The 56,400-nt window shown below is 72.0% G+C and carries 51 protein-coding genes and 1 pseudogene (1 of these 52 only partly in view); 16 read left to right on the plus strand and 36 right to left on the minus strand.

Features of this window, described 5'->3' with window-relative positions; all coding sequences use genetic code 11:
- Positions 1 to 108: 108 nt before the first annotated feature.
- The 6 genes from E1287_RS14765 to E1287_RS14795 form a co-directional block, all read right to left on the minus strand.
- The gene (locus E1287_RS14765) at positions 109 to 438 is read right to left on the minus strand and encodes a hypothetical protein (RefSeq protein WP_131965501.1); all 330 of its coding nucleotides are present in this window, start codon (positions 436 to 438) and stop codon (positions 109 to 111) included.
- A gap of 367 nt (positions 439 to 805) precedes the next feature.
- A complete protein-coding gene (locus E1287_RS14775; protein ID WP_131965503.1) occupies positions 806 to 2,059 on the minus strand; it encodes an HNH endonuclease signature motif containing protein in 1,254 nt (417 codons plus the stop codon).
- 372 nt (positions 2,060 to 2,431) lie between these two features.
- Entirely contained in the window at positions 2,432 to 3,853 is a 1,422-nt protein-coding gene (locus E1287_RS14780) for an AAA family ATPase (protein WP_131965504.1), read from the minus strand.
- Positions 3,854 to 3,917: 64 nt separating this feature from the next.
- Positions 3,918 to 4,529: a PaaI family thioesterase gene (locus E1287_RS14785; protein WP_131965505.1), complete on the minus strand. Its 612-nt coding sequence runs from the start codon at positions 4,527 to 4,529 to the stop codon at positions 3,918 to 3,920.
- The gene (locus tag E1287_RS14790; RefSeq protein ID WP_131965506.1) at positions 4,526 to 6,709 is read right to left on the minus strand and encodes an acyl-CoA dehydrogenase; all 2,184 of its coding nucleotides are present in this window, start codon (positions 6,707 to 6,709) and stop codon (positions 4,526 to 4,528) included. Before E1287_RS14790 ends, E1287_RS14785 begins: the two co-directional genes overlap by 4 nt.
- A 7-nt stretch (positions 6,710 to 6,716) precedes the next feature.
- Entirely contained in the window at positions 6,717 to 7,877 is a 1,161-nt protein-coding gene (locus tag E1287_RS14795) for a steroid 3-ketoacyl-CoA thiolase (protein ID WP_131965507.1), read from the minus strand.
- 279 nt (positions 7,878 to 8,156) lie between these two features.
- Here E1287_RS14795 and E1287_RS14800 point away from each other — a divergent pair, with 279 nt between their 5' ends.
- On the plus strand, positions 8,157 to 9,077 hold the full coding sequence (locus E1287_RS14800) for a 3-oxoacyl-ACP reductase (RefSeq protein WP_131965508.1): 921 nt from the start codon (positions 8,157 to 8,159) through the stop codon (positions 9,075 to 9,077).
- A 53-nt stretch (positions 9,078 to 9,130) separates the two neighbouring features.
- Here the strand turns inward: E1287_RS14800 and E1287_RS14805 are convergent, their stop codons facing one another.
- The 3 genes from E1287_RS14805 to E1287_RS14815 all read right to left on the minus strand — a co-directional run bounded on the left by E1287_RS14805 (position 9,131) and on the right by E1287_RS14815 (position 11,143).
- A complete protein-coding gene (locus E1287_RS14805; RefSeq protein WP_131965509.1) occupies positions 9,131 to 9,907 on the minus strand; it encodes an SDR family oxidoreductase in 777 nt (258 codons plus the stop codon).
- A 38-nt stretch (positions 9,908 to 9,945) separates the two neighbouring features.
- Entirely contained in the window at positions 9,946 to 10,356 is a 411-nt protein-coding gene (locus E1287_RS14810; RefSeq protein ID WP_243719025.1) for an SDR family oxidoreductase, read from the minus strand.
- Between the two features lie 169 nt (positions 10,357 to 10,525).
- Positions 10,526 to 11,143 (minus strand): TetR family transcriptional regulator, encoded by a 618-nt coding sequence (locus E1287_RS14815; protein ID WP_131965510.1) that lies wholly within the window; start codon positions 11,141 to 11,143, stop codon positions 10,526 to 10,528.
- A 167-nt stretch (positions 11,144 to 11,310) separates the two neighbouring features.
- Between E1287_RS14815 and E1287_RS14820 the strand changes: the two genes are divergently transcribed.
- The 3 genes from E1287_RS14820 to E1287_RS14830 all read left to right on the plus strand — a co-directional run bounded on the left by E1287_RS14820 (position 11,311) and on the right by E1287_RS14830 (position 15,432).
- Positions 11,311 to 12,846, plus strand: coding sequence for an FAD-binding protein (locus E1287_RS14820; protein ID WP_131965511.1), 1,536 nt, complete (start codon positions 11,311 to 11,313; stop codon positions 12,844 to 12,846).
- Complete coding sequence (locus E1287_RS14825) at positions 12,843 to 14,027, plus strand: alpha/beta hydrolase (RefSeq protein ID WP_131965512.1); 1,185 nt, start codon at positions 12,843 to 12,845, stop codon at positions 14,025 to 14,027. Before E1287_RS14820 ends, E1287_RS14825 begins: the two co-directional genes overlap by 4 nt.
- An 85-nt stretch (positions 14,028 to 14,112) precedes the next feature.
- Positions 14,113 to 15,432, plus strand: a complete 1,320-nt coding sequence (locus E1287_RS14830; RefSeq protein WP_131965513.1) for an aspartyl protease family protein — start codon at positions 14,113 to 14,115, stop codon at positions 15,430 to 15,432.
- Positions 15,433 to 15,460: 28 nt separating this feature from the next.
- Here E1287_RS14830 and hsaA read toward each other — a convergent pair whose 3' ends face one another.
- Positions 15,461 to 16,627 (minus strand): 3-hydroxy-9,10-secoandrosta-1,3,5(10)-triene-9,17-dione monooxygenase oxygenase subunit, encoded by a 1,167-nt coding sequence (gene hsaA, locus E1287_RS14835; protein ID WP_131965514.1) that lies wholly within the window; start codon positions 16,625 to 16,627, stop codon positions 15,461 to 15,463.
- Positions 16,628 to 16,774: 147 nt separating this feature from the next.
- Between hsaA and E1287_RS14840 the strand changes: the two genes are divergently transcribed.
- The 4 genes from E1287_RS14840 (at position 16,775) to E1287_RS14855 (ending at position 20,039) form a co-directional block, all read left to right on the plus strand.
- The gene (locus tag E1287_RS14840; protein ID WP_131965515.1) at positions 16,775 to 17,926 is read left to right on the plus strand and encodes a Rieske 2Fe-2S domain-containing protein; all 1,152 of its coding nucleotides are present in this window, start codon (positions 16,775 to 16,777) and stop codon (positions 17,924 to 17,926) included.
- Positions 17,923 to 18,180 (plus strand): ferredoxin, encoded by a 258-nt coding sequence (locus E1287_RS14845; protein ID WP_243719027.1) that lies wholly within the window; start codon positions 17,923 to 17,925, stop codon positions 18,178 to 18,180. The genes E1287_RS14840 and E1287_RS14845 overlap by 4 nt, the downstream gene beginning before the upstream one ends.
- A gap of 76 nt (positions 18,181 to 18,256) precedes the next feature.
- Positions 18,257 to 19,051: an SDR family NAD(P)-dependent oxidoreductase gene (locus tag E1287_RS14850; RefSeq protein WP_131965516.1), complete on the plus strand. Its 795-nt coding sequence runs from the start codon at positions 18,257 to 18,259 to the stop codon at positions 19,049 to 19,051.
- 76 nt (positions 19,052 to 19,127) lie between these two features.
- Complete coding sequence (locus tag E1287_RS14855) at positions 19,128 to 20,039, plus strand: NADP-dependent oxidoreductase (protein ID WP_131965517.1); 912 nt, start codon at positions 19,128 to 19,130, stop codon at positions 20,037 to 20,039.
- Here the strand turns inward: E1287_RS14855 and E1287_RS14860 are convergent.
- Genes E1287_RS14860 through E1287_RS14895 form a run of 8 tightly spaced genes read right to left on the minus strand, consistent with a single transcriptional unit; the run spans position 20,032 to position 28,592 of the window.
- Entirely contained in the window at positions 20,032 to 20,505 is a 474-nt protein-coding gene (locus tag E1287_RS14860; protein WP_131965518.1) for a nuclear transport factor 2 family protein, read from the minus strand. The two genes, E1287_RS14855 and E1287_RS14860, sit on opposite strands and share 8 nt — an antisense overlap.
- On the minus strand, positions 20,502 to 21,383 hold the full coding sequence (locus tag E1287_RS14865) for an LLM class F420-dependent oxidoreductase (protein WP_131965519.1): 882 nt from the start codon (positions 21,381 to 21,383) through the stop codon (positions 20,502 to 20,504). Before E1287_RS14865 ends, E1287_RS14860 begins: the two co-directional genes overlap by 4 nt.
- 17 nt (positions 21,384 to 21,400) lie before the next feature.
- Positions 21,401 to 22,873 (minus strand): FAD-dependent oxidoreductase, encoded by a 1,473-nt coding sequence (locus E1287_RS14870; protein WP_131965520.1) that lies wholly within the window; start codon positions 22,871 to 22,873, stop codon positions 21,401 to 21,403.
- A gap of 4 nt (positions 22,874 to 22,877) precedes the next feature.
- Entirely contained in the window at positions 22,878 to 23,786 is a 909-nt protein-coding gene (locus tag E1287_RS14875; protein ID WP_131965521.1) for a VOC family protein, read from the minus strand.
- Between the two features lie 47 nt (positions 23,787 to 23,833).
- The gene (locus E1287_RS14880; RefSeq protein ID WP_131965522.1) at positions 23,834 to 25,018 is read right to left on the minus strand and encodes an acyl-CoA dehydrogenase family protein; all 1,185 of its coding nucleotides are present in this window, start codon (positions 25,016 to 25,018) and stop codon (positions 23,834 to 23,836) included.
- Positions 25,019 to 25,041: 23 nt separating this feature from the next.
- Positions 25,042 to 26,061 (minus strand): ferredoxin--NADP reductase, encoded by a 1,020-nt coding sequence (locus E1287_RS14885; RefSeq protein ID WP_131965523.1) that lies wholly within the window; start codon positions 26,059 to 26,061, stop codon positions 25,042 to 25,044.
- Positions 26,058 to 27,722 carry an FAD-binding protein gene (locus tag E1287_RS14890; RefSeq protein ID WP_131965524.1) on the minus strand — a complete coding sequence of 555 codons (1,665 nt, stop codon included), beginning with the start codon at positions 27,720 to 27,722 and terminating at the stop codon, positions 26,058 to 26,060. The genes E1287_RS14885 and E1287_RS14890 overlap by 4 nt, the downstream gene beginning before the upstream one ends.
- A gap of 3 nt (positions 27,723 to 27,725) precedes the next feature.
- Positions 27,726 to 28,592 (minus strand): alpha/beta fold hydrolase, encoded by an 867-nt coding sequence (locus E1287_RS14895; protein WP_131965525.1) that lies wholly within the window; start codon positions 28,590 to 28,592, stop codon positions 27,726 to 27,728.
- Between the two features lie 228 nt (positions 28,593 to 28,820).
- On the opposite strand from E1287_RS14895, the gene E1287_RS14900 reads away from it, so the two are divergent.
- Positions 28,821 to 29,414: a flavin reductase family protein gene (locus E1287_RS14900; protein ID WP_131965526.1), complete on the plus strand. Its 594-nt coding sequence runs from the start codon at positions 28,821 to 28,823 to the stop codon at positions 29,412 to 29,414.
- 42 nt (positions 29,415 to 29,456) lie between these two features.
- Here the strand turns inward: E1287_RS14900 and E1287_RS14905 are convergent, their stop codons facing one another.
- On the minus strand, positions 29,457 to 30,386 hold the full coding sequence (locus E1287_RS14905) for an IclR family transcriptional regulator (RefSeq protein ID WP_243719029.1): 930 nt from the start codon (positions 30,384 to 30,386) through the stop codon (positions 29,457 to 29,459).
- Between the two features lie 177 nt (positions 30,387 to 30,563).
- Between E1287_RS14905 and E1287_RS14910 the strand changes: the two genes are divergently transcribed.
- Both E1287_RS14910 and E1287_RS14915 read left to right on the plus strand, forming a co-directional pair.
- Positions 30,564 to 31,439, plus strand: coding sequence for a TIGR03619 family F420-dependent LLM class oxidoreductase (locus tag E1287_RS14910; RefSeq protein ID WP_131965527.1), 876 nt, complete (start codon positions 30,564 to 30,566; stop codon positions 31,437 to 31,439).
- The gene (locus E1287_RS14915; protein WP_131965528.1) at positions 31,436 to 31,954 is read left to right on the plus strand and encodes a nuclear transport factor 2 family protein; all 519 of its coding nucleotides are present in this window, start codon (positions 31,436 to 31,438) and stop codon (positions 31,952 to 31,954) included. The genes E1287_RS14910 and E1287_RS14915 overlap by 4 nt, the downstream gene beginning before the upstream one ends.
- Here the strand turns inward: E1287_RS14915 and E1287_RS14920 are convergent.
- From E1287_RS14920 to E1287_RS14960, 9 genes are all read right to left on the minus strand, one after another.
- Positions 31,951 to 32,748: a maleylpyruvate isomerase family mycothiol-dependent enzyme gene (locus tag E1287_RS14920; RefSeq protein ID WP_131965529.1), complete on the minus strand. Its 798-nt coding sequence runs from the start codon at positions 32,746 to 32,748 to the stop codon at positions 31,951 to 31,953. The genes E1287_RS14915 and E1287_RS14920 overlap by 4 nt on opposite strands.
- 65 nt (positions 32,749 to 32,813) lie before the next feature.
- On the minus strand, positions 32,814 to 32,999 hold the full coding sequence (locus E1287_RS14925) for a hypothetical protein (protein ID WP_131965530.1): 186 nt from the start codon (positions 32,997 to 32,999) through the stop codon (positions 32,814 to 32,816).
- Positions 33,000 to 33,095: 96 nt separating this feature from the next.
- Positions 33,096 to 33,890 (minus strand): GPR1/FUN34/YaaH family transporter, encoded by a 795-nt coding sequence (locus E1287_RS14930; RefSeq protein WP_207934223.1) that lies wholly within the window; start codon positions 33,888 to 33,890, stop codon positions 33,096 to 33,098.
- Between the two features lie 225 nt (positions 33,891 to 34,115).
- Positions 34,116 to 34,610: an STAS domain-containing protein gene (locus tag E1287_RS14935; protein WP_131965531.1), complete on the minus strand. Its 495-nt coding sequence runs from the start codon at positions 34,608 to 34,610 to the stop codon at positions 34,116 to 34,118.
- A gap of 176 nt (positions 34,611 to 34,786) precedes the next feature.
- Positions 34,787 to 36,844: a xanthine dehydrogenase family protein molybdopterin-binding subunit gene (locus tag E1287_RS14940; RefSeq protein ID WP_131965532.1), complete on the minus strand. Its 2,058-nt coding sequence runs from the start codon at positions 36,842 to 36,844 to the stop codon at positions 34,787 to 34,789.
- Positions 36,841 to 37,821, minus strand: a complete 981-nt coding sequence (locus E1287_RS14945) for a xanthine dehydrogenase family protein subunit M (RefSeq protein WP_131965533.1) — start codon at positions 37,819 to 37,821, stop codon at positions 36,841 to 36,843. Before E1287_RS14945 ends, E1287_RS14940 begins: the two co-directional genes overlap by 4 nt.
- Positions 37,818 to 38,363: a 2Fe-2S iron-sulfur cluster-binding protein gene (locus tag E1287_RS14950; protein ID WP_131965534.1), complete on the minus strand. Its 546-nt coding sequence runs from the start codon at positions 38,361 to 38,363 to the stop codon at positions 37,818 to 37,820. The genes E1287_RS14945 and E1287_RS14950 overlap by 4 nt, the downstream gene beginning before the upstream one ends.
- Positions 38,364 to 38,394: 31 nt before the next feature.
- A complete protein-coding gene (locus E1287_RS14955) occupies positions 38,395 to 39,288 on the minus strand; it encodes an aldolase (RefSeq protein ID WP_165969008.1) in 894 nt (297 codons plus the stop codon).
- Between the two features lie 10 nt (positions 39,289 to 39,298).
- The gene (locus tag E1287_RS14960) at positions 39,299 to 39,700 is read right to left on the minus strand and encodes a phage holin family protein (RefSeq protein WP_131965535.1); all 402 of its coding nucleotides are present in this window, start codon (positions 39,698 to 39,700) and stop codon (positions 39,299 to 39,301) included.
- A gap of 135 nt (positions 39,701 to 39,835) precedes the next feature.
- On the opposite strand from E1287_RS14960, the gene E1287_RS14965 reads away from it, so the two are divergent.
- The gene (locus tag E1287_RS14965) at positions 39,836 to 41,983 is read left to right on the plus strand and encodes a germacradienol/geosmin synthase (RefSeq protein WP_131965536.1); all 2,148 of its coding nucleotides are present in this window, start codon (positions 39,836 to 39,838) and stop codon (positions 41,981 to 41,983) included.
- 8 nt (positions 41,984 to 41,991) lie between these two features.
- Here E1287_RS14965 and E1287_RS14970 read toward each other — a convergent pair whose 3' ends face one another.
- On the minus strand, positions 41,992 to 45,483 hold the full coding sequence (locus tag E1287_RS14970) for a WD40 repeat domain-containing protein (protein WP_165969009.1): 3,492 nt from the start codon (positions 45,481 to 45,483) through the stop codon (positions 41,992 to 41,994).
- A 213-nt stretch (positions 45,484 to 45,696) separates the two neighbouring features.
- Between E1287_RS14970 and E1287_RS14975 the strand changes: the two genes are divergently transcribed.
- Complete coding sequence (locus tag E1287_RS14975; protein ID WP_243719032.1) at positions 45,697 to 46,281, plus strand: sigma-70 family RNA polymerase sigma factor; 585 nt, start codon at positions 45,697 to 45,699, stop codon at positions 46,279 to 46,281.
- A complete protein-coding gene (locus E1287_RS14980) occupies positions 46,278 to 47,177 on the plus strand; it encodes a hypothetical protein (protein ID WP_131965539.1) in 900 nt (299 codons plus the stop codon). The genes E1287_RS14975 and E1287_RS14980 overlap by 4 nt, the downstream gene beginning before the upstream one ends.
- Positions 47,178 to 47,415: 238 nt before the next feature.
- On the opposite strand, the gene E1287_RS14985 is transcribed toward E1287_RS14980, so the two are convergent.
- The gene (locus E1287_RS14985; protein ID WP_131965540.1) at positions 47,416 to 47,943 is read right to left on the minus strand and encodes an NADAR family protein; all 528 of its coding nucleotides are present in this window, start codon (positions 47,941 to 47,943) and stop codon (positions 47,416 to 47,418) included.
- A 194-nt stretch (positions 47,944 to 48,137) separates the two neighbouring features.
- Between E1287_RS14985 and E1287_RS46330 the strand changes: the two genes are divergently transcribed.
- The gene (locus E1287_RS46330) at positions 48,138 to 48,260 is read left to right on the plus strand and encodes a hypothetical protein (RefSeq protein WP_279504936.1); all 123 of its coding nucleotides are present in this window, start codon (positions 48,138 to 48,140) and stop codon (positions 48,258 to 48,260) included.
- A gap of 57 nt (positions 48,261 to 48,317) precedes the next feature.
- Here E1287_RS46330 and E1287_RS14990 read toward each other — a convergent pair whose 3' ends face one another.
- Positions 48,318 to 49,373, minus strand: a complete 1,056-nt coding sequence (locus tag E1287_RS14990; RefSeq protein ID WP_131965541.1) for a LacI family DNA-binding transcriptional regulator — start codon at positions 49,371 to 49,373, stop codon at positions 48,318 to 48,320.
- Between the two features lie 303 nt (positions 49,374 to 49,676).
- A complete protein-coding gene (locus tag E1287_RS14995; protein WP_131965542.1) occupies positions 49,677 to 50,612 on the minus strand; it encodes a hypothetical protein in 936 nt (311 codons plus the stop codon).
- A 106-nt stretch (positions 50,613 to 50,718) separates the two neighbouring features.
- Here E1287_RS14995 and E1287_RS45625 point away from each other — a divergent pair, with 106 nt between their 5' ends.
- Positions 50,719 to 52,164, plus strand: a complete 1,446-nt coding sequence (locus tag E1287_RS45625) for a membrane-associated oxidoreductase (RefSeq protein ID WP_131965543.1) — start codon at positions 50,719 to 50,721, stop codon at positions 52,162 to 52,164.
- Positions 52,165 to 52,167: 3 nt separating this feature from the next.
- Here E1287_RS45625 and galT read toward each other — a convergent pair.
- The 4 genes and pseudogenes from galT to E1287_RS15020 form a co-directional block, all read right to left on the minus strand.
- Positions 52,168 to 52,839, minus strand: a pseudogene (gene galT / locus E1287_RS15005) (galactose-1-phosphate uridylyltransferase); the annotation flags it as partial.
- A 63-nt stretch (positions 52,840 to 52,902) separates the two neighbouring features.
- Positions 52,903 to 53,610, minus strand: coding sequence for an ATP/GTP-binding protein (locus E1287_RS15010; protein ID WP_131965545.1), 708 nt, complete (start codon positions 53,608 to 53,610; stop codon positions 52,903 to 52,905).
- Positions 53,591 to 53,968 (minus strand): DUF742 domain-containing protein, encoded by a 378-nt coding sequence (locus E1287_RS15015; protein WP_131965546.1) that lies wholly within the window; start codon positions 53,966 to 53,968, stop codon positions 53,591 to 53,593. Before E1287_RS15015 ends, E1287_RS15010 begins: the two co-directional genes overlap by 20 nt.
- A 6-nt stretch (positions 53,969 to 53,974) precedes the next feature.
- Positions 53,975 to 56,400: the 3' portion of a nitrate- and nitrite sensing domain-containing protein gene (locus E1287_RS15020; protein ID WP_131965547.1), read on the minus strand. 220 nt of this gene lie beyond the right edge of the window; the window shows 2,426 of its 2,646 coding nt (coding positions 221–2,646); its start codon lies beyond the right edge, outside the window; its stop codon occupies positions 53,975 to 53,977.

The raw sequence follows: 56,400 nt of genomic DNA on the forward strand, positions 1-56,400 counted from the left end.
GCCCATTTTCGGTGGGGAGAAGGGGCGCTGGCCGTGACGATCCAACCGGCGACCGCGAGATCGGTGTGTCGGCTCGAGACGAACTCGTCGCCAGGCTTCTCGGTTGAATCAGGACTTCGGGCCGAGCTGATTGTGCATGGGCTCGCGGTCCAGCACCTCGATGTACATGATCTGGGTCCCTATGACGTCCAGAACCAGCATGCCTTTCGAGGACAGGAGCGGCACGCACCGATGGCCCTCGCCATACGGCTGATCCTTTGGATGGACCGCGGTGTGGATGCTTTGACAGAAATCATCGCCACAGTCGCACATCGCGACGAGAGGCACATCCCTCACGCAGATCGCCAGCTCACCTTCGCCCTCATCCTCCAAGAGAGTGACCAGCTCGGCGATGAGGTCGGGAAAGGCATCCCGCACAAGGGGCCGCTCCAACTCCACGCCGTGGAGCATAGCCGGAGCCCCGCGCGACGGTCGGCCCCGTCGCACACACCGCTCCATCACGGCAGTTCTCCAGCGACCCACGCCAATGGCAGGGCATCGGCCCTTTGCCGGTCTTGATGGCCACGCCGCCGCTCATTTGCACGTGCTCGTCCTCGACGGCCGCGTCCTCGTCCTCGGGTCGCCACTGATGCACCAGCGTCACGCCCGGCTCCACGAGGTCCGGGCCGCGGAACCTGGACGGCCCGCGACCATCGCCCACGTCGCGCGTGAGGTCGGGATCCATGACACGGGGACCAATCGACCTCGTCGACGGTGTCGTTGAACGGCGGTGGCTTCCCTTGCGGCCGGGAAGAGCGGTCTCGGCTCAGGCGGCGGCCCAGCCGATTCCGTCGGTTGGTGGCGGCGCGTGAATATCGACCGTACGCGCGTCCGGTGGCGGAAGAATCCGGTAGACGTAGCGTCCGGTGGTGCCGTGACTTATCTGGATCTGGTCGGCATTTGTGTGTTTGAAACGGTTGTGCCATCCGCAGCACAGTGCGAGTCGGTCGATGTCGGTGAGCGCGCCCAGGACCCATCCTTGGACGTGGTCGACTTCGCACAAGGTCCCGGGGACCTCGCAGCCCTGCACCGCGCAGGTGGGGTACAGGGTTTCGAGGACCTGGCGTTGTGCGGGCGTGGCGAACCGGACGCGGCGGCCGAGGTAGAGCGGGATGCTCCCGTGCCCCAAGATCAATGGTGAGACTCCGGCGTTCAAGGCGATCCGGCGGGCCTGCGCGGCGGGGATCGGGGACCCGTCGGTCAGCCGACCGGGCTTGGTGCCGCCGGTGAGGGTGTCCAGGTCGATGACAAGGGTGACCTTGGTGGCCCGGTGCCCACCCGCCAGCACGCTGACGAGCGCTGCGGCCGTCCGTTCCGGCAGGTCGCGGCGATCATCGGTGCCTGCCGGTTTGGCGAGCGGTCCGAGTGTCCCGTCCCATGCGGCGGCGTCCTCGGCGTTGAGCCAGCCCTTGACGTAGCGGCCGCCGTCCAGCGAACGGGTGGAGCTGATCCAGGACCGCTCGTACCCGCGCCGCGACTCCGCATCAGGTTGGTCAACCTCGTTCCGTTCGGCGATGACATCGCGGATGCGCCGCCCGAACGAGGCGACCTTCCCGGCCGAGAAGCCCTCGCTGACAAGGTCGAGCAGCACGTTCTCAGCAGCCGCGCAGTCTGCGTCGTCCAGCCGGGCGACAGCGTCGGCGACGGTAGAGGCGTAGCCGTAGGACAACTCTCCACCAGCAAGCATGTTGGCGACCCGTGGGAGACGGTGCCGCTGCCGGGCCAGGGTGACCCGCTCCCGGGCCCGGGTCTCACGCATCCCGAGCCGTGACCGTAGCCAGACCTGGGTGGACGGCAGCCCCCATCGCCGCATCTCGCCGGAGGCGTCCACTCGTCCGATCATCGCGGCGAGGGCGCTCTCCTGCTGATCGGACGCACGCGCAAGAGTCTCGGCGAGTTCCATGCAGGCGGCGGCGGAGTCGGGCGCGTCACGTCCGGCGAGTTCGCGAGCGATCGCCGCCACAGCGTCCACCAATTCTCCGGTGGACGCCGAGTGAAGATCAAGAGAAATCGAACTCACACCTAAATTTTATCGAAAGAATCCGGCAACCCGCCACACAAAAAGACTTACTTCTGTAGCCAGCAAGACAGTCGGAGTCAAGCCCAACCAGAACCCAATTCCAACACTCAGATCATTGAACGAGTCAGTTTGATTACCGAACTGGAGGGCGGGGGCGGTGCGTCGGGCAGGGGCAGGCGGAGCCTGCCCGATGAAAGCTGCACCAGGGGCCGCAGAGGCTCCAAAGTCAAGGGTGGACGAAGTCGATCGCGAAGCGACGCCGAAGGCGCCCTTGACTCTGGAGGGGCGGCCCCGTACGCAGCGCCGCCCCCGCCCCCGACGGCGAAAAAACAGCCAACAGCCGGCGAGGCTCAAGCACCGCAGACCTGGCAGTCAGGGACGCCAGGCGGCGAGGACGTCCTGGGGCGTCCAGGCCAGGTCGATCGGGTCGGTGGCCTCGATTCCGGAAAGGGAGACGACCGCGAGTCCGGTCGTGGCGGGATCGAGGCCGGGGACCTGGGCGGCGGAGCGGCGGAGGTCGGCGAGGTCGTGGGCATCGAAAGGGGTGTTGTGCCATTTGATCGAGCCGGCGAAGTAGATGCGGTTCGCAATGGGGGCTCGGTCGGCGCCCACGAGGTCGATTTCCGGGTTGAACTGGCGGTTCCACCAGCCGCCGACTGTTTCAACGTCCGGCCAGGGCAGTTCTAACAGTTCCAGAGCTTGGCGGACGAGAGGTTCTACGGCGCGGCCGCGCCATGATGGCCAGCGGCGTTGAATGATGCGGAAGCCAGCTTCGGGACGGCCTCGTCGCGCTTGTTCGTGGGCAGAGCGGAGGGCTTTCAGGTAGAGGCGCAGGTTGCTGTCGGAGATTCGATAGAGGGCGGGCTTTCCTGGTTTCGCAGAAAGGGGCTCCTCAACGGCGAGGATATTTTTCTCTGTGGTGAGGCGGCGTAGGAGGGGCGAGAGGGTTCCGGAGGGTAGGGCCGCGTCTCGGTTTCCGGCGGTGGCGGCGATGTTGGCGTGGGTCCGGTCACCGGCGCCAATGGCCTCCAGGACGCGGCGGGAGATGTCGGGGTTGGGGAATTCGGCCAGCAGCGACGCCTCCGGGACGTTGAACAGCGCGGCGGCCGGGTCGGCGCACTCGGATTCCATGAACTCGAGGGCGGGTGTTCCGTGCGGCCAGGTGCGGATGATGCCGGGCAGGCCGCCGGAAACAAGGTGCGCGTCGATGGCGTCCGCGGCGTCCAGGCCGAGGGCCTCGCCTGTGTCGGCCGGGTTCAGCGGGCCGAGTATGAGATTGTCGGCGCGTCCATAGAACGGGCGGTCGTAAGCGGTGAGGCGCTCCATCATGTGGACGTCGCTGCCGAGAAGCAGGAGCAGGACGGGTTTGGAGGAAAGGAGCCGGTCCCATCCCGTTTGCAGCGTGCCGTCGAAAAGGGGGTCCTGCTCGGCGATCCACGGCATTTCGTCCAGGACGACGATCGATGGCCTGCTGGGGAGCGCGGAGGCGAGAATGCGGAACGCGTCGGGCCAGCTGCCGTTGTCGAGGCGCGGGACGAGTTCGGGGTCGTCCGGCAAAGCCGATTCTTTGAGGTCGCGCAGAAACGCGGACACGGCCTCGATGGGCGAGGCGCCTTTGGTGGCCGTGGAGAACACGTAGGGCACAGCCGACCGGTCGCAGAATTCCTGGACGAGGCGCGACTTGCCGACCTGGCGGCGTCCTCGGAGGGCGACGGCCGTTCCCGCGCCCGTGGCGGCGACCCGCTCAAGCCGCTTGGCGAGGAGCGCCAGCTCGGTCTTCCGGCCGATGAACATCGTGGCTCCGAACTAGGTAGATCGCATCTATGTAGATTGAGTCTACCTAGTTGGCGGCCACCCGTCAGCGGGGGCGGGGCGGGTACTTGGCGATGAACAGGCCCTCGGCGGTGACGCAGTCATCGCCGTCCGCCCGGATGGCGCCCACGGTGCGGATCTTGCGGCCGTCCACCTCGACCTGGCGGGCGGTGATCGTCAGCGGTTCGAAGAGCGGCGTCAGGCGGTGGTAGCGCAGCGACAGCTCGGCCGTCATGCCCGACTTGCCCGCCCAGCCGTTGGCCACGCCCAGGGTGTGGTCGAGCAGCAGCGCCGATACGCCGCCGTGGACGCTGGACGGCGGCCCCTGGTACGGCAGGCCCAGTGTGACGGTGGCCTCGATCGTGTGCGCGTCGACGGCGGTGTATTCGAGGGGCGGGGCGATCGGGTTCTCGGGGCCGGTCACCGGGTCGTGTCGCGTGTTGCCGTCGCCGCGCCACATGTCGACGAGACGGTCGTCCCGGGGTGGGGCCGTCGCCTCCAGGTCGTCGGCGACGGCGTTCAGGCGGTCGGCGATGCCGGACATGTCGGCGTCCGAGATGTCCCCGGCCCGGACGAGGGCGTCGATGACGCGGCGGGCCGCGGCGGCGGCGCCGTCGACACCGCAGGCACGGCCCTCGGCGTGCAGGTCGAGCGTCATGACGCCACCGGGTCGCGGGGCAGGCCGAGGAGCCGCTCGCCGATGATGTTGAGCTGGACGTCGGTGGTCCCGCCCGCGATCGACATGTTCCGGGAGTTCAGGAACATCCAGGTCGGGTCCTTCATGGCGCGCCTGCCCTCACCGGTGAGGGCGTCCGGGCCGATCCAGTCGACGGCGGTCTCCCAGACCTGCTGCATGTGTTCGACGCCGATCAGCTTGCCGATGCTGGACTCGGCTCCCGGCTGCCCTCCGGCGAGGGAGCGGAGGGTGGTGCGCAGGCCGAACAGGCTGCTGGACTGGGCGTCGCACAGGATGCCGCCGAGAGTGGTGAGGCGTTCGTCGTCCGCGCCGTCCTCGATGATGCGGAGCAGGGCCTCGCCGCCGCTGCCGAGGGACGAGTCGTTGGAGAGCGACACGCGTTCGTTCGCGAGGGTGGTGCGGGCGAGTTTCCACCCTTCACCTGGGGCGGCGACTAGGAGGTCATCCGAAATGAAGACGCCGTCGAGGAAGACTTCGTTGAAAAGAGTGTCGCCGGTCAACTCGCGCAGCGGGCGGATTTCTATGCCGGGCGAATTCATGTCGAGCAGGAAATACGACAGGCCCTTGTGCTTCGGGACGGACGGGTCAGTGCGGGCCAGCAAGATACCCCAGTCGGCCTCGCGTGCCATGGACGTCCAGACCTTCTGGCCGGTGATCCGCCAGCCGCCTTCGACCTTTTCGGCGCGGGTGGTGAGCGCGGCTAGGTCAGAGCCCGCGCCGGGCTCGGAGAACAGCTGGCACCAGCGGATGTCACCGCGCAGCGACGGCGGCAGGAAGCGCTCGTGCTGCGCGGGCGACCCGTGCGCGATCAGCGTCGGGACGACCCAGTTGCCGATGATCATGTCGTGGGGGCGGAGGTCGGCGGCGCGCAGCTCCTCGGCGATGACGAGCTGGGTGACGGCGTCGGCGCCCTTGCCCCAGGGCGCCGGGAGGTGCGGGGACGTGTAGCCGCGGTCGGCCAGATAGGTGGTGCGCTCCTTGCCGTCCAGCGCTCGGGCGGGTTGCAGTTCGGCGTGAATTTCGGCGCGGATGTGGTCGGCCCCGGGCGGCAGGTCGACGCGGAGTTCGCGGCGGGTTCCGTCCAGGGTTAGGCGCGCGACGCGGCGGCGCCATTTCCCGGTGGAGCCGAGCAGGACGCGGAGCGACTGCGCGCGGCGCAGATACAGGCCGGCGTCATGTTCCCAGGTGAAGCCGATGCCGCCGAGCGTCTGAATACAGTCCTTGGCCGTTTGGAAAGCCGCTTGGACGCTGGTTGCACCGGCGACGGCGGCGGCGAGGGATATCGCTTGCGGGTCGGCGGCAGGGTCGTCCTGCGCGCGGGCGGCGTCCCAGGCGCACGCGCGGGCCTGTTCGGCGTGGGCGAGCATTCGGGCGCAACGGTGTTTGACGCCCTGGAATTGCCCGATCGGACGGCCGAATTGCTCGCGGACCTTTGCGTATTCGGCGGCGGTGGACGTCGTCCAGTCGGCCAGGCCGGAGGCTTCGGCGGCGAACAGCGCCGCCGCCAGGTCGTGGACCTCCTGCGAGTCGAGTTTCAGAACTGACTCCGGGGGGACCGTTGTGTTCTCCAACTCGACCCTGGCCAGACGGCGTGTCAGGTCGTGGCTAGGGAGTTCTTCTACGGTCACGGCCGTCCGGGGCAGGACCAGCCAAGCGGTCGCGTCGGAAGCCCTTGCCGGGAGGACGAGGACGTCCGCCAGTGGAGCGCCCAGGATCGGGGGCGTTGTGCCGGTAACCGTGATCTCCCCCGCCGAGCGAGCGAGGGTCAGGCTTCCCGTGGCCAGGGCCACAGCGCCGATCTTCGTCCCGTCGGCAAGGGCCGGGAGGTGCTCGGTGTGTCCGGCGCGATGCAGCACGGCGCTTGCCAGGACGGTCGGCAGAAACGGGCCCGGGGTGAGGGCTCGTCCCAACTCCTCCAGGACGATGGCCAGTTCGAGGAGACCGTAGCCCGCGCCTCCAACGGTCTCCGGAAGGTGCAGGCCGAGCAGGCCCTGCGCGGCTAGATCGTCCCAGAACGGCGGCGCCTTCTCGCGTTCGGCGTCCACGGCGGCGCGGACGACCGCCTGCGTCACCTGCCGGGACGTGAAGACGCGCACCGCGTCACGCAGGTCGCGATGCTCCTCGGTCAGCCCGATGGTCATGTATCCCTCAGATCCGTTCGATGATGGTGGCCGTGGAGTGCGCGCCGCCCGCGCACATCGTGATGAGCGCGGTGGAGGCGTCCGCCCGCTCCAGTTCGTGGACGGCCTGCGTGATCAGCCGGGCGCCCGTGGAGCCGACCGCGTGTCCGAGGGCGATGGCGCCGCCGTTGACGTTGACCTTGGCCATGTCGGCGTCGTGCACCCGCGCCCAGGAGAGGACGACCGACGCGAACGCCTCATTGATCTCGACCAGGTCGATGTCGGACAGCTTCATCCCGGCCCGGTCGAGCACGTGCCGCGTCGACTCGATCGGCCCGTCCAGGTGGTAGTACGGGTCGGACCCGACCATGCCGGACGCGACGATCCGGGCCCGCGGACGAAGCCCCATTTCAGCGGCCCGGTCGGCGCTCATCAGCAGGACGGCCGCGGCCCCGTCGCTGATCTGGGACGAGTTGCCGGCGGTGTGGACGCCGTCCGGGACGACCGGCTTCAGCCCCGCCAGCGCCGAGGCGGACGTGTCGCGCAGGCCCTGGTCACGAGTGACGACGGCGGTCTCGCCGGTCGGGCCGTCCTTCGTCATGACCGGCGCCTCGACCTCGACGAGCTGGCCCGCGAACCGGTCGCCGTCCCAGGCCGCCTTCGCCTTGAGCTGCGACGACAATCCGAGCGCGTCGGCGTCCCCGCGGGTGATGCCGCGCTTCTTCGCGATGCGCTCGGCGGCGGTGAACTGGTCGGGGTAGTCGATGGTCCAGTCGTCCGGGACCGGGCTGCCGGTCTCGGGGGTGAGCGCCTGGCCGAGGAACACGCGGCTCATGGCCTCGACGCCGCAGCCGATGCCGGTGCGGATCGTCCCGGACGCGATCAGCCCGGCCACCAGGTGCACGGCCTGCTGCGACGACCCGCACGCGCAGTCGATCGTCGTGCACGCCGTCCGGTGCGGCAGACCGGCATAAAGCCACGCGTTGCGGGTGACGTTGTTCGACTGCTCCCCCGCCTGCGTCACGCATCCGCCGACGACCTGTCCGACCGTGTCCGGCTCGATTCCGGCCCGGTCCAGCAGGGCGCGCTGCGTCAGGCCCAGCAACCGGGCCGGGTGCAGGCCCGACAGCGCCCCGTACCGCTTGCCGACCGGCGTCCGGACGGCGTCAACGATCACGGCCTCGGCCATGACACCTCTCCTTCACACATCTCGAACCCGCGACCCCGACGACCCGCCCGCCTCGGGCGGCACGTGCGGCCGGGAGGCGCTGAGGGGTCTGAGGGCATGGGACCAGACTAGAATTCATTCTTGTCAGCGGGCCGCGTGTGTCCCACTCAGCGGTTTCGGTGGTTGTGTCATGTGCCGCATCCGCTCAGCGGGACGGGGCGGCAGGCCGAACTAGAATACGTACTAGCCTCCGTCGAGCCGTTAGGCGCGGCGCTCCAGAACATCGACCCGGAGGCTCCGATGAACGCTGATCTGTCCCTGGCGGGCCGCACCGCCGTCGTCACCGGCGCGGGTGCCGGGCTGGGCCGGGCCGAGGCGCTCGCCCTGGCCGCGAACGGGGCGAGCGTCGTGGTCAACGACATGGGACCGGCGGCGGACGACGTCGTCGCGGAGATCACGAAGGCGGGCGGGCAGGCCGTCGCGGTGACCGGGGACGTCGGCGACTGGTCGATGGGCGACACGCTGGTCTCGGCAGCCGTCGACACGTTCGGGTCGCTGGACGTCGTGGTCAACAACGCGGGCGTGCTGCGCGACAAGATGCTGTTCAACCTGTCGGAGTCCGATTGGGACGACGTCGTCCGCGTCCATCTGAAGGGGCATGCGGCCGTGTCGCGCGCCGCCGCCGCGCACTGGCGCGCCGCGAGCAAGGCGGCCGGCGGGCCGGTGTACGGACGGGTGATCAACACGGCGTCGGAGGCGTTCCTGTTCGGGTCGGCCGGGCAGCCGAACTACTCGGCGGCGAAGGCGGGGATCGTGGCGCTGACGCTGTCGACGTCCGCCGGGCTGGCCCGGTACGGGGTCCGCGCCAACGCGATCTGCCCGCGCGCCCGGACCGCGATGACCGAGGCGTCGTTCGGCGAGGGCACCTCGCCCGGCGGGCTGGACGTGATGGCGCCCGAGCGGGTCGGGACGTTCGTGGGCTATCTGGCGTCGCCCGCGTCCGAGAAGATCAGCGGGCAGGTTTTCGTCGTTTACGGAGACATGGTCGCGCTGCTCGCCGCGCCGACGGTGGAGCAGAAGTTCACGGCGGCGGACGGCGTCTTCTCGGTGGAGGAGTTCGGCGCGCAGATCACGCCCTACTTCGAGGAACGGGACCCGCGCCGGACGTATGCGGCCTACAGCATCGCCGCGCTCGACGACACCGGCACCACCCAAATGTGAGCCCCCGAAATTCAACTGGCCGCCCTTCGAATGAGGAGGGCGGCCGGCCTGTTTTAGAAGGTTTCGGGGCCTCGGAGGGTCGGCTCGGCGCCGCCGTCGATGTAGATGATCTGGCCCGTCATGTGGGAGTTCGCCGGGGAGATCAGCCAGCGGAGCGCCCCGGCGATCACCTCGGCGTCGGCGTAGCCGTTCAGCGGCATCGGGACGGCGTCGTTCATGGCCTTGAACATGCGCTCGTCCTCGAACAGCGGCGCGCTCATCGGCGTCCGGACGACGCCCGGCGCGATCGCGTTCAGCGGGATGCCCGCGCCCGCCCAGCCGGGGGTGACGCACACGCGGCGCAGCCACTGGGCAAGCGCCGACTTCGATGACGGGTATAGCTTGTTCCCCGCACCCGCTTCGACGACCCTGGCGGCCGCTTCGAGCGCGGCGGGTTCGTCGCCGTCCAGGCAGGCGCGGACGACGGCGTCGTCCACCGGCTGCGTCCCGGAGATCGAGCCGACGACGGCGGCACGGGGCCGCTCGGCACGGGCCAGGGCCGGGCGGAGGCCGTCCAGCAGGGCGGTCGCGCCGAAGAAGTTGACCTTGACGGTGAGGTCGGTGAAGGCGGAGACCCCCGCGGAGGCGACGACGGCGTCCAGCGTCCCGCCGGAGAGGTCGAGGACCTCCGCGACCGCGCGAGCCCGTCCTTCGGGACCGGCCAGGTCGGCGCACACCTCGGCGTCTTTCAGGTCGACGCCGATGACGGTGTCGCCCTGGTCGCGCAGCAGCCCGGCGAGCGATTCGCCGATGCCGGACGCGGACCCGCTCACGGCGATGGTGCGTGCCATCGTTCGTTCCTCCTTCTGGGCGTGTGCGCCGCCGTCGATCACGTGTGCGCGCCGCCGTCGACGCGGAGGTCGGCGCCGGTGAAGTAGGCCGCGTCGGACGAGGCGGCGAACGCTATCGCGGAGGCGATCTGCTCCGGGTCCGCCGCACCGAAGTATGAGCGGATCTTGGTGAAGTAGCCGACGTCGAGACCGGCGGGGAACATGTCCGGGGCCCTGGTCAGCGGGGTGCCGACGGCGCCGGGCGAGACCGGGACGACGCGGATGCGGCGGCCGGTCAGCTCGGCGGCGAGGCTCAGCGAGAACGCCAGCTCCGCCCCCTTGGACGCCGCGTACGCCGTCATGTACGGGTTGCCCTGCGTCGCCGCAAGCGAGGCCGTGTTGACGATCACGCCGGTGCCAGCGGCCGCCTGGGCGGCGGTCTCGGCCAGGCCCTTCTCGGAGACGTCCACCGCGTAGATCGCCGCGCCCTCGCGGCGAGGCGGCCGGCCGTGGCCCGTCCGATGCCGGACGCCGCCCCGGTGAGCAGCACTTTCACGCCGTCGAAGCGGTTCATGGCGGCACGCTAGCCGCGGGCCCGTGCCGTCCGCCCGCGCCGTCCCGATCACCGGGAGGACGGCGTCAGCGCTTCGGGGCGTTGGAGCGGGGCGCGAGGATGAGCTTGCAGGCCAGGCGGATGTCGCTCTCGACGTCGGCCATGGACGCGCGGCCGTTCAGGCTCGACTGCAGCACCCCGTACCAGCACTGCATCAGCAGCCGGACGAGCGTCACGTCCTGCACGGTCGGGTCTTCGATGCCGACGGTACGCAGCAGGATCTCGCGGAAGGTGTTGTCGATGTGGACGGTGTCGGCGACCGTCGCGACATGGGCGGTGTTGGACGCGTGCAGCATCGACGTCGACAGGACGGGCTCCGCCATCAGATAGCGGCTGGCCTGCACGAGCAGGTCGGCGACGGCGTCCTCGGCGCTGGTGCCGGGCGCGGGCTGGTGGACCTGCTCGCGGAGCCGGTCGACCTGCGCCGCCATGACCGCGGTGAACAGGTGGACCTTCGACGGGAAGTACCGGTACAGGGTGCCGATCGCGACGCCGGCCTCTTTCGCCACCTCGTGCATCTGGACGCGTTCGAGCGATTTCTCCGCGCCGATGCGCGCCGCCGCGCGGAGGATGCGCCGCCGGCGGTCGTGCTGCTCGGGTGAGCTCGGCTCGGCGGACAGCCTCGCCGACGCGATCCTCGCCACGGTCCTCCCCACGGTCCCATTCCGGTGTTGACAAGGAAGAATATCCGGAGTCCCGGCTTCCCCGGCGATCGTCGATACCGGTCAGTGGGACGGGCCGCCCCGCCGCGCCGCGCGCCCCGTTTACGTTGTCGGCGCGCGAAGACGGGCGGGCCTGGAGGGGAAGTCACGTGGCGTGGGACGACGAATACGACGTGGTGGTCGCCGGGTCGGGGGCCGGGGCGCTGGCGGGCGCGCTGGCGGCGGCCTCGGACGCGCCCGCGGCGGCTTCGGACGGGCTGCGGACGGCCGTCCTGGAGAAGACTTCGCTGGTCGGCGGGACGTCCGCGTACTCGGGTTCGGCGATCTGGCTGCCGGGGACGCGCGTGCAGGAGCGGGCGGGGATCGGCGATTCGACGGAGTCGGCACGCGCCTATCTACGTGCGCTGCTCGGCGACGACGGCAATGCCGCGCATCGGGAGGCGTTTCTGGAAACGGCGCCGGAACTGGTGGAGTTTCTGGAGCGGGATCCGGCCATCGAGGTCGAATGGCGCGCTTTTCCCGACTATTTCGACGCGCCGGGACGTATCGACATGGGGCGTTCGTTCGTTCCGCTTGATCTGCCGTTGGAAAGGCTTGGGGAGCTGGCGGGGCTCGTCCGTCCGCCGGTCGACCGTGACCGGACGGGGCGGGGGCACGCGCCCGGCAGGCCGCTGGCGCAGGGGCGTTCGCTGATCGGACGGCTCCTGCTGGCGATCACCGCCACCGGCAACGCCGACGTCCGCACCGGCACCGCGCTGACAGACCTGATCGTCGAGGCCGGGCGGGTCGTGGGCGTGGCGGCGATGACGGCGGAAGGGCCCGTCCGGCTGCGCGCGTCGCGCGGCGTGCTCCTGGCGGCAGGCGGGTTCGAGTCGTCCGCGGAGCTGCGGGCGTTGCGCGGCGTGCCGGGCGGCGCGGCCTGGACGATGGCCCCGGACGGCGCGAACACCGGCGACGCGATCGCCGCCGCCATGCGGATCGGCGCGTCCACGGGTCTGCTCGACCAGGCGTGGTTCTGCCCCGGCCTGGCGATGCCCGATGGGCGGGCCGCGTTCACGCTCGGCTTCCGCGGCGGGCTGATCGTCGACGGGACGGGACGCCGGTTCGCCAACGAGTCCTTGCCCTACGACCAGATGGGACGCCGCCTCGCCTCCGCCGGCGACCCCTTCTACCTGATCTTCGATTCCCGCTCGGACGGGCTGCCCGCGATCTCGATCCCGGCGGCCGCGCCGGAGGAGCAACTGGCCGCGGGCCTGTGGCACCAGGCGGACACGCTCGCCGACCTGGCCGCGAAGACCGGCCTGCCCGCCGGTGCGCTGGCCTCGACCGTCGAGCGCTTCAACGGCTTCGCCGCCAAGGGCGTGGACGAGGACTTCCACCGCGGCGAGGACCCCTACGACCTGTACTTCACCGGCGGCAAGCCGTGCCTGGTGCCAGTGGACCGGCCGCCGTATTTCGCGGCGAAGATCGTCCTGAGCGACCTCGGGACGAAGGGCGGGCTCCGCGCCGACCCGGACGGCCGCGTCCTCTCCGGCGCGGGCCGTCCGATACCCGGGCTCTACGCCGCCGGCAACACCAGCGCTTCGTTCACCGGGCCCGTCTATCCGGGCCCCGGCATTCCGATCGGAACGGCGATGGCGTTCGCCTACCGCGCCGTCCAGGACATGAGGAGGAACCAGTCGTGAGCTCCATCAAGACGCGGCGCACGGCGGGCATCGCCGTCGCGGCCCTCACCTGCGCCGGTACCGCCGGGACGGCCCTCATCGCCCCGGGCCAGGCGGCGGCCGCTCCGGATCAGCGCGGCAGGCTGATCGCCGTGAGCCCGCTGGCGAACGCGGCGGCGCTGCCCGCCGCGTCCGCCAACCGGAAGATCACCTACACGTCCGAGGGCGTGGGCGGGAAGCGGATCGTCGTGACGGGCACCGTCGCCGTCCCGAAGGGCGCGCCGCCGCGCGGCGGCTGGCCCGTGCTGAGCTGGGCGCACGGCACCACCGGCACCGCGGACGTGTGCGCGCCGTCCGCCGACACCGCCACCGGGCCGGCCCACGACTACCTGTCGATCACCGAGTCCTACCTGAACAAGTGGGTGTCGAACGGCTTCGCGGTCGTGCAGACCGACTACGAGGGCCTCGGCACGCCGGGCGGGCACCCGTACATGCACGGCGTCAGCGAGGCGAACACCGTCCTCGACATCGTCCGCGCCGCCCGCAGGACCGACCGCCGCATCGGACGCGACTGGTTCGTCGCCGGACACAGCCAGGGCGGCCAGGCGACGCTCTACACCGCCGCAGCCGGGCAGAACCCGCGGGACGTCCGCCTGAAAGGGGCCGTCTCCATCGCGCCCGGCTCGAACATGAGCCAGACCGCCGCCTACGTCAAGGCCCAGTACCCGGGCGCCGAGGGTGCGCTGCCGTTCCTGTTCGTCCTGCTCAACGGCGCTCACGCCGCCGACCCCTCCTTCGTCCCCGAAGACCTGCTGACCGACGAGGCCGCACCCCTGGCCAAGGCCGGACGGACGAACGCCTGCCTGGCCCAACTGCGCCAACTCAGCGCGAACCTCCCGCTGAACAAGGTGTTCCGCCCGGACGCCGACCTCACCCGCTTCGAGCGCTACTTCAACTCCCAGGAGGCGCTCGGCCTCAACCTGAAGGTCCCGACGCTCGTCGCCCAGGGCGCGGCCGACCGCGAAGTCACCCCCGCCGCGACGCAGAACATCGTCAATGACCTCTGCAAGCGCTACCCGAACATCACCTACCGGACGTTCGACGGCGCCGACCACCGAGGCAGCATCCACGCGTCCTTCGAGACGTCCCTGAACTTCGCCCAGTCCCTCCGCACCGGCCAACCCCAGCAACCCACCTGCTGACCCACAGGAGAGTCTCACCGGAAACGGTCAGGAAACGGCCGGAACGGTGGACTCCTCTGTTGTGTCCAGCAGAGGAGGAGACGCCGTGGTCGATGAGCACTCGCCCGATGAGGGAGTGGACAGGCGCTGGTTTCTGCACCGGGCCGCTCTGGCGGCCGGAGCCGGGGTGGCGGTGCCGTTAACGGGCGGCGTCGCTTCGGCGCGGCCGGTGGACGGTGATCCCGATCGGCTGTTCCAGGACGGCCGGTTCGCCGAGGCCGAGGCCGGGTACCGGCATCGGTTGCGCGGGAATCCCGACGACGCCCATGCCGCCGCGCGGATCGGTTACCTCGCGCTACTGGCCAACCGGTTCGGGGACGCCGAGAGGTACCTGGCCCGGGCCGTCCGGCTCGATCCCGCCGACGAGTTCTCGCTGTACCAGCTGGCGGATTCCTTCGTCCGCCGCGACCGGCTCGGCGAGGCCGCCTTCTGGCTGCGCAAGACGCAGAACCAGACCAACCACGCCATGGCCACGCTGTACGAGCGCGTCCAGGGTCGGCCCTGGCGCGTGCACGGGCCGCACAGCACGGCGGTCCCGCTGCTCGGCCTCGACCCGCTGCCGCACATGCGGGTCTCCATCAATGGGAGGCCGCCGAAGATCTTCCTGTTGGACACCGGCGCGACCTCGGCCGGCTTCAGCGTCCAGGTGGCGGACGAGGCCGGTCTCGAAGAGATATCCAGCAGCCAGGGAAGCGCCGACGGGCAGAAGTTCACCATGTATCACGGGATCGCCGATTCGGTGCGCATCGGTGACATCGAGGTGCGCAACGCCCCCGTCCACTGGAACAAGGCGGTACGGCCCGCGCTGCCCGACGGAACGCGTCCCGACGGCGTCATCGGCACCACGCACTTCTACCACTTCCTGACCACGGTCGATTACGGCCACCGGCGGTTCGTCCTGCGCCGCAAGACCCGAGCCAACCTGCGTGCGGTACGCGACCAGACCAAGCGCGCAGGCGGCGATGTCCTTCCGCTGTGGCTGGCCAAGGACCATTTCCCGTTGACCCTCGGCAGCATCAACGGCTACGGATCCCGAGTGGCCACCTTCGACACCGGTGGTCCCGGCAGGGGCCTGGGCATGTCCGTGGAAACGGCGAAACGAGCGGGCATCCCGCTGGGCGAGCCGGTGGAACTCGGCAACGGGCGGTGGGGCTACGTGGTGGCCCCGGAGACGAGCGGCATCGGGCGGGCGGTACGCCGCCGGGTCAAGGCGTGGGTCGAGGAGAATCCCCGGGTCGACGACGGCATGCTGTTCGACACGATCGCCAACTTCACCCACGAGTTCTTCACGCCGTACGCGATCACGCTCGACTTCACCGGCATGAACCTCTTCATCACCGGCGACTCCATGCGACCGGACGGCTGAGGCCGGGCCTGCGGGCGCGCGCCGCCGATCAGACGAGGTTGTCTTCCACCTTGAGGCCGAAGACGCCGCGTCCGTACATGGAGAGGGCGTGCTCGACGTCGTTGGCGACGTGGACGCTGCCTGCGTGGGCGTCGCGCCAGGCGCGTTCGATGACGTTGCCGCGGTGCAGGGAGTTGCCGCCGGCCGTCTTGAACAGGATGTCGATCGCCTGGATGGCGCGTTCGGTGCCGCGGACCTGGTCGCGGCGGGCCCGGAGGCGCAGCTCCATCGGGATCTTCTCGTTGCGGACGGCGTATTCGTGGATCTCGCGGACGTTCCGGTCGGTCTGGAGAACGGCGGCGTCGATCTCGGACGCGGCGCGGGCGACGGCCACCTGCGCGAACTGGTCCTCGACGAAGCGGCCGCCGCCGAGGCTCAGCCGGATCCGGTCCTGCATCTTCGCGACGTAGAGGTCGTGGCAGCCCGCGGCCATGCCGATCACGCTGGCGGCGACCGTGCTGGTGAAGATGGTGCCGAACGGCATCCGGTAGAGGGGTCCGGTGTTGACCTTGCGGCCCGGGTTGCGGAGCTGGGCCTGCTCGAAGTTGCGCATGGCGCGGTGGGACGGGACGAACGCCCGCTCCACGACGATGTCGTCGCTGGCGGTGCCGCGCAGGCCCATCGAGTCCCAGACCTCGCGGATCTCGTAGTCGGTCCGCGGGACCAGGACGGTCATGAAGTCGACCGGACGCCCCTCCGCGCCGACGACCAGCGCGCCGAGCAGGGCCCAGTCCGCGAATTCGCAGCCGGACGAGAACGACCAGCGGCCGGACACCTCGAAACCGCCGTCGACGGGGGTGAGGCGTCCGATGGGGGCGTAGGACGAGGCGATGAGCGTGTCCGGTCCGGCGCCCCACACTTCCTGCTGCGCGTCGTCCGCGAACAGGCCGAGATGCCAGGAGTGGACGCCGAGGACCGCGGCGACCCAGCCGGTGGAGCCGCAGGCGCCGGAGATCGACCGGATGACCTCGTAGAACGCGACGGGGTCGTCCTCGGCGCCGCCGTAGCGGGTGGGCTGGAGCATCCGGAACACGCCGGCGGCGGTCAGGTCGCGGACGGTCTCGGCGGGGATGCGCCCCTTCTCGTCCACCGACCGGGCCCGCTCGGCGATGCCGGGCAGCAGCCCGCGCACGGACTCCAAGACCTCGTTGCTCATCCCCGCTCCCTCGTCTTCCAGCTAAGGCCATTGAAGGACACCATGTCAGCATGCCGCCGGGCGGGGACGTCCCGGCCAGCGAGACTCGCCGGACCGGGCGGCGACCCGCGACCTACTGTTCCAATCACCCCGTCCATCGCCGAAGGGATGATCCACGTGACCGCAACCGAGTCGGACGCCGTCCGCGCCATCGAGGCGGAGGCCATCTCGTCCCGTTTCGCCCGGGGATGGCACTGCCTCGGGCCGGCCGAGACGTTCAGGGACGGCAAGCCCCACACGGTCAACGCCTTCGGTCAGAAGCTCGTGGTCTTCACCGGCGCGGACGGCAAGACCAACGTGCTGGACGGCTACTGCCGGCACATGGGCGGCGACCTGTCGCAGGGCACGGTCAAGGGCGATGAGATCGCGTGCCCGTTCCACGACTGGCGGTGGGGCGGCGACGGCCGCTGCAAGAAGATCCCGTACTCGCGGCGGGTGCCGCTGCGGGCGCGGACGGCGGCGTGGCCGACGATGGTGCAGGACGAGCTGCTGTTCGTGTGGAACGACCCGGAGGGGAACAAGCCCCCGGCGGACGTGACGATCCCGGTGATCGAGGGCGCCACCCGCGACGACTGGACCGACTGGCGCTGGACGGAGACGGTCGTCCACACCAACGCCCGCGAGGTCATCGACAACGTCGTGGACATGGCGCACTTCTTCTACATCCACAAGTCGTTCCCGACGTACTTCAAGAACATCTTCGAGGGGCACGTCGCGACGCAGATCATGAAGGGCGCGGCGCGGGACGACGCCCGCCGGCAGCGGGACGGCAGCGGACCGCGGATGCTCGGCAACACCTCGGTCGCGTCCTACCACGGCCCGTCCTTCATGATCGACGAGCTGACGTACCACTACGAGGGGTACGACGTGAAGTCCGTCCTGATCAACTGCCACTACCCGATCGACCAGAACTCGTTCTCGCTGCATTCGGGGATCGTCGTGCAGCACAGCGACGCCCTGTCGCCCGAGGCGGCCGAGGCGACCGCGCAGAAGCTGTCGGACTTCATCCTGGCCGGGTTCGAGCAGGACATCGAGATCTGGCGGAACAAGACCCGCATCGACAACCCGCTGCTGTGCGAGGAGGACGGCCCCGTCTACCAGCTCCGCCGCTGGTACGAGCAGTTCTACGTGGACGTCGCCGACGTCAGGCCGGAGATGACGGACCGGTTCGAGTTCGAGATCGACACGACCCGTCCCGTCGAGTCGTGGCAGAAGGAGGTCGAGGAGAACCTCGCGCGCCGCGAGGGGGCCTCCGCGTGACCGATCGGCGACGCGTGGCGGCACGGCAGGACGAACGGCTGCTGGACGGTCCGCTGCTGCCCGTCCGCTGCCGGCGCTGCGCCGCGGAGGTGCTGGTGCGCAAGGCGAGCTGGGAGCAGACGAGCATCCAGTGGAACGCGGGCGCGCGGGCCTCGTGCGTGAGCCTCTCGGACGACCCGTTCGGCACCTGCCCGGCGCTGCGGTCCGCGATCCAGGAGGCGGCGCTGACCGGCGCGATCAAGGTGGTCGAATGACCGGCGACACCCTGTTCGCGGACGGCGGCGCGCACGTCGACGGCGTCGTCTGGACCCCGGACCTGGACGGAGGACGATGATCGACCAGTACGGCCCGTGGGCCGTGATCGCGGGTGGTTCCGAGGGCGTCGGGGCCGCGTTCGCGCACCGGCTCGCGGAGGCGGGCCTGAACCTGGTGCTGATCGCGCGCAAGCCGGGGCCGCTGGCGGACACCGCCGGGGCCGTCCGGGCGAAGGGCGCGGAGGTCCGGACGCTGGAGCTCGACCTGGTCGCGCCCGATCCGCTGAAGGCGATCCGGGAGGTCACGGACGGTCTGGACGTCGGCCTGCTCGTCTTCAACGCGGGCGCGAACAGCTACGGCCACGAGTTCGTCACCGGCGACCTGGACCGCTTCCAGGGCGTCATCGACCTCAACATCACCGCGCAGCTCGCCGTCACGCACCACTTCGGCGGCCTGATGAAGGCTCGCGGGCGGGGCGGCATCCTGCTGGTCGGGTCGCTGGCCGGTTACATGGGACAGGCGCAGATCAGCATCTACTCCGCGGTGAAGGCGTTCGGGCGGATCTTCGCCGAGGGCCTCTGGCTGGAGCTTCGCGAGCATGGCGTGGACGTCCTGGAGCTCGTCCTCGGCGTGACGCGCACGCCCGCGATGGAGCGCGCGGGCCTCAACATGGACATCCCGGGCCTGGTCATCGCCGAGCCCGACGACGTCGCCCGCGAGGGCCTGGCGCACCTCAAGGACGGCCCGGTCTGGGTCGCGGGCGGCAACTACGAGACGGCGAAGAAGCGCAACGGGTATCCGCGCGACCGTCTCGTCGCCGGAGCGCACGAGGCCGTGCGGCGCATGCTTCCGAAGCCGTCCGCGGGCTGACGGGGTTGACCTCAGCTTTGGTTGAGGTCATAGCGTCCTTCACGATCGAGCGGTACGGCGACGAGGGAGGACGATCATGCGGGTTGCGGGGTTCAGCGAGCCGGGCGGGCCGGACGTGCTGACGATCCTGGGCGTGCCCACGCCGGAGGCCGGGCCGCGCGAGGTGCGGGTCCGGGTGCGGACGGCCGGGGTGCAGCCGTTCGACCTGGCCGTCCGGGAGGGCTGGTCGCCGCCGGGGACGCCCGAGGGATTCCCGCGCGTGCCGGGCAACGAGTTCGCGGGCGTGGTCGATCAGGTCGGCGACGGCGTCACCGTGGTCGGGCCGGGCGACGAGGTGATCGGCAACTGCCGTCTCAACGCCTATGCCGAGTACGTCGTCGTCCCGGCCGAAGTGCTGGCGGCCAAGCCGGCGAGCATGCCGTGGGACGTGGCGGGCGGTTTCCCTGCGGCGGTGATGACCCCGCACATCGCGCTTGAGGAGATGGCGGTCGGGCAGGGCGACACGCTGCTCGTGCATGCTGCGGCGGGCGCGGTCGGTTCGGTCGCCGTCCAGCTCGGGCGCATCGCCGGGGCCACCGTGATCGGCACGGCCGGCGAGCGCAACCATGAATATCTGCGGTCGATCGGCGCGATCCCGGTGGCCTACGGGGACGGTCTGGAGGAGCGGGTCAGGGCCGCCGCACCGGACGGGGTCGACGCCGCGCTCGACGGGGCCGGCGGCGACGCCCTGGCCGTCTCGCTCGCCCTGGTCAAGGACAAGGACCGCATCATCACGCTGGTCGAGCACGGGCGGGCGGCGGAACTCGGCGTCCGGATCACGCCGGACAAGAGGTCGGCGTCCCGGATCGCCGAAGCGGCGCGCTTCTACGACGAGGGACGGCTGAAGATCCACGTCCGCGGCGTCTTCCCGCTGGAACGGGCGGCGGACGCGCACCGCGAGGTCGCCACCGGCCACGGACGCGGCAAGGTCGTCCTGGCGGTCAGCTGATCATGGAGCCCCGCCACCTGCGGACGGGCCGGGTCTCGATCGTGTCGATCCGGAGTTCGCGGCGGGCGATGCGCCAGGCGCCGCCGTCCAGCCGGTAGGTGTCGGTGTAGCGGGTGTGCCAGACGAGGTCGGTCGCCTTGCCCGGCTCGCGCTCGCTGATGTGGTGGGCGACGCAGGCGACCTGGCCGGTGGCGGTGCCGGGCCCGGAGCCCGCGTCGAACACCTGGCCCGCCAGCGCGTGGAACGTGACGGGGATGCCGTTCAGCGCGGCGAGCGAGGCGGCGATCTCCTCGCGTCCGGTGAAGGTGCGGACGGGATCCAGATGCCTCGGCGCGTCGGGCAGCACGAGGACGGCGTCCTCGGTGAACAGGGCCGCCAGCGCGTCGATGTCGCGGCGGTCGGCGTGCAGGGCGTACCGGGCGACCAGATCGCCGAGGGCGAGCCGGTCGGCGACCGCCGGCGTCATGACAGCCCCAGACGCCGAGCGCAGGCGGACAGCTCGTCGCGCGCTTCGTCCAGGTCGCTTCCCGCGTTCCCGCCCAGGACGAGACGGCTCGCGCCCAGCGCCGCCAGCCTCTCCGCCTTCTCGGGCGTGACCGCCGTCAGCGAGTGGCCGAGGGTGAGTTCGAGGACGGACGGGTCGCGCCCGTTCCTCTCGGCCTCCTCGCGCATCAGCGCGACCAGGCCGCGGAGCTCGTCCCCCGCCACGCCCAGCGGCTGGAGGCCGTCGCCGTAGCGGCCCGCGCGGCGCGCGGCCGCCTTCGTGTGGCCGCCGACGTGCACGGGGACGCCGCCCTCCTGGACGGGCTTCGGGTAGCTCATCGCGCCCTTGAACCGGAAGAACTCGCCGTCGTGCGAAGCGCCTTCGGGCGCGGTGCCGGCCCACAGCTTCCGCAGGACCTGGAGCTGCTCGTCACCGCGGCGGCCGCGCGAGCCGAAGTCCGCGCCGCACGTCTCGATCTCCTCCCGCATCCAGCCCATGCCGACGACCAGGCGCAACCGTCCGCCGGAGAGGACGTCGACGGTCGCGAGCCGCTTGGCGAGCACCACGGGATGGTGGTTGGGCAGGACGAGCACGCCGGTGGCGAGGCCGATCCGGGTCGTCCGGCCGGCGAGGAACGCCAGCAGGTCGAGGGGGTCGGGGATGTCGGTGTCGTCGGCCAGCTCCATCCTCCCCGTCCTGTCGTAGGGGTAGACGCTCGCGTAGCCGCTCGCCACGACCGTGTGCTCCACCGCGCTGACCGACTCGAAACCGCAGGTCTCGGCGTGCTGGACGTACGCGCCGATCCACTCGGGATCGGCGGTGACGCCCGCGGCGACGGGCAGCAGGACGGCGTACTTCATGTGGTCCCCTCAGGAGGTCAGAGTGCGGCGGCGGCGCGTCCGGCGCGGCGGCCGAAGAACGTGCCGTCGCCCAGGGACGTCCCGCTGACGTAGCCCTCGCCGTGCATGCCGGACGCGGCCCGCCCCGCCGCGTACAGGCCGGGCACCGGGACGCCCGAGTTGTTCAGGACCTCGCCGTCCACGGTGGTGTGCAGGCCGCCGAGCGTGAACCCGGCCGCGCCGGTCCCCGTGCCCGCACCGGTGCCGCCGAAGAATCCGGCGCGCGGGTCGATCGCCGCGAACGGCGATTTCAAGGGGCGCAACCATTTCGGGTCCTTGTGGAAGAACGGGTCCTCGCCTTTCGCGGCGTGCAGGTTGTAGGTCTCGACCGTCGCCTCAAGGGAACCGGCGGGCATGCCGAGCGACTCCTCCAGTTCGGCGAGCGTCTCGGTGACGTACCTGGGGCGCAGGCCCCAGCGGTCGGGTTCGGGGACGTCCTCGAACCCCTCCTCGTCGATGATCGTCCAGTAGGGGCCGGGCTGGTGCTTCACGGCGTGGACGCTCCAGTGGCCGGGGTACACGTCCTCGTTGAGGAAGCGGCGGCCGAGACCGTCCACGAGCATGCCGCGGCACACCATCGCGGGCAGCGCGGTGAGCGCGATCTCCACGACCGACATGCGGCGGGTGGCGGCGCCGATCGCGGTGGCCATCCGGATGCCGGAGCCGTCGTCCAGCCCGTCGCTGACCTTGCCGTGCCCGAGCAGCACCGGCGCGTGGTCGGCGAGCATCTCCTCGTTGTCGACGAACCCGCCGGTCGTGAGGATCACCGCCCTGCGGGCGCGGTAGGTGACCGTGTTGCCGTATTTGCGGGCGACGGCTCCGGCGACGCGTCCGCCGTCGTCCAGGATCAGGTTCGTCGCCAGGGTGTCGGTGTGCGCGACGGCGCCCGCCTCCGTCGCGGCGGCCGACAGCTTCTCCATCAGGACGCCGCCGCCGAACCCGCCCGCCGCCGGACGGTGCCCGCGCGGGACGGGCTTGGCGATCGTGTTGTACGGCCAGGAGTTCTCCCCCAGCCACATCAGCCCGTCCTCCGACATCGGCATCCACGTCGGCGCGTCGTAGAAGGTCGGGTTGAACGGCACGCCGCAGTCCCGGAACCACTCGAAGTGCTCGACGCTCCCGTCGCAGTACAGCCGGAGCTTCGCGGTGTCGGCGTTCGGGCCGAGCGCGGCCTCCAGGTAGGCGTACATGGCGTCGGGGTCGTCGTCGAAGCCGCACGCCTTCTGGATCCCGGTGCCGCCGCCCAGGTACAGCTCGCCGCCGGACTGGGCCGACGAGCCGCCCGGACCGCTCGCCCGCTCCAGGACGACGACGTCCGCACCCGCCCGCGCCGCCTCGGACGCCGCCGCCGCGCCCGCGCACCCGAAGCCGACGACCAGCACGTCGCACTCATGGTCGAAATCGCCGATGTCGCGCAACGCGAAGGGCTCGACGGAGGAACGAGGCGTCACGCTGTCACTTCCCGGGCGGGACGAAGGCGGCCAGCGGCTCCGAGCCCGACCAGTCGTGGCCCCAGTAGCTGTCCTTGGTGATCTCTTCGGCGGTGTAGTACGTCTCGTCCACGAGCATGCCCTCGCAGCCGTACTCGATGTCCCAGCCGCCGGGCGCACGGACGTAGAACGAGACCATCTTGTCGTTGGTGTGGCGGCCGAGCGTCGAGGAGATCGAGAAGCCCTTCGCGGTGACGGCGTCGAGCGCGATGCCGACCGCGTCCAGCGAGTCGACCTCCACCATCAGGTGGACGAGCCCCGGGTCGCCGCCGTGCGGGGCCGGGCAGATCGCGAGGCTGTGGTGCCGCTGGTTGACGCCCATGAACCGGATCCGGACCTTGCCGCCGCCGACCTTCATGGCGCCGCGCGGCAGGAACCCGAGGACCTCGTTGTAGAACGTCACGGTCTCGGCGAAGTTCGGGGTGGGCAGCACGACGTGTCCCATGCCCATCGCGCCGGTGACGAACTTCTGCGCGAAGCCGGTGCGCAACGGGCTGTGGTCGAGGACCGGTCCGAAGAACACCTCGACCGGGGTGCCGCCCGGGTCGGTGAACGCGATGACCTCTTCGGCGTCGCGCTCCGCCGCCTCGTCCGGGGTCAGCGCCGTCACCGCCGTCCCGGCCTTCTCGACGGCCTCCCGGACGGCGGCGAGAGCGTACTGGTCGCGGACCTCCCAGCCCACGGCCAGCACCTTGTCGCTGTCGCCGGGCAGCACCGCGAGGCGCGCCCGGCGCTCGTCCATGCGCAGGTACAGGCCGCCCGGGTCGGGCCCGCCGCCCTCGGCGAAGCCGAGCCCGTCGAGGGCGAACTCGCGCCAGCGCTCGACGTGGCGGGTCTGGACCTTCAGATATCCCAGCCCTCGGATCTGCGTCATAGTCCTCGGTCCCTTCGTCTCGTCGTTCGGGTCAGCATCGGGCGCGGTCAGATCATCGAGCGCATGGGGCCCTGCGGCGGCTCGATGTCCAGGTCGGTGAGGGCGGAGACGTGGTAGACCGCCCCGGGGACGTGGATCGCGTGGGCGAGGCCGACGTGCGCGTCCCGCCAGAACCGCTGGATCGGGTTGTCGCCGCGCATCGCGTTCCCTCCCGACCGGACGACGATCTCGTTCATCGCCTGCACCGCCCGCCACGCCGCCCGGACCTGCGTGCGGCGGCCCGCGGCGCGCTCGGCGAACGTCGGCTCGTGACCGGCGGCGACCTGGTCGTAGACGCGCGAGCAGTTGTCCAGCAGCGCGGTCCGGGACGCCTTGATCTCCTCCGCCGCCTCGCTGATCGCGTACAGCACGTACGGGTCGTCCTTGATCTTCGTGCCGGTGATCTGGACGCGGTTGCGCTGGTAGGCCATGTGGTGGTGCAGCGCGCCCTCGGCGATGCCGATGACGGCCGAGGTGATCCCGAGCGGGAACACGCACGAGAACGGCATCAGGTAGGACGGGTTCGTCAGCCCCGCCTCGCGGGCCGCGGAACCGTCCACGACCTTGGTGTATTCGAGCGTCCGGTAGGCGGGAACGAAGGCGTCCCTGACGATGACGTCCTTGCTGCCGGTGCCCTTCAGCCCGGCGACGTCCCAGGAGTCCTCGACGATCTCGTAGTCGGAGCGCGGCAGGATCAGGTGGAGGGAGCGGGGCGGCTGCGCGACCTTGCCGTCGGCGTCGCCGAGCATTCCGCCGAGGAAGATCCAGTCGCAGTGGTCGGTGCCGGACGAGAACTGCCAGCGGCCGTTGAACACGTAGCCGCCGTCCACCGGGCGGGCCACGCCCATCGGCGCGTACGGGGAGGCGATCCAGACGTCCGGGTCGTCGGCCCAGACCTCCTCGCGGACCTTCGGGTCGGCGTACGCCATCTCCCACGGGTGGACGCCGACGATCCCGGCGACCCAGCCGGTGGAGCCGTCCAGTGCGGAGACGCCCATCACGGTCTCGGCGAACTCGCGCGGGTGGACTTCAAGGCCGCCGTGCGCCTCCGGCTGCAGCAGCCGGATCACGCCGGCCTCGCGGAGCGCCTGCGCGGCCTTGTCGTCCAGCCTGCCGAGGGTCTCGTTGACGGGGCCGAGATCGCGGATCTGCTCCGCCCGTTCCATGATCGAATCCAGCGCCCGTGATGTCATCGCCTGTCTCCCGTGGTGTGTCGTCAGCCGTCGTAGGTGATCTTCAGCCGGTCGGTGACCGGCCTCGCCTGACAGGCGAGGATGAGGCCCTCGGCGAGGTCCTGCTCGTCGAGGACCGCGTTGGCGTCCAGCGTGACCTCGCCCTCCAGCGCCACGCAGGCGCAGGCCGAGCAGTTGCCCTCCCGGCAGGAGAACGGGGCGTCCACCCCGGCGCGCAGCAGGGCGTCGAGGAGCCGTTCGGACTTGGGCCAGGGCACCGTCCGCGTCTCGCCGTCCATCTCGACCTCGATCTCGCCGGCCTCCCCATCGGCATCGGGCTCGTCGGGCGCTTCGGGTTCCTCGAACGGGTCGTTCTCCAGGGAGAAGAAGCGCTCGACGTGGACGCGCATGCCGAGATCGGTGAACGTGCCGGTGACGAGGTCCATGAAGATCTCTGGGCCGCAGACGAACGCCTGCCGGCCCGTGTAGGGGCGGGCGAGCGAGCGGAGGGTGGCGGGCGTCGGCAGTCCCTGCACGGATTCCAGGAGGTGGACGACCGTGAGGCGATCGGGATGGGCCTCCGTGAGGGACCGGAGTTCCCCCGCGAAGATCACGGATCGTTCGTCCCGGTTGGCGTAGAGGAGGGCGACCTTGCCCGTCCCGCCGGCCAGGCAGGACTTGAGGATCGACATCACCGGGGTGATGCCGCTGCCGCCCGCGACGAGCAGCAGGTCGTCGTCCAGCGACGACGGCGTGAACGTCCCGGCGGGGCGCAGCACCTCCAGCACGTCGCCCGCCGTGACGTTGTCGCAGATCCAGTTGGACCCGAGACCGCCGTCCACCCGCTTCACCGTCACCTTCAGCCGGTCGTCGGTGAGCGGCGAGCTGCACAGCGAGTAGCAGCGCGCCGCCCAGCCGTCCTCGGCCGGGACCCTGACGGTGAGGAACTGCCCGGGACGGTAGGAGAACCGGTCCCGGTCGCCCTCGGCGGGTTCGAGGACGAGCGAGTGCGCGTCCGCCGTCTCGTGGACGACGTCGACCACCCGCGCCTTCAGAGTCGTCATGGCCGCTCCGCCGCCGCGGCCGCGTGGCGCGCCGCGATGTAGCCGAACACGATGGACGGGCCGATCGTCGCGCCAGGCCCCGCGTACTCGTTGCCCATCACCGACGCCGACGCGTTGCCCGTCACGTACAGGCCGTCGATGACCGTCCCGTCCTCGCGCAGGACGCGGGCGTGCTCGTCCGACACGAGCCCGCCCTTGGTGCCGAGGTCGCCGACCTCCAGCCGGAACGCGTAGTACGGCGCGGTGTCGAGGACGTCCAGGTTCGGGTTCTTCAGGTTCGGGTCGCCGTAGTAGCGGTCGTAGGCGGAGTCGCCGCGGCCGAAGTCCGGGTCCTCGCCCGCGCGGGCGTACCCGTTGAACGTCCGGACGGTCTCGACCAGCGCGGCCTCCGGGACGCCGACCTTCCCGGCCAGCTCCGCGAGCGTGCCCGCCTTGACCGCGATGCCGGCGTCGTAGAACTCCTTCGGAATCGGGGCGCCGGGCAGGATCTGCGCGAACGGGTAGCGGGCGCGGGCCTTGGCGTCCATCACGAACCAGGCCGGGACGTGGCCGCCCGCGAGCTGGTCGTGGACGAAGTTGACGTACGGGGCCGCCTCGTTGGTGAAGCGCGTCCCGTCCTGCGACACGATCACCTGCCGGGGGATGGCGCGCTCGGACACCAGCGGGATCGTCGCCCCGGCCGGGTGCCGAACGGCGGGCATCCACCAGGCGTCGTCCATCAGGTCCAGCGCCGCGCCGAGGCTCTCACCCGCGCGGATGCCGTCGCCGGTGTTCTCGCGGGCGCCCATCGCGAAGTCCTCCTGGCCGCCCTTGGGGAGGTACTTGTCGCGCATCTCCTGGTTGTGGTCGAAACCGCCCGTCGCGAGGAGGACGCCCTTCCGGCCGCGGATGCGCACCGTCGTGCCATCGCGCCTCGCGGCGACGATCCCGGTGACGCGGCCTGTCGCCTCGTCGGTGACGAGTTCGGTCATGCTCGTCTTCAGCCAGAGCGGGATGCCGGCGTCCTTGAGCGCCATCCGCATCCGGGCGACGAGCGCCCGCCCGCCGGTCGCCATGTGGCGGCGCCGGACCACGTTGGACGACACGCGCCACGCCGCCACCAGCGACGCCCTCCGTCCCGCCCAGGTGCGCTTGGCCATCGCGAGGTCGTGGTAGTCCTTCGCGGTGATCCAGAGGCCGAGCGGGCCCTTCATGCTGTTCGGCCGCTGGTGCTTCTCGTCCTCGCCGAGCTCGCGGGTGTCGAACGGGACGGCCTCGATGGACCGGCCCTGCGGACGGCCGCCGTCCAGCTCCGGGTGGTAGTCGGCGTAGCCCTTCGTCCAGAAGAACCGCATCCACCTGCTCTTGAGGATCAGCTCCATCGCCGCCGGGCCGTTGTCGACGAACGCGTCGAGGCGGGCGGCCGGGACGCGTCCCTCGGTGAGAAGGTCCAGGTAGCGGCGGATCGACTCGCGGCTGTCGTCATGGCCGCGCGCCCTCAGCACCGGGTTGTTCGGGATCCAGATGCCGCCGCCTGAGATGCCGGTGGAGCCGCCGAACTTCGAGCCCTTCTCGACGACCAGGACGCTCATCCCGGCGTCGTGGGCGGTCAGCGCGGCCGTCATCCCGCCGCCTCCGCTGCCGACGACGACCAGGTCGTACTCGTGATCCCACGCGGCCATCGGTCAGTTGTCCTTCATGGTCAAGAACGCCAGGACGGCGCTCTCCCAGGCGGACTTCTGCTCGATCATCACCCAGTGCCCGCAGTTCGGAAAGACGGTGACCTGGACGTCCGGGATCGTCCGCATCGGGACGAGGGCCATGTCGACGGGGCTGACGCGGTCGTCCCGTCCCCACGTGATCAGCGTCTTGGCCTTGAGCTTGTGGAGCATCGCCCAGTAGGGCGGCTCGTCCGACCGGGCCATCGCCTTCGCGCGGGCCGCCATCGCCTTCGATCCGTACATGCGGCGGGCGCCGGCGAGCGTGTCGGGGTCGGTGGCCTGCCGCCAGCGCTCCTCGATCACCTCCTCGGTGACGAGCTCCGGGTCGTACACCATCGAGTGCAGCCACCGGATCAGGCGCTCGCGGGTCGGGTCGTCGGTGAACTCCATCAGCAGCTTGATGCCCTCGCCGGGCCCCGGGCTGAAGACGTTCCGCCCGATGCCGCCGATCGTGACCAGGCGGCGGACGCGGTCCGGGTGCGCCAGCGCGACCTGCGTGCCGATGATCCCGCCCATCGAGTTGCCGATCACGTCGACCTGGCCGAGGTTCAGGCCGTCCAGGAACCGGACGGCGGCGCCCCCGGCGGCCATCATCGGATGCTCGTCGGTGGGGTCGCTGACCCCGAAACCGGGGAACTCCAAGATCAGGCACCGGAAGTGCTCGGCGAACCGCGCGAGGTTGCCGCGGAAGTTCCGCCACCCGGTGACGCCCGGGCCCGAGCCGTGCAGCATCAGGAGCGGCGGGCCCTCGCCGGCCTCGTGGTAGCGCAGGACGCCCTGGTCGGTGGCGAGCTCGCGCAGTGTCGACTCGTAGGTCAACTCCGTGGGCATGATCTCTCAGTCCTCCGAGGGTGGCTTGCCCGGAACGTAATCGGCCCGGCCGCGCGGCCGTCCCGCCGATCCCGATCAGCGGGACGTCCGTCCGGCGGCGGCCCCGCGAGGGCCCGTTCGCGGCCGCTTCCACTCATTGGGATCGCCGGGCACCCCTTGACCGATGCCGCTTCAGCATCACTTGTTAGAAATGAAGAGGACGCCGCCATGAGCCCCCGAGGTGAACAGATGCCAGCCGAGCCAGCGCTCACCGAAGACTCCGGAGCCGGGTCCGGGACCGCCCCGGACCCGGCGGACTTCCGGACGGCCATGGCGGAGTTCGCCACCGGCGTCACCGTGGTCACGGCCCTCGACGGCGGCGAGCCCGTCGGTTTCGCCTGCCAGTCGTTCGCGTCGGTGTCGCTGGAGCCCCCGCTGATCCTGTTCTGCGCCGACCGCCGCGGCCGTTCGTGGCCGCGGATCCGGGCGACCGGACGGTTCTGCGTGAACGTGCTGGCCGAGGAGCAGCGGGAGCTGTGCGAGCGGTTCGGATCGAGCCGGGGCGCGAAGTTCGAGGGGCTGGAATGGGACGTGTCGCCCTGGGGCACTCCCGCGCTGCGGGACGTCCTGCTCTGCGTGCACGCCGCCGTCCACGACGTGCACGAGGCCGGCGACCACGAGATCGTCGTCGGACGGGTGCTCGGCATCGAGCGGCACGACATCCGGGACGGCGCCTGGCGGCGTCCCATGGTGTTCTTCCGCAGCCGGTTCGGCATCAACGAGCCCGACGCGCCGATCGCCCCCGATCCGTGGGGCATCGGCGACCGGTGGGGCTGGGGCTGACCGCGGGCCCGGCGCCGGGGCTGTCCGCGCTCGACCGGCGGCTCACATCCAGTCGCCTCGCCCGTCCACGGCGAGGAGGCGGTTCATCGTCTCCGGTGACCAGGTCGACTCCTGCGCCGTCCCGCCGGTCCCGTTCCGCCGGGCGCGGGCCGGCGCCCGCCCCCCGCCACGGCTCCCCGGCGCCGAGCCGGGGAACAGGGTCTGCGACGCCTCGCGGGCCGCGGTGACGACCAGCGGCGCGACGTTCTCCAGCGGTGCGCGGATGTCGCCGACCAGGGAGATCCCGGCGACCGGCCCCTCGGCGCCGCGGATCGCGGCCGCGACGCACGCGATGCCGGGATACGACTCGCCGCGCTCGAACGCCAGGCCGCGGCGCTGCCGGACGCGGTGCAGCTCCTGGTGGAGGGTGCCGAGCTCGCCGATGGTCCGGTTGGTGAACCGGGTGATCTCGGGGCCGAGCAGCGCGTCCACCTGCTCGGGCTCCAGCCACGCCAGCATCGCCTTGCCGAGCGCGGTGCAGTGCGCTGGGGCGCGCCCGCCGACCCGGGACGGCACGGACGCGGCGAGCCGCCCGCCGAGCTTGTCCAGGTAGTAGACCTCCGCGCCGTCCAGGACGGCGAGGTGCGCGACGAGCCCGGTGGTGACCTGCAGCTCGTGCAGCAGCGGCGCCGCCGCCTCGCGGATCTTGCCGTGCCCGCCGTCCCGGCCGCCGAGGCCGAGGGCGCGCCGGCCGAGGCCGTAGCCGAACGAGTGGTGCGCGAGCCAGCGCTGCCGGACGAGCTGGTCCAGGATCCGGTGCGCGGTGGACCGCGGCAGCCCGGTGCGGCGCGCCACGTCCTCCAGGGTCAGCCGGGCGGACGGGCCGTTGAAGGCGTCCAGGATCAGCGTCATCCGCTCGATCATGGACGGCGGCGACTCCCGCCGTGCCGACGCCGCCGGATCCGCCGCCTCCACCGTCATGACCTCGGTCATCGCACCTCCCGGAGCCCGACTGAAATGAATTCTTGTTATCTGGAATCTAGCAACCGCTTGGTCCCTTGGGAAGGGGGCGTGTAAGGCAAGGTCAGCCGAGTCTGCGAAGCATCGCCCGGCCACTGGACCGTCCTCGAAGGCGTGATAGAACGTTTTTCTACGACGAGGGGAGCAACGATGCGTGTCGGCATCGTCACGCCGGTGGTGGCGCAGCCGCCGCCCGGCGCCGCCGCGTGGGAGCGGGACGCGGAGATCGAGGACGTCGCCCGGATCGCCGAGACCGCCGACCGGCTCGGCTACCACCACCTCACCTGCAGCGAGCACGTCGCCGTCCCCGCCGGGGCGGCCGAGCGGCGCGGCGGCGTGTACTGGGACCCGCTCGCCACGTTCGGCTACCTCGCCGCGCGGACGGCCCGCATCCGGCTCGCCACCCAGGTCCTGGTGCTCGGCTACCACCATCCGCTCGCGATCGCCAAGCGGTACGGGACGCTCGACCGCGTCAGCGGCGGGCGGCTCACGCTCGGGCTCGGCGTCGGCAGCCTGGAGGAGGAGTTCGACCTGCTCGGCGCCCCGTTCGCGGGACGCGGCGAGCGGGCCGACGACGCCGTCGCGGCGCTCCGCGCGTCCCTGTCGCGGCGGATGCCCGAGTACCACGGCCCGCACTACCGCTTCTCCGGGCTGGTGGTGGAGCCGCATGCCGTCCAGGAGCGCGTCCCGCTGTGGATCGGCGGCCGGACGGGCCGCTCGCTGCGCCGCGCGCTGACCGCCGACGGCTGGGTGCCGTTCGGCCTGCCGCTCGGGACGCTCGCCGAGATGCTCGCGTCCTGCGATCTTCCGTCCGGGTTCGACGTGGTGCTGGGGCCGTCCCGCCCGCTGGACCCGGGCGGCGACCCGGACGCCGCCGGCGCCGCGCTGGCCCGGGTGCGCGAGGCGGGGGCGACGATCGCGGGCGTGCGGCTGGCGTCCTCGTCGCCCGCGCACTACCGCGAGCAGCTCGCCGCGCTGCGCGAACTCGCCGGGCCCTACGAGCTGACCTTCGAGGAGAAGCGGTGACCGATCTCGAAACCCGCCTGGACGCGCTGGAGGAGCGGCTGCGCCTCCTGGAGGACGAGCGCGCGATCACCCGGCTGATCCTGTCGTACGGGCCGCTGGTCGACAGCGGCTGCGCCGGCGACGTCGCCGCGCTCTGGGACGAGGACGGCGTCTACGACGTCGACGAGATCCTGATGACCGGACGGGCGGAGATCGACGCGATGGTCCGCTCCGCCGGGCATCAGGGCTGGATCGGCGGCGGCTGCGCGCATTTCGTCGGGCCTCCGCACGTCACCGTCTCCGCGTCCGGCGACGAGGCCACCGCGATCGGCTACACCCTCATGATCATCAACCGGGAGGACGGGTTCGCGCTGCGGCGCGCCACGGCGAACCGGTGGCGGCTCCGGCGCACCCCGTCCGGGTGGAGCGTGACGAACCGGACGAGCCGCGTCCTGGACGGCCGCGACGAGTCCCCCGACCTCCTGGCCGCCCACTTCCCGGGGGCCGTGCGGCATCGTCCGCGGCGCGAGGGCTAGGGCGTGATCGCCATGTTGGCGAGGACCCGGCCGGCCAGCTCCTTGTCCCCGTCGATCTGGACGGTGACGTCGTCGGGCGTGCAGCGTCCGGCGGTGAGGCGTACGTAGGTCTCCAGGTCCATGGCGAGCTCGGCGGTCGGGTCGGCCGGCTCGGCCCACTGGCCGCGCCGATCGCCGTCCACGCGGACGGCCGCGCGGAAGTCGGGCGGGCCGGAGATCGTGAACGCGACGGACCGGCCCGGCTCCGCCTTCCCCGGACGCGCGACGATCCGGGGCAGCGCGACGCTCATCAGCTCCCAGAAGGAGTGCGCGGCCGGGGCGTCGAGGTTGCCGGGGCGGCCGACCGCGCGGCGGATGTCCTGCTCGTGCGTCCAGCAGTCCATGGCGCGGAACTTCACGAGGCGGCTGTAGGGGCCTTCGCGTCCGTCCGGGCACATGACGACGCGGTCGGGGTCGAGGCCGGGCAGCTGGGCCAGGCGGCGCTCCAGCGCGTCCGCGAGCTGCGCGGCGACGACGGGGCCCGGCAGCGGGCGGCGGACGTGGATCGCGGCCTCCAGCCACCGGCCGAAGTCGTTGCGGACGTGCTCGAAGTCGGGGACCTCGACCTCGGGCTCCGGCTCGCCCAGCAGGCCGAGCTCGACGCCGACGAGATGGGAGACCTGGTCCTTGACCGTCCAGCCGGGGCATTCGGTCGGCAGCAGCCAGTCGGCGTCGGCGAGCGTCGCGGCGAGCGCGAGCGTGGACCGGATCGTCTGCTCGTAGGCGGCGGTGTTGGTGCGCATCGGCTCGTTCATGTCAGCCCTCCGTCGGCTCCCGAGCCTACGACGCGCCCCCGTGCGCCTGGAACGCGGCTAACGCCTCAGGGGTGTTCGGTGCGGAGGTGGTGGCGGAGGGCCGCGAGTTCGAGGTGGGGCTGGTGGCAGCGCACGCAGGCCCACACGCCGCTGGGCACGGTGTAGCCGCGCGCCGCGGCGTCGTCCCGCGCGCAGAGCACGTGGTAGGTCTGGACGAGGCGCCGCCACGTCCGCCGGACGGCCGATGACATTCCCGCTCCCCTCCGAGCCGGGTCGTTCTGGATCGGCCCAGGATAGGGCAACGGGAATGTCAAGGCGAAACGCCGAAGATCAGCGAACTTCCACGCTCACTGGCCGACCTTCACTCCGGGCTCGCCGTGCCGGTACTCCAGCGGCCGGGTCCCGCGGCGTCCGGCCGCGCTGGTGCTCCGGGTGCGCATCTTGAAGATGGGCAGGATCGTCCGGCCGAAGGTGTTCTCGAACATCATCGCGGCCGCCGCGTACATGGCGATGACCGCGGACGCGACGAACATCCAGCCGCCGACGTCCAGCGCCCAGTCGGACGGCGTCCAGAAGCCGGCCGCGGTGAACCCGGCGCCCGCCGCGGCGACCGCCAGCAGCAGCGCCATGACGAGGTTCGCGCCGAGCGCGGCCAGCGCGCCCAGCGCGGTGACCACCGCCAGGATGATCCACCAGAGCGCGAAGCCCTCGCTGGCCGTGCCCAGGACCGGCGCCTGCTCCACCGGGTACGCGCCCATGCCGACCAGCATGAACAGCAGCCCGAAGCCGATCCAGAACGCGCCCCACATGCCGTGCATCGCGGTGGCCAGGCCGTCGCGCGCCCGGTAGGCCCACATGCCCGCCAGGAACTGGGCGATGCCGCCGAAGGTCAGCAGCAACGGCCATATGACCAGCGGCGTGCCGGCGTCGCCGTACCAGCCGACCTGCCAGGCCCCGAACATCCCGATCGCGCCGGCGAACCCGAACAGCCCGAGGATGGACGGGGCCGCGACGGGCTGGAGGGAAATGCGGGTCCGGTCCTCCCACAGCGCGTGCTCGCCGGGCATGTCGGCGCCCCTGCCCGGGGCGGCCGCCGCGGCGCCTTGGGCCGGCGTCGCCGTTTCGGCGCGCTCATCGGCCATGGGCGCTTCCGCACGCTCTCTTCGCCTTGCCATGAGATCCCCCTCTGGAATAGGAGAGAGCTATACAAAAGCCCCTAACCGTGGTTTTGAGCGTCAAACTGCCCCAGAACGGCTACTCAACAACATCTCGGGTATAGCCGGAATCGTTTGCCGCGCGCGGGGGCGGACGTGGCGCGTTGATTAACAAACGGTGCGCCGATCAACGAGCGCGAGTTCGATGGGCGCTCAGGCGCGGGGGCCGCAGTGGATCTCCAGGCCCGGGGTCGTGCTCCACCCGATCGTCCCGAACAGCTTGTCGATGTGCGGCGAGACCGCGTGCAGGACGAGCATCCGCCCGGTCTCGTGCAGGTCGCGCGCGGCGAGGTTGAAGGCGCGGAGCCCCGCGACGTCGACGAAGTCGACATCGGTCAGGTCGACGTGGACGTCGCCGGGCGAGCGGCCGCCGGCGGCCTCGAGAGCGCGCGTCACGTCCCCGGCGTTCGACACGTCGATCTCGCCGCTCATCACGAGCCGCGCCGCCGCCGTCGAGGCGGTGATGCGCAGCAGCGCGGTGTCGAGCTCGACGATGCCGTCACCGCCGGAGCCGCCCCGGGACCCGCCTTTGGAACCGCCTCCGGAGCCGGCCCCGGAGCCAGGGGCGGCCTCGGAGCCGGAGCCGGGGGACGCCCGCTCGCCCGACTCGACGCCGTCCTCACCGTCGGTGATCCGCCAGACCGTCATCCGCTCCTCGCCTTAGGCCCGGGGGTGCCGCTTCGTGTGCGGTCCCGTATATCCCAGGCTCTCATCTGTCGGCGCCTTCTGGCCCCAACCGGGCGGGAAAACAACGATCGGGAGCGATTTCATTTGCGGGACGTCCGCCACGGCACCACTGGTACACGGCGATCACGCGGTTATGGTCAGAGGTCCTGGAGGAGCTTGGCCGGGGTGATGGGCAGATGGCGGACGCGGATGCCGGTCGCGTGGTGGACGGCGTTGCCGACCGCCGCGGCCGCCCCGACGATGCCGATCTCACCGATGCCCTTGGAGCCCATCGGGTTCAGGTGCGGGTCGGACTCCTCCACCCACGCCGCGTCGATGTCGCGGACGTCGGCGCACGCCGGGACGTGGTACTGCGCGAGGTCCCGGTTGAGGAAGTCGCCGAACTCCTCGTCCATGACGCTCTCCTCCATCAGCGCCATGCCGACGCCCATCGTCATGCCGCCGATGAACTGGGAGCGGGCCGTCGTCGGGTTGATGATCCGCCCGGCGGCGAAGACGCCGAGCATCCGGCGGACGCGGACCTCGCCCGTGTCGGCGTCCACCTCCACCTCGGCGAACTGCGCACCGAACGCGTGCCGGGCGTACTCCTCGCGCGCCTTGAGCTCGGCCGCGGTGTCGGCTTCCGCCTCCAGCCCCTCGGGCGGGACGGCGCCGTTCAACTTGCCGCGCAAGGCTTCGCAGGCTCGGACGACGGCCGTCCCCCAGCCTGCCGTCCCGGACGAGCCGCCCGCGACGGACGCCCTGGGGAACGCGCTGTCGCCCAGCTCGACCGTCACGTCGCCGAGGTCCGCCTTCAGCGTCTCGGCCGCGATCAGGGCGAGGGCGGTGCGGGCGCCGGTGCCGATGTCGGCGGCGGCGATCCGGACGGTGAACGTCCCGTCCGGCTCGGCGCGGGCGGTCGCCCGGTTGGGGCTCATGTAGGCGGGATAGGTGGACGCGGCGACGCCCGTGCCGATGAGCTTGCGGCCCTCCCAGCGGACACCTGTCGCGGGGTCGCGCCCGGCCCAGCCGAAGCGGCCGGCGCCTTCCTTCAGGCACGCGACGAGGTTGCGGGAGCTGAACGGCAGGCCGCTCTCCGGCTCCCGGTCGGTGTCGTTGCGGATGCGCAGCTCTATCGGGTCGATGCCGGTGGCGACGGCGAGCTCGTCCATGACGGATTCGAGCGCGTACATGCCGGGCGTCTCGCCCGGGGCGCGCATCCAGGACGGTGTGGGGACGTCCAAGGCGACCAGCCGGTGCGACGTCCGCCGGTGGGGCGCCTGGTACATGACGCGGGTCGGCGTGGCGGTCTGCTCGGCGAACTCCTTGACGGTGGACGTCTGCTCCACCACTTCATGGATGATCGCGTTCAGACGTCCGTCGGTGTCGGCGCCGAGCCTGAAACGCTGGATCGTCGGCGTCCGGTAGCCGGTCGTCGCGTACATCTGCTGGCGCGGGACGGCGAACTTGACCGGACGCCCTACGGCGCCTGCGGCCATCGCAGCCAGGACGACGTTCGGCTTGGGGATTCCCTTGGAGCCGAACCCACCACCGACGTGCGGGGCCACGACCCGCACATGCGACGGATCCAGGCCGAATGTCTTGGCGAGCATGCTTTGGACGGTCGACGCGCCCTGGGTCGAGTCGTAGAGCGTGAGGTGTCCGTGCTCGTCCCAGGAGGCGAGGGTGGCGTGCGGCTCCATCGGATTGTTGTGCTCGGCGGGCGTCGTGTAAGTGACGTCCACGCGGACTGCTGAATTGTTGAACTCTTCCTCTGGCTCGCCTAGCTCGGTTTCAGCGGGAAAGACCGGATTCACCTTGCCGGGCTGGTACAGGTCGGGATGGTCGTTGCGCAGCCGCACGTCCGGCGCCTCCGACACGTACTCGACATGGACGAGACGGGCCGCTTCCCGAGCGGTTTCGAGCGTCTCGCCGACCACGACCGCGACGAACTGGCCGCGGTAGGAGACCGTCCGGGACTGGAACACGGCCAGTTCGCCGTCCGGCGGATCGCTGAGCTTCGGCGCGTTCTCGCACGACAGGACGGCGAGCACACCGGGAAGCGCCATCGCGGCCTCGGTGTCGACGGCCGTGATCTCGCCGCGTCCGACGCTCGCCTGGACGGCCGCCGCGTACGCGACGTTCTCGACCGGGTACTCGAACGCGTAACGCGCCGCTCCCGTGACCTTCTCGCGGCTCTCCAGCCGTTCGGTCATGACGCGGTCCCCTCCCCCAACTCTGTGAGCGCCCGGACGATCAGGTTGCGCGCGAGCGGCACCTTGTAGGCGTTGTCGCGCAGCGGTTCGGCGGCGTCCAGTTCGGCCTCGGCGGCGCGCAGGAACGACTCCCGCGTCGCGGGCCGCCCGCGCAGCGCCTCTTCGGCGAACCAGGCCCGCCACGGCTTGTGCGCCACGCCGCCCAGCGCCAGCCGGACGTCCCGTACGGAGCCGCCGTCCACGTCCAGCGCCGCCGCAATCGACACCAGCGCGAAAGCGAACGACGCCCGCTCCCTGACCTTGCGGTAACTGGACGGCATGCCGAGCGGCGGAACCTCGACCGTCGTGACGAGCTCGCCCGGTTCCAGGACGGTGTCGCGCTCTGGCTCGTTGTCGGGCAACCGGTGGAACTCGTCCATCGGGATGGTTCTCGGCCCGGCGCGCCCAAGGACGTGCACTGAAGCGTCCAGCGCCGACAACGCCACCGCCATGTCGGACGGGTGCGTCGCCACGCACGCCTCCGAATGACCCAGAATCGCCAGGTTGTGGTGCTCGCCCTCCCGTGCCGGGCACCCGCTGCCAGGGTTCCGCTTGTTGCACGGCTTGGCGGCGTCCTGGAAGTAGGAGCAGCGTGTGCGTTGCAGAAGGTTGCCGCCGACGGTCGCCAGGTTGCGTATCTGCCCGGACGCCCCCGCCAGGACGGCCTGGGCCAGCATGGGATGCCCCGCACGCACCGTCCGGTCGGCGGCGAGCGCGCTGTTGCTCACGGCCGCGCCGATGAGGAGCCCGCCGTCCGGGTTCAGCTGGATCTGGTCGTACGGGAGGTGCGCGACGTCCACGAGCCTGGCCGGTGTTTCCACGCCGAGCCGCATCAGGTCCACGAGGTTGGTTCCGCCGCCGAGGTAGTAGGTCTCGCCGTCGTGTCGCGCTAGGGCGTCTTCTGCGCTGGTGGCGCGCTCGTAGGTGAAGGGCCTCATGCCTCCGCCGCCTCCTTGCGGCGCGCCACGTCCCTCAGCGCCGCGACGATGCCGACGTAGGCGCCGCACCGGCACAGGTTGCCGCTCATCCGTTCGCGTATCTCGTCGTCGTCCAGGACGGGCTCGGAACCAAGGTCGCTGGTAACGGCGCTGGGCCAGCCTTGCCCGGCCTCGTCCAGCATCCCCGTCGCAGAGCAGAGCTGACCGGGCGTGCAGTACCCGCACTGGAACGCGTCCTGCTCGATGAACGCCTCCTGGACGGGACTGAGCCGTCCGTCCTGCGCGAGCCCTTCGACCGTGACGATGTCCGCTCCGTCATGAGCGACGGCCAGCGCGAGGCACCCGTTGGCGCGGCGTCCGCCGATGAGGATGGTGCACGCGCCGCACTGCCCGTGGTCGCAGCCCTTCTTCGAGCCCGTCAACCCGAGGTTCTCGCGCAGCACGTCCAGGAGGGACGCACGGGTATCGACGCTTAGCCGGTGCTCACGTCCGTTCACCACGAGGGTGATGTCGGCGTGCACCGGGGTGGATTCGCTGTCCATGATTCCGGGCCTACCCTGGATCGACGGCTGTTCACAGGAGTGCGGCTGCGGCGTCCACGGCGGCTTCGACGTCGCCGTCCTGCGGATAGAGCACGGACCGTCCGGCGACGAGACCCCTGACGCCCGGGATCCGCAGCGCGCGCCGCCAGCCGTCCAGCGCCTCGCGGGGATCGCCGCCGGCATCGGCGCCCAGCACCAGCACGGGCAGCGTCGTCGCCGCCGCCACCCGCTCCATCTCCGGGACGACCGGCACCATCAGCCACGTGTACGCCGACGTGACGCCGAGGCCCGACGCGACCGACACCGCCCGGATCATCGCCTCCGGCGTCACCAGGTTCCGGACGCGCCCCTCCATACGGTGCGCGACGAGCGGCTCCACCAGCGCCGTCAGCCCGCGCCGCGCGAGCGCCGACACCGCGCCCGCGCAGGACTCCAGCGTCCGGGCGGTCGCCGGGTCGGAGTCGTCGATCCGGAACCGCAGCTTGCCGCCGTCCAGCCGGGACGCGGCGATCGCCTCGGCGTCGTAGGCGGTGAACCGGTCGTCGATCTCGAACGCCGTCCCGGCGAGGCCGCCCCGGTTCATCGTCCCGACCGCGAGGCGTCCGTCCAGGGCGCCGAGCAGCAGGAGGTCTTCGAGGACGTCGGGGGCGGCGACGACGCCGTCCACGCCCGGGCGGTCGAGCGCGACGCAGAGGCGGTCGAGCAGCTCGCGCCGGTCGGCCGCCGCCGTCAGGTCGCCGCCGACGGCGAGCACGCCCCGCGCCGGTTGGTCCGCCGCGATGATCAGCAGCCGGCCGGACGCGCCGGGCGGCCCCTTCCGGCGCCCGCGCGCCGCCGCGGCCTCGGCGATCGCCTCGGGGCGCGCGGCCCGCACGCCGGCGAGGTCGCTGACGCGCACGCCGCCGCGGCCGCTGACGTCCGTCATGGGCCGTCGATCACGCCTGCCGATCAGGCGCGGCCTGACGGTCGGAGTCGGTGAGGATCTCCACGACCTGGCGGGCCGTCCGGGTCGGCAGCGGGGACGGCAGGCCCTTCCACTTGCGGGACGCGGCCATCGCCGCCGCGCCCGCCCCGCCCCCGTACACGGCCGCCGCGACGAACGACGCCAGCTCGGGCGGCAGCTTCTTCTCCAGCAGCAGCACGTTCATCCGATAGGTGGCGGCGGTGGCCAGCACGCCGAAGGCTCCGGCGACCGCGCCGAGCCGCAGGGCGGGCACGCGCCGCCTCGCCTTCTCCAGCATCTCCTCTTGCGCGGCGTCGACGACCCGCCGGACGAGCAAGAGGTTCTGCTCCAGCGAATCGTCGCCGACCTCCGCGGGCTCGTACGACTCCGTCATGACCCCGGCTTACCCGTAAGCGTGCGGAGGAACCGGGCGAGCAATATGTCACCGTCGGTAACTTTGCGGGTGCTGTAGGTTGCCGACCGGGTCCCTCTGGGCCCGTCCCGGACGCCGCGAGAGAGAGGCCGGTCGATGCAACCGTTCGAGCTGCCCGACTTCTACGTCCCGTACCCGGCCCGGCTCAACCCGCATCTGGAGGGCGCGCGCACGCACACGATGGCGTGGGCGCGCGAGATGCGGATGCTGGACGACCACCGCGACCCCGGCACCCCCGACATCTGGGACGAGGCCAAGCTCGAATCCGCCGACTACCCGCTGCTCTGCGCCTTCACCCATCCCGACTGCGACGGCCCCGAACTCGACCTCGTCACCGACTGGTACGTCTGGGTGTTCTACTTCGACGACCATTTCCTAGAGGTCTTCAAGAAGACGCAAGACCAGCCCGGCGCGAAGGCGTATCTCGACCGGCTCCCCCTGTTCATGTCGCTCGACCCGCCGGAGCCGACGAACGCCGTCGAGCGCGGGCTCGCCGACCTGTGGGCGCGGACCGTCCCGTCGAAGTCGGACGCGTGGCGCCGCCGGTTCTCCGAGAGCACCCTGAACCTGCTCCGCGAATCGCTGTGGGAGCTGTCCAACATCAGCAGCGGACGCGTCCCGAACCCGGTCGAGTACGTCGAGATGCGCCGCAAGGTCGGCGGCGCGCCGTGGTCGGCCGACCTGGCGGAGCACGCGGCGGGCGTCGAGGTCCCCTGGCGCGTGGTGCGGACGCGGCCGCTGCGCGTCCTCAAGGACACGTTCTCGGACGCCGTCCACCTGCGCAACGACATCTTCTCCTACCAGCGCGAGACCGAGTCGGAAGGCGAGATCAACAATTCCGTCCTGGTGATGGAGCGGTTCCTGGACGTGGCCCCGCAGGTCGCCGCCGACACCGTCAACGACCTGCTGACGTCCCGGCTCCGCCAGTTCGAGAACACGACCCTCACCGAACTGCCGCAGCTCTTCGAGGACTACGCCCTCGACCCCGTCGAGCGGGCGAACGTCTCGGCGTACGTGAAGGCGCTCCAGGATTGGCAGTCCGGCTGCCACGAATGGCACACGCGCTCCGGCCGCTACATGAACAAGAAATCGCTGGGCATGTCCGCGGCCCGCATTCCCGCCCTGCTCCGGTCGGCCCGGATCAGCATTCCGCACGTCCCGTACCAGAAGGTGGGGCCGACGCCGCTGCCCGACTTCGACATCCCCTATCCGGCGCGGGTCAACCCGCACCGCGCGAGCGCCGGCGCGAACACCGTCGCCTGGTGCCGCGACATGGGCATGTTCGACCCGCAGCCGCGCCTTCCCGACCCGATCTGGAACGAGGAACTGCTCACCGGAATGGCGCTGGAGATCTGCGCCGCGTCCATCGCCCCGGACGTCGGCCCGGAGGCCCTCGACCTCGCGACCCAGTGGCTGGCCTGCGGCACCTACGGCGACGACTACTTCCCCGCCGTCTTCAACCGCGACCGCGACATGGCCGGGGCGAAGCACTTCAACGCCCGCGTCCCCGCGTTCATGCCGCTCGACTGCGGCTCTACGCCCGCCCCCGAGAACCCCTTCGAGGCCGGGCTGGCCGACCTGTGGCGGCGGACCGCCACGCCCATGGACGAGGCCGGACGGCGCGAATTCCGCGCCGCCGTCGAGCACATGGTCGAAAGCTGGGTCTGGGAGCTGAACAACCACATCCAGTCGCGCATCCCCGACCCCGTCGACTACATCGAGATGCGCCGCCGCACCTTCGGCTCCGAAATGACGATGAGCCTCTCCCGGATCGAGCACGCCCACGAAATCCCCGCCGAGGTCTTCAAGACCCGCACCCTCCGCGAGATCGACGCCTCCGTGATGGACGTCGCCTGCCTCATGAACGACTGCTTCTCCTACCAGAAGGAGATCGAGTACGAGGGCGAGCTCAACAACGGCGTCCTCGCCGTGCAGAACTTCTTCGGCTGCGGACGCGACGAGGCGCTGCCCATCGTGAACGACCTCATCGGCTCCCGCCGCCGCCAGTTCGAATACCTCGCCGAGCACGAACTCCCGGCCCTGGCCGACGAAATGGACCTCGACGATACCGCCCGCGCCGCGCTCGACGCCTACCTCGGCGAACTGCGCGACTGGATGGCCGGGATCCTCAAATGGCACCGGGAATGCGACCGCTACGACGAGCGGGAGGCGCCGGCGGGCGTCCCCGAACCCGCCGGGCTCGGCACCTCCGCGTTCCGCCTGTACGCCCGCTCAGGCCGCTGAAGGACAGCTCACGTCAGTGAGCGATCGCCCTCCGGCGCGGTCCGGGGGGCGGGGATCATCAGGGTGTGGCGCTCGTCCTGCGTGAGCCGCCGGAACACGCGGCTGCGCGCCCGCGCGACGAGCGCCTCACCGTCCGTCACGGCCTCCCACACCCGCACCGTCCGGTCGGACGACGCGGTCGCGATCCGCGTCCCGTCCGGCGACCAGGCGACGTCCCACACCTCGTCGGCGTGGACGGCCGCGACGCACAGCTCCCGCCCGGCCGAGGGGTCCCAGAGGCGCACGGTCCGGTCCGTGGACGCCGTCGCCAGGGTGCGTCCGTCCGGCGACCACGCCATCGACCACACCCAGCCCTCGTGCCCGGTCAGCAGCGCCGTCTCGACTCCCTGCGCGACGTCCCAGATCTGCACGTCCCGGTCCCTGGACAGGGCCGCGATGTGCCCGCCGTCCGGCGACCACGCCATCGCCCGCACCGCGCTCTGCGGCACGGTCAGCAGCATGACCTGCAGCCCCGTGCGGCTCTCCCAGATCCGGACCGTCCCGTCGTGGGACGCGGCGGCGACCCGTTCCCCGTCCGGCGACCAGGCGACGGCGCGCACGGTGTCCTCGTGCCCGCGCAGGACGAGCGGCTCGGCGCCGCCGGGCCACTCGTGGATCCGGACCGTGCGGTCGTCGGACGCGGTCGCGAGCCGGTCGCCGCCGGGCGACCACGCGACGGCCCGCACCCAGTCGCCGTGATCGTCCAGCACGGCCTCCTCGGCGCCGTCCGCGGCGCGCCAGATCCGCGCGGTGCGGTCGCGGGACGCGGTGGCCACCCGCTCCCCGTCCGGCGACCAGGCCACGTCCCAGACCTCGTCGGTGTGCCCGCGCAGCACCAGCGACCCGCCGTCGACCCAGATCCGCGCCGTGCCGTCGTAGGAGGCGGAGGCGAGCCGGTCGCCGGTGGACCAGCCGACCGCGGCGACCGCGGCGGCGTGGCCGCGCAGCACGGTGATCTCGGCGGCGCGGTCGGTGTCCCAGAAGCGGACGGTCCGGTCGTCGGCGGCGCTGGCCAGCCGGGTGCCGTCCGGCGCGAACGCCACCCCGCGGACGTTCTCGCCGTGCCCGCGGAGCACCGCCAGCTCGACGCAGTCCCGGCTCGACCAGAGCCGGATCGTCCGGTCGTGGGACGCGGTGACCAGGCGATCGCCGTCCGGCGACCAGGCGATGGACCACACGAGGTCGGCGTGCCCGCGCAGCGTCGTGTCGGACGTGCCCGCCGCGGCGTCCCACACGCGGGCCGTCCGGTCGTAGGAGCAGCTCGCCACGCGGTCGCCGTCCGGCGACCAGGCGACCATCCGGACGGTGTCCTCGTGCCCGCGCCAGACCGCCAGCTCGTCCCCGGCCGCGGCGTCCCAGATCCGGATCGTCCGGTCGTCGGAGGCGCTGGCGAGCCGGGTGCCGTCGGGCGACCATGCCGCGTCCCTGACCCATCCCTCGTGGCCGCTCAGCGTCGACACGGTGGTCCCGTCCGCCGCGTCCCAGATCCTGATGTCGCCGTCGCGGGAGGCGGACGCGACGCGGGAGCCGTCCGGCGACCAGGCCACCGACCACACCATGTCGGCGTGCCCGCGCAGCACGGCCACGCGGGTGCGGGACGCGACGTCCCAGATCCGCGCCGTGCCGTCATAGGACGCCGACGCCAGCCGCGCGCCGTCCGGCGACCAGACCGCCGACGCGACCGTGCCCTCATGGCCCCGCAGGACGGCGACCTCCGCGCCGGACGCGGCGTCCCAGACCCGGACGGTGCGGTCCGACGACGCGGTCGCCAGCAGCGAACCGTCGGGCGACCAGGCCGCCGACCAGACCCTGTCGTCGTGGCCGCGCAGGACGCCGCGCATCCGGGAGACCGCGAACCCGGCCGACAGCGCCCGCCGCGCCAGCGGGGTCGGCGCGCACTCCTCGTGCGCGGCCAGGGCCAGCAGCAGGCTGTGCTCCGGATCGGTCTGGAAGGCGGTGAGCGCCTGCCGGGCGATCGAGTCGGCGAGCCGCCGCATCGCGACCCCGTCCGACCGGTGCGAGATCTCGACGAACTCGGCGGCGAGCGGCTCGACGGCCGCCAGGCCGTCCGCCTCGGCGATCCACTTGCGGGCCCCGGCCAGCCGGTCGCCGCGCAGCAGGTACGCCTCCTGACGGCCGTAGCGGTCCCACTCCGCGGCCCACTGCTCCAGGTCGGCGATGCGGCGCAGCACCTCGGCGTGCAGCGCGATCGTCTGCCGCAGCGGAGCCCACGCCGAGAACAGCGCCTCGTGCGACACCTCGAACACCGCGTCCTCGCCGTCCCGGCCGCTGGTGCACAGCCGCTCGCGGACGAACGCGTCCACGACCAGGCGCCCCTGCTCGTCCAGCTCACCGCCCGGCACCCGCCGCCGCGTGGGCCGCCCGTCGGTGAACTTGACGAACTTGAGCAGCGTCTGCAGGACGGGCGGCGCCGGCTCCATCGCCTCCAGCTCCGCCATCAGCCGGTCGGCGCGCCGCGTCAGGGCCCCGTCGACGCCGCCGGTCCTCCGGTAGTCCTCGGTGGTGATCGTGCTGTTCCGGCCGACGTGCAGGTACAGCTCGTGCAGCAGGTAGGCCAGCAGCGGCAGCGCCGTCCCGTCGCCGGTGTCGTCGGCCATCTGCGCGACCAGCTCCGGCGGCTCGAACGTGATGCCGACCCGCTCCGCCGGCTCCCGGATCACCGTCCGCAGCGCGGCGCGGTCGAGCGCCGTGACCGTGAACGGATGCCGGAACAGGCCGGCGTGCCCGCCGCTCAGGAAGGCGGTCAGGAACTCCGCGCGGAACACGAACACGACCCACAGCTTGGAGTCGGCGTCGATCGCGTCCTTGAGCATGCCAAGGAACGCGTCGCGGTCGTCGTCGCCGCTCAGCGTCAGGAGTTCCTCGGCCTGGTCGACGACGACCAGCACCGCGCGATTGCGCCGCCCTTCGCGGAGCGTGTCGAGGCTCCGGCCGAGCGCGTCCGGGCCGTCCCGCCGCAGGTCCGCCGCGACGCGCTCCGCGTCCGCGGCGTCCGCGCCCCGTGCGTCGGCGAGGCTGTAGGACAGCGACCGGAACGGGTCGTCCTCGGGCGTCATCGACGGCACGATGACCCACCGCCGCTGCTGCGCCATTCTCGGCAGGAGCCCGGCGTGCAGCAGCGACGACTTCCCCACCCCGGACGGCCCGGTGACCGCGATCGACCGCCGCTCGCCGCGCAGCCGCTCCATCAGCTCCTGGATCTCGCCGTCGCGTCCGAAGAAGACCGCGTCGTCGTCCTCGGTGAACGCGTCCAGCCCGGGATAGGGCGACCGGTCGCCCTTCCACACCGGCCGCGCCAGGTTCCGCCGTTCCTGCCCTTTCTCCCACGCCAGGACGAGCGGGATCAGCAGCATGCACAGCACGATGACCGGGAGCGCCCACTGTTGCACTACATGCGTGGTTTGTGGCGACACCTGCAATGCCAGGCCCAGCAACGCCACCAGCAGAATCATCAGGTACCCGGGAAAGACGGGACCCTGCCGCCGCCGCATGCACATCCTCCGAACCCAGACCGCGAACCCCGGCCCATGCTACGGCCGCATCGCCCCCGCGAGTTGATCAGAGCGGGCGCGAAATGCTGGACGGCGTCCGGACATGTGGCGTGTGTCCGGTCAATTCAGTGCGCCCAGGGGCGTGCGCCGAGAGGAGGGGCATTGCCATCCCCCTTGGAGGACTCCCATCCGCCCGACGAGCGGCGGCGGCGATTCGAGGAGATCTACGCGGCGAACCGCGCCCGGATCCTCGGCTACGCGCTGCGCCGCACCGCCGACCCGCAGGACGCGGCCGACGTCCTGGCGGAGACGTTCCTGACGGCCTGGCGGCGGCTGGACGACGTCCCGTCCGGCGCGCAGGCGCGGCTCTGGCTGTACGGGGTGGCCCGCCGGATCCTGGCGAACCACCACCGCGGTGAGCGCCGCCGGTCCGCGCTGGCCGCCGACCTCGGCTCACGGCTCCGCACGGACCTCGCCGTAGTGGCCGCCCCCGAGGGAGTCACAGGCGACCTGGCGGACGTCGCCGCCGCGTTCCGGAGCCTGCCGGAGCCCGACCGGGAGCTGCTCTCCCTCGTCGGCTGGGAGGGCTTGGACCACGGCGAGATCGCCACCGTCCTCGGCTGCTCCCGCAACGCCGTGCGGATCCGCCTGCACCGCGCCCGCCGCCGGTTCGCCCGCGCGCTGGAGCGCGCCGAAGCGGGCGCCCGTCCTCTGCCCACCGCCGTCCCGAACGGAGAACGCGCATGAACCGCGACGTCGACACCCTGATCGGCAGGCTCGCCCCCGTCACCGACGAGCGGGCCGGGCTGCTGCTGTCCGAGGAGACGGCCGCCGGACTGGCCGACCGCATCACGGCCACCGTCCCCGGCCCCGATCCCGTCCCCGGGCCCGCCGCCGGGCCGCGCAGGCGGCGCCCGGTGCTCGTGACCGTCGGCCTGCCGCTGGCGACCGCCGCCGCGGCGGCCGCGGCCGTCACGGTCCTGGTCGCGCGGGACGAACCGGGGACGCCGGGCCCCCCGGTCAGCACTCAGGTCAGCCCAAAGGTCAGGCTGGCCGCGGCCCTGGCCTTCACGGACCGGGGCGACCACATCGACGTCCGGGTCCGCGACCCCCTGGCCGACCCGGAGCGGTACCGCGCCGAGTTCGAGGCCCGCGGTCTCGACGTCAGGCTGTCGCTGGTGCCGGGCTCGCCCTCCCTCGTCGGCACCCTGGTGATGCTGGGCACGAGCGAAGGCACCCGCGACGACGACGTCACGGCCATCACCGCCAAGGGCGAGTGCGAGACCGGCGGCGGGGGCGACCAGTGCCCGGTCGGCGTGCGGATCCGCACCGACTACAAGGGCAGCGCTGAGATCGTCTTCGCGCGGGCGGCGCGTCCGGGCGAGCAGTACAACAGCGCCGCGCCCGTGACGGCGCCGGGCGAGGTGATGCACGGGATGACGTTCCGGAACCACCGCGTGGGCGCAGTGCTGGACGCCTTGAAGAAGCGGAACGTCACCGTGCCCGAATACCGCGCCATGTACGGAAACGAGAGCCGGGACCTGCGCCCTGAGCAGGTGCCGCCCACCTGGTACGTCCACGACGCCACCCCGTGGGCGAAGAACCAGGTCCTGATGTTCGTCGGGCCCGCTCCGTCCAAGTGACCCCGTGACCGCAGCGCCCCGGCTTGCCACGCCGGGGCGTTGCGCTCAGGAGGCTCGGGGAGCCGTGGTCGCTTCGTCCAGCAGCCGGGCGAACGTCCCGCTGGGCTGGGCGCCCGGGTGTTCACCGGCCTGGCCCGGTCGAGCCGGTAGTCCAGGCCGGCCTCCGCCGCCAGGCCGCTGACCAGCGCTATCCGCCGCCCGCTGACGCCGGACGGCCGAGCCGGTTCCTTGGGAGTGATCAGGAGGTGAGGACGGCGCGGGCGGTCATGAGGGCGAAGCCTAGGAGATTCTGGCCCTTCCAGGCTGAGGGGTGTTCGGCGTTTGGGTCGTCGGCGCTCATGCCTATGCCCCAGACGCGGTCCAGGGGGCTGGCTTCTACGAGGATGCGGTCGCGGGTGCCGAGGAGATAGTCGAGGAGTTCTTTGTTCTGGGCGAACTTGGCTTCATTGCCTTTGGAGACAATGGCGACGCGGTTGTCCGCCCAGGTTTGCTCGTCGAAGTCGCGGACGCGGCGGCCGAGGTCTTTCGCGCGGCGGGGATGGGACGCGGCGACGATGGCGTCCGCCGATTTCTCGTCCCCGAACAAGCGCGCCTTTTCGGCCATCATGTAGTGCTCGGCGGTGGCGTAGACGGTGCCGTCCACGGTGAAGGGGGACGGCCACCACTGGCTGAGGTAGCCGGGGCCGGGGGTGCTGTGGCCCCAGAAGAGCAGGAACTTCAGGCGGGTGCCCTCGTTCTGGAGGCGGATCAGGTCGGCGACGTCCATGGGAAGAGGGTGTCAGGGACGTGCGACGGTCCGCGAGCGGGTTTTCGGACGGGAATGGGTGATCGGGCGGCGCCGTTGAGAGATGTACCGCGGGCCTGGTGAAGCCCGCGGTCTAGACCATTTTGCGGAACCGGGCCGGTCATCGGGAACATTTCCCTTGTTTCGGCCGCCCGAAGAGGAGGACAGCGGTAACGATGAGCAATCCCTTGGCGAACCCTCGTCGCACCAAGGTCGTCGAGTGGCCCGAGCCACTGCCGGAGGACGCGGAGTCCGAGCGTCCCGCGGAGTCGGAGGCGAACGAGGACGCCACGCGTTGACGGCCTCCCGGCCGATAGATCAGGACCCGTCCGGATTCTCCGGGCGGGTTCTCTGCTTCACCGCCCGGAGGGCGGAGCGGTGCTGGCGCGCAGGACGACCTCGCCGGAGACGCGCTCGACGCGGCTGCGGCGGGACGCGGGCTCGCGGAGCGCCAGGCCCATGACGCGTTCGCCCATCGCGTCCATCGGCAGCGCGACGGTGGTGAGGGCGGGGGTCAGGTCGCGGACGATCGGGATGTCGTCGAAACCGGCGAGCGAGATGTCGCCGGGCACGGACACGCCGTTGTCGCGGAACGCGGCGAGCGCGCCGATCGCCATCATGTCGCTGACGGCGAACACGCAGGTCGGACGGTCCGCGCGGCGGAGCAGCTCGACCGCGGCCGCGTAGCCGCCGTCGCGGGTGAAGGCCGCCTCGACGATGTGCTCGGGCCCGGCGCGTCCGCCCGCGCCGGTCAGCGAGCCGGTGAAGCCGCCCAGCCGGTCGGTGACGGTGGTGAGCGCGCGCGGGCCGGTCAGCACGCCGAAGCGGCGGTGGCCGAGGTCGAGCAGGGCGCGGGCGAGGGCGGCGGCGCCCTCCCGGTTCTGCGGCAGGACGGCGTCGGCCTTGAGGCCGCGGTGCCGGCTGAGGACGGCGACGCGGCCGCCCGTGCGCTGGTACGGGTCCAGCTCGGCGGCCATCGAGCGTTCCCAGTCGCGGTCCTCGAAGCCGGAGCCGATGAGCAGGATCGCGCGGGCCCGCTGGGCGCGGAGCATCGCGACGTAGGCGACCTCGCGGGCCGGGTCGTGGAAGGTGCTGGCGAGCATCACGAGCATGCCGTGTTCGGCGGCGGTGCGCATCACGCCGTGGGCGATGGCGGCGAAGTACGGGTCGCTGACGTCGTGGCAGACCACCCCGACGGACTTGCTGGACGAGCTCGCGAGCGCCTGCGCGTGCGCGTTCGGGGTGTAGCTCAGGTCGGCCGCGGCGGCGAGCACGCGCTCCCGGAGGTCGGCGCGGACCTGCGACGTCCCGTTGAGGACGCGCGAGGCGGTGGCGAGCGAGACGCCGGCCTCCCGCGCCACGTCCTGCAGGGTCCCGTACGCCCGTCCGCCGGCCCCGGGCCCCTGCGCCATGCCGCCTGCCTTTCCGGGGGCGGCCCAGGCCCTCGCCCCCTCGCCGCCGACCTGCGCGGCGGAGCCTGGCGAAGGCCCTCCTCACCGCGCCGTGCGACGCTTCTCACGGTACCTTGGAAAGCGCTTTCCACATCGTGTTCCGTCGTACATCCGTGCCGCACTCATCGCGCACGGACCTTGAACGAATGGCTGGTGATGACGGATCTACCTCGGTGATCGCGACGATCAGTGGGACGACCTCCTGGACCGGCTTCACCCGTATGCGGACCACGTCGTCCGCGCCATCGAGGGCCTGCTCGCCGACTAGGGGCGCAGGCGGGTCGCGTAGAGGCCCTCGTCGGTGGCGGTCAGGAGCGTGCCGTCCGGGGCGAGGGCCAGGTCGTTGACAGGGGCCGGGACCTTGACGCAGAGGGACGGGGCGAAGGGAGTCCCGTTTCCGGTCAACGCCGCGTCCCAGGCCAGGACGGTGCAGGGGTCGCCCTCAAGTCCGGCGGCGACCAGCAGGCGGCCGGAGCCGACGTTGCCCGACGACGCCACCCGGTCGCACGGGGCGGGGGCCGTGAGGACGGCGAGCCTGTCGCCGTCCAGGCCCCGGACGTGCAGGGCGCACTCCACCGGCTGGACCAGGACCAGGCCGTGCGGCGACGGCGTCAGCACCGCGCGGGTGGACGGGACGGCCGTGACGTCCTCGCCGCGTTCGACGTCCACGACGACGGCGTCCGAAGTGCCGCCGGTCAGGGCGATGAGCGGGCCGGTCGCCGGAGTGGCGTGCAGCGCGGTCCGGTCGATGGCCGTGCGATGGCCGAGCCACAGCGCGAACTCGGCCAGGCGATCGCCGGTCAGCGCGTCCCAGACGACGACCTCCGCGTCGTTGGCGGGACCGAAGATCGCGACGACGGCGCCGCGGCCGCCGTGGACGGCCAGGGCGAGCAGGTCGGGCTGGCCGTCCAGGACGAGCTCGCGGCCCGTGCGGACGTCCTGGACGTGGACGCGGTCGCGGTGCGTCCAGGCCACGGTCGGCGATCCGGTGGGGAGGCCGAACGTCCACTCGGCGCGTTCGGCGGGGAAGTCGGGGATCGGCGGGCCGAGGACCGCGCGCGCCGCGAGGTCCCAGGCCTGGCCGGTGTTCGCGCCGTGGTCCGTCCGGGACGTGAACACCAGCGGCGGCCCTTGCGCGGTGGCGGCGACGCCGTCGAACGACCCGTCCGCCAGCGGGGCCGCCTGCACGCTTTCCGGCATGCGAGGGAGGGTAGGGCACCGGCCTCAGATCGTTCCACGAAGTGGCGAAACAATGCCTATCCGGCGAGCCGCCGGGAATCATCGGGTTGGGCTAGGTTCGTTCGTCGTGGAACCGGTTGATCTCACGCCCGTCGAGCGGCGCGTCTGGCGGGCGTTCCCCACCGGGACATCGGTCGACCTCCGGGACGGCATGGACGACGACCCGGAGAACGGAGCCGCCTGGGGCCCCGGCCGCACCGTACGCGCCAAGGTGCTGCGCAAACTGCTGCTGAGACCGCCGGTGGACGGCGACGTCGCGGCCCTGCGGCTGACCGGCGCGCGCATCGTCGGCGTGCTCAGGGTGAACCACGCGACGATCGAACATCCGGTGCGGCTGACCGTGTGCCACTTCGAGGAGCCGCCCATGCTCTTCGGGGCGCGCCTGCGGAGGCTGAATCTGTCCTCGTCCTACCTGCCGGGCCTGGGCGGGGGCGCGCTGCAGGTGGAGGAGGTGCTGCGCCTCACCGACTGCCGGATCCCGGGAGAGGTCCGGCTCCTCGGCGCGCGGCTGTCCGACGCCCTCTTCATCGAGCGGGCGCGCCTCGGGCGGGCGGACGCGTCGGGCGGGGAGGTCCTGCAGCTCAGCCATTCCGCCATCGAACGCGACCTCGTGGGCGACGATCTGGTCGTGCACGGGGAGGTCCGGCTGGACGGGGCGACGGTGTCCGGCCGGGTGAAGCTGGTCGGCGCCGCGATCGCCAACCCCGGCGGGCTGTCGCTGTGCGCCGACAACCTCACCGTCGGAACGGACGTGATCGCCGCGTCGGCCCGGTTCGACGGCGAGGTCAACCTGCGCGGCGCGACGATCCCGGGGCTGCTCGTCTTCACGCAGGCCCGGCTGTCGTCGCTGCGCGCGACCAGCGCCACGATCGGCGAGGTGTGGCTGCGGGAGGGCGGGATCGACGGCGAGGCCAACCTGCTCCGCGGGACCTTCGGGCTGCTGTTCGTCCCGCCGGGCGCGCTGCGCGGCACGGTGTGGCTGGACGGGCTGACGTACGGCGCGCTCGCCCCGCGCCTCCCGGCGAAGGTGCGCATCGCGATGCTGGAGCAGGACGCGGAGGGGTACGTACCGCACGCCTACGAGCAGCTCGCCGCCGCGTACCGGCAGGCCGGGGACGACCGGGCGGCGCGGAACGTGCAGCTCGCCAAGCAGCGCAGGCTCCGCCGGACGCGTCCCTGGTACGCGCGGCTCTGGGGATACCTGCAGGACGTGACGGTCGGGTACGGGTTCCGTCCGGTGTGGGCGGCGGCCTGGCTGGGCGGGCTGCTGGCCGCCGGCGCCGCGGCGTTCGGGTCGCGTCCGCCCGAGCCGCTGAAGGCCGGGGAGCATCCGCCGTTCAACGCGCTGTTCTACACGCTCGACCTGCTGCTGCCCATCATCGACTTCGGCCAGGAGAAGGCGTTCAAGCCGTCCGGCGGGTACCAGTGGCTCGCCTACGGGCTGGTCATCGGCGGCTGGGTGCTCGCGACGACGATCGCGGCCGGGGTCAGCCGGACGATCAGCCGCCAGTGACGCTCAGCAGGGACGGACGGCGCGGAGGCGGGCGGCGGCGTCCTCGGGCGGGACGTCGTTGATCCAGGCGGCCATGCCCGACTCCGAGCCCGCCAGATACTTGATCTTGCCGGGCGCGCGGCGGACGGAGAACAGCTCGAGGTGCAGGCGGACGAGGTCGCGTCCCTCGCCCACCGGCGCCTGGTGCCAGCCCGCCACATACGGGAGCGGCGCGTCGTAGAGGGCGTCGCAGCGGCGGAGGAGGTCGCGGTACAGGACGGCCAGCTCGTCGCGTTCGGCGGAACCGAGGGCGGTCAGGTCGGGGACGTGGCGGTGCGGCATCAGGTGCACCTCGACCGGCCATCGGGCGGCGGCGGGGACGTACGCCGTCCAGTGCTCGCCGGACAGGACGACGCGGGCGCCCGCCCGCTCGGCCTTCAGCACGTCGCCGAACAGGCCGGGACGGGCGGCGGCCTGCGCGAGCATCCGCCCGGTGCGGGGCGTGACGAACGGGTAGGCGTAGATCTGCCCGTGCGGATGGTGCAGGGTCACGCCGATCTCGACGCCGCGGTTCTCGAAGACGAAGACCTGCTCGACGTCCGGGATCGCGGACAGCTCGGCGGTGCGGTCGGCCCAGGCGTCGATGACCGTCCGGACGCGGGACACCGGCAGGCGTGACATGGACGTGGCGTGCTCGTGCATGGCCCGGCAGCGTACCGGCGGGCCGCGCGCCCGCGGCCGCCTCCAGGGCGGGTGCGCCTAGAGGGCGGGCGCGCTCGACCGGCGCCGCGCCCGGTGGACGGCCAGGATGTGCTTCATCAGCGTGGTCAGGACCTCTTTCCCGGACGCGCGGTCGCGCGCGTCGCAGAGGACGACCGGCGGCCCCTCCCCGAGGTCGAGCGCCTCCCGGATCTCGTCGGCGGTGTAGTCGTAGCCGTCCTCGAAGCGGTTCACGGCGACGACGAACGGGAGGCCGCGGTTCTCGAAGTAGTCGACGGCGGCGAAGGAGTCGGTGAGGCGGCGCGTGTCGGCGAGGACGACGGCGCCGAGCGCGCCGTACGACAGCTCGTCCCACATGAACCAGAAGCGGTCCTGGCCCGGCGTGCCGAACAGGTACAGGACGAGCCCGGCGCGGATCGTGATGCGGCCGAAGTCCATCGCGACCGTGGTGGTGGTCTTCCGCTCGACGCCGCCGGTGTCGTCGACGTGGACGCCCCGGTCGGTGAGCAGCTCCTCGGTCTGCAGGGGACGGATCTCGCTGACGGCGCCGACCAGCGTCGTCTTGCCGACGCCGAACCCCCCGGCGACGAGGAGCTTCACCGCGACCGGAGCCGGGGCCGACGCCGCCGGAACCGGAGCCGACTCGGCCGAGGACGAGTCCGGGGACGAGGCCGGGGACGAGGCCGAGGGCGAGGCCGCCGCGGCCTGGACGACCGATCCTGCGCCGTCAGAGCGCTTGGAGGCCATCGAGCACCTCCTTCAACAGGCGTTCCTTGGAGAGCGCGCTCTCCGGTGGGGGGCGGGTGGCGGTGATGAGCCGGTGGTGCAGCAGATCCCCGAGCAGGACGCGCACGACGACGAGGGGCAGCCCCATCCGGGCGGCGATCTCGGCGACCGGCTGCGGCTGCAGGCACATCTCCAGGATGTCGAGATGCTCGGGCCCGATGCCGGGCGAGCCCGACCTGGGCCGCGCCGCCGTCGAGATGATCGTGATCATGTCGAAGGGCTCCGCGGTCGCGGGCCTGGCCCGGCCGCGCGTCAGGGCGTAGGACCGGACGATCGGCCCCGCCTCCTCATCGAGCCATTCGGCGCCAGGACCGGTCATGGTCCGTCACGTGTCCTCGTTGTCCAGGATCTCGGCGCGGCCGCGCCTGGTGCCCTGCTGGATGGACGACATCATCGACCGCAGTTCCTCGGGCGTCCGGCGGGGGCGCGTCCGCTCGGTTCCCGGACCGGCGCCGGAGTCGGGCTCGGCGTCCGGCACGGGCGCGGAGAGGGGGACGGACGCGGCGAGGGGCGTCTCGCGCAGCTGGGCGGCCATGTTCTCCTGCCGGACGCGTTTCGGCAGCGGCGGCCGTTCGGCGCCGCCTCCCCCGGCGGGACGGCGCCGGACCTCGCGCGGCGAACGCGGGATGCTGGGCGGCCGCTCCCACCAAGGCGCCGACTCAGGCTCAGGCGCCGGCTCAGGCTCCGGCTCAGGCTCCGCCGCCGCGGCGGACGGCGGTTCGCCCCAGGCCGACGGCGCCGACGTCCGCCGCGCGAGCGGCGGTCCCTGCATCGGCTCCTCGAACACAGGAAGGGGCCCGGTCTTGGCATCGGAGTCGGAAGCCGCCGACGCACCGAGCGGATCGCTTTGCAGCGGGTCGCCCAGCGAATCACCGAGCGGGTCGCTGACGTCCGGTGGGGCCTGGTGCCGTCCGGGCGGGAGCTGCAGGACGGATCCGCCCTGGTCGAACGCCGGCTGCCCGCCGAGAGCCGTCCCGGCGGAGACGAGCGCGTCCTCCCCGCGACCGGTGGTGAGCGCGGGCGCGCCGCCCCGCTCGGCGTCGGCGCCGTCCCGGACGACGAGGTCCTCGGGCAGCAGGACGATCGCGGTCATCCCGCCGTACGGGGACGTCCGCAGCGTGACCCTGATGCGGTGCCGCCGCGCGAGCCGCCCGACGACGAACAGGCCGAGCTGCGCGCTGTCGGACAGGTCGAAGTCGGCGGCGTTGGCGAGCCGCTCGTTGGCGGCGGCGAGGCCGGCCGCGTCCATGCTGAGGCCGCGGTCCTCGACCTCCAGCGTGTAGCCGTGCGCGACGGGCTGCCCCTGCACCTGGACGGTCGTGTGCGGCGGCGAGAACACGGTGGCGTTCTCGATCAGCTCGGCGAGCAGGTGGATGACGTCGGCGACGGCCGGGCCGACGATCGCGGCGCGGCTCATCGGCGCGACGTTGACGCGGGTGTAGTCCTCGACCTCGGACGCGGCGGCGCGGGCGACGTCCACGATCGCGACGGGGCTGCGCCAGCCGCGGCCCGGTGCCTGCCCGGACAGGATGATCAGGCCCTCGGCGTGCCGGCGCATGCGGGTGGCGAGATGGTCGACGCGGAACAGGTCCTCCAGGTCGTCGGGCGTCTCGATGCGGCGCTCCATCGCGTCCAGCAGCTTGAGCTGGCGGTGCAGCAGCGTCTGGCTGCGGCGGGCGAGGTTGACGAACACGTCGCTGACGTTGCGGCGGAGCGTGGCCTCCTCGACGGCGCTCTGGATCGCCGTCCGCCTGGCGGCGTTGAACGCCTCGCCGACCTGGTCGATCTCGCGGGTGCCGAACCCGAGCGGCGGGGCCTCGGCGGCGACGTCGACCTCGTCGCCGCGCCGCAGCCGCCGGACCACGCCGGGCAGCCGGACGTCGGCGAGGTCGAGCGCCGCGCGGCGCAGCCCGGCCAGCTCGCGGACGATGGACCGGGCGACCCACACCGCGAGGACGAGCGAGGCCGCGACGGCGACCAGCCCGAGCGCGCCCGCGAGGACGACGCGGGTGATGATGGCACCGGAGATCGGCTCGGCGCGCTTCTCCGCGCCCGCCGACACGGCCAGTTCGAGGCCGCGCAGCCGGGTCAGGTTCGAGTCGGCGGTGGTCTTCCACAGCACGCCGGTGCCGCCCGCGGCGTTGATCAGCCGCGGGGACGTGACGAAGCGGTCCTCCAGCGTGCGGAGCCGGCCGTACTCGGGCATCGAGACGACGCGCTTGTAATAGGCCTGGTCGGCGGCCCGCAGCTCGGACGCGGCGAACCCGTAGAGGGCGCGCTGCGTCCCGACGAGCTTGATGAACTGGGCGTGCTCGGCCGGTGTGACGCGCCCGGCGGCGAGCGCGCCGGCGAGGAGGGCGTCCTCCTGCGCGAGGATCTCGCGGGCGCGGGTCAGCGCCGTCTCGTTGCGGGCGTCCCTGGCGATCTCGGAGTTGTCGAGGGTGGCGAGCGAGCCCTGGAGCGAGCCGACGTCGCCGAGGAGGGTCGTGTAGTCGGCGAAGGCGCGTCCCCGGTCGGTCCGGCCGGCGTCGATGGCGCGGCGGCGCGCGTCCAGCCCGTCCAGCTCGCGGAGGATCTTGTCGGCGAGGCGGCGGGTGTCGGCGGACGCGGCGTCGCGGGCGCCCTGGTCGGCCACGAGCCGGCGGAACAGGCCGGCCTGCCGGTCGGTGACCAGCCGGCCCGACTCCATCGACGCACGGTCGGCGTCCGCCCGGCCGCCGAGGTAGACCATCGACAGCCGCCGCTCGGCCT

This window comes from Actinomadura sp. KC06 (assembly GCF_004348735.1).
GTDB lineage: Bacteria > Actinomycetota > Actinomycetes > Streptosporangiales > Streptosporangiaceae > Spirillospora.

Bases quoted from the DNA above. Each gene is read 5' to 3' on its own strand.
- E1287_RS14780 (WP_131965504.1), bottom strand. From the start codon at position 3,853: ATGTTCATCGGCCGGAAGACCGAGCTGGCGCTCCTCGCCAAGCGGCTT.
- E1287_RS14785 (WP_131965505.1), bottom strand. From the start codon at position 4,529: ATGACGCTCGACCTGCACGCCGAGGGCCGTGCCTGCGGTGTCGACGGC.
- E1287_RS14790 (WP_131965506.1), bottom strand. From the start codon at position 6,709: ATGACCATCGGGCTGACCGAGGAGCATCGCGACCTGCGTGACGCGGTG.
- E1287_RS14795 (WP_131965507.1), bottom strand. From the start codon at position 7,877: ATGGCCGAGGCCGTGATCGTTGACGCCGTCCGGACGCCGGTCGGCAAG.
- E1287_RS14800 (WP_131965508.1), top strand. From the start codon at position 8,157: ATGAACGCTGATCTGTCCCTGGCGGGCCGCACCGCCGTCGTCACCGGC.
- E1287_RS14805 (WP_131965509.1), bottom strand. From the start codon at position 9,907: ATGGCACGCACCATCGCCGTGAGCGGGTCCGCGTCCGGCATCGGCGAA.
- hsaA (WP_131965514.1), bottom strand. From the start codon at position 16,627: ATGAGCAACGAGGTCTTGGAGTCCGTGCGCGGGCTGCTGCCCGGCATC.
- E1287_RS14840 (WP_131965515.1), top strand. From the start codon at position 16,775: ATGATCCACGTGACCGCAACCGAGTCGGACGCCGTCCGCGCCATCGAG.
- E1287_RS14850 (WP_131965516.1), top strand. From the start codon at position 18,257: ATGATCGACCAGTACGGCCCGTGGGCCGTGATCGCGGGTGGTTCCGAG.
- E1287_RS14855 (WP_131965517.1), top strand. From the start codon at position 19,128: ATGCGGGTTGCGGGGTTCAGCGAGCCGGGCGGGCCGGACGTGCTGACG.
- E1287_RS14860 (WP_131965518.1), bottom strand. From the start codon at position 20,505: ATGACGCCGGCGGTCGCCGACCGGCTCGCCCTCGGCGATCTGGTCGCC.
- E1287_RS14865 (WP_131965519.1), bottom strand. From the start codon at position 21,383: ATGAAGTACGCCGTCCTGCTGCCCGTCGCCGCGGGCGTCACCGCCGAT.
- E1287_RS14875 (WP_131965521.1), bottom strand. From the start codon at position 23,786: ATGACGCAGATCCGAGGGCTGGGATATCTGAAGGTCCAGACCCGCCAC.
- E1287_RS14880 (WP_131965522.1), bottom strand. From the start codon at position 25,018: ATGACATCACGGGCGCTGGATTCGATCATGGAACGGGCGGAGCAGATC.
- E1287_RS14885 (WP_131965523.1), bottom strand. From the start codon at position 26,061: ATGACGACTCTGAAGGCGCGGGTGGTCGACGTCGTCCACGAGACGGCG.
- E1287_RS14890 (WP_131965524.1), bottom strand. From the start codon at position 27,722: ATGGCCGCGTGGGATCACGAGTACGACCTGGTCGTCGTCGGCAGCGGA.
- E1287_RS14895 (WP_131965525.1), bottom strand. From the start codon at position 28,592: ATGCCCACGGAGTTGACCTACGAGTCGACACTGCGCGAGCTCGCCACC.
- E1287_RS14900 (WP_131965526.1), top strand. From the start codon at position 28,821: ATGCCAGCCGAGCCAGCGCTCACCGAAGACTCCGGAGCCGGGTCCGGG.
- E1287_RS14905 (WP_243719029.1), bottom strand. From the start codon at position 30,386: ATGACCGAGGTCATGACGGTGGAGGCGGCGGATCCGGCGGCGTCGGCA.
- E1287_RS14910 (WP_131965527.1), top strand. From the start codon at position 30,564: ATGCGTGTCGGCATCGTCACGCCGGTGGTGGCGCAGCCGCCGCCCGGC.
- E1287_RS14920 (WP_131965529.1), bottom strand. From the start codon at position 32,748: ATGAACGAGCCGATGCGCACCAACACCGCCGCCTACGAGCAGACGATC.
- E1287_RS14925 (WP_131965530.1), bottom strand. From the start codon at position 32,999: ATGTCATCGGCCGTCCGGCGGACGTGGCGGCGCCTCGTCCAGACCTAC.
- E1287_RS14930 (WP_207934223.1), bottom strand. From the start codon at position 33,890: ATGGCCGATGAGCGCGCCGAAACGGCGACGCCGGCCCAAGGCGCCGCG.
- E1287_RS14935 (WP_131965531.1), bottom strand. From the start codon at position 34,610: ATGACGGTCTGGCGGATCACCGACGGTGAGGACGGCGTCGAGTCGGGC.
- E1287_RS14940 (WP_131965532.1), bottom strand. From the start codon at position 36,844: ATGACCGAACGGCTGGAGAGCCGCGAGAAGGTCACGGGAGCGGCGCGT.
- E1287_RS14945 (WP_131965533.1), bottom strand. From the start codon at position 37,821: ATGAGGCCCTTCACCTACGAGCGCGCCACCAGCGCAGAAGACGCCCTA.
- E1287_RS14950 (WP_131965534.1), bottom strand. From the start codon at position 38,363: ATGGACAGCGAATCCACCCCGGTGCACGCCGACATCACCCTCGTGGTG.
- E1287_RS14955 (WP_165969008.1), bottom strand. From the start codon at position 39,288: ATGACGGACGTCAGCGGCCGCGGCGGCGTGCGCGTCAGCGACCTCGCC.
- E1287_RS14960 (WP_131965535.1), bottom strand. From the start codon at position 39,700: ATGACGGAGTCGTACGAGCCCGCGGAGGTCGGCGACGATTCGCTGGAG.
- E1287_RS14965 (WP_131965536.1), top strand. From the start codon at position 39,836: ATGCAACCGTTCGAGCTGCCCGACTTCTACGTCCCGTACCCGGCCCGG.
- E1287_RS14980 (WP_131965539.1), top strand. From the start codon at position 46,278: ATGAACCGCGACGTCGACACCCTGATCGGCAGGCTCGCCCCCGTCACC.
- E1287_RS14985 (WP_131965540.1), bottom strand. From the start codon at position 47,943: ATGGACGTCGCCGACCTGATCCGCCTCCAGAACGAGGGCACCCGCCTG.
- E1287_RS46330 (WP_279504936.1), top strand. From the start codon at position 48,138: ATGAGCAATCCCTTGGCGAACCCTCGTCGCACCAAGGTCGTCGAGTGG.
- E1287_RS14990 (WP_131965541.1), bottom strand. From the start codon at position 49,373: ATGGCGCAGGGGCCCGGGGCCGGCGGACGGGCGTACGGGACCCTGCAG.
- E1287_RS14995 (WP_131965542.1), bottom strand. From the start codon at position 50,612: ATGCCGGAAAGCGTGCAGGCGGCCCCGCTGGCGGACGGGTCGTTCGAC.
- E1287_RS15010 (WP_131965545.1), bottom strand. From the start codon at position 53,610: ATGGCCTCCAAGCGCTCTGACGGCGCAGGATCGGTCGTCCAGGCCGCG.
- E1287_RS15015 (WP_131965546.1), bottom strand. From the start codon at position 53,968: ATGACCGGTCCTGGCGCCGAATGGCTCGATGAGGAGGCGGGGCCGATC.